General features: G+C 43.1%; 40 protein-coding genes and 2 pseudogenes (1 of these 42 only partly in view). 18 read left to right on the top strand and 24 right to left on the bottom strand.

Annotation, left to right across the window (positions count from 1 at the left end):
* Nucleotides 1-345: the end of a DNA topoisomerase III gene (locus GQS54_RS02315; protein ID WP_166422435.1), read on the top strand. It extends 1,587 nt beyond the left edge of the window; only the last 345 of its 1,932 coding nucleotides appear in the window; its start codon lies off the left edge, out of view; the stop codon is at nucleotides 343-345.
* A 20-nt stretch (nucleotides 346-365) separates the two neighbouring features.
* Here the strand turns inward: GQS54_RS02315 and GQS54_RS02310 are convergent, their stop codons facing one another.
* The 4 genes from GQS54_RS02310 to GQS54_RS02295 all read right to left on the bottom strand — a co-directional run bounded on the left by GQS54_RS02310 (nucleotide 366) and on the right by GQS54_RS02295 (nucleotide 7,330).
* Nucleotides 366-2,816: a PQQ-binding-like beta-propeller repeat protein gene (locus tag GQS54_RS02310; RefSeq protein ID WP_166422377.1), complete on the bottom strand. Its 2,451-nt coding sequence runs from the start codon at nucleotides 2,814-2,816 to the stop codon at nucleotides 366-368.
* Nucleotides 2,817-2,912: 96 nt separating this feature from the next.
* Nucleotides 2,913-3,962: a VOC family protein gene (locus GQS54_RS02305; protein WP_166422376.1), complete on the bottom strand. Its 1,050-nt coding sequence runs from the start codon at nucleotides 3,960-3,962 to the stop codon at nucleotides 2,913-2,915.
* Nucleotides 3,963-4,019: 57 nt separating this feature from the next.
* Complete coding sequence (locus tag GQS54_RS02300) at nucleotides 4,020-4,787, bottom strand: SDR family oxidoreductase (protein WP_166422375.1); 768 nt, start codon at nucleotides 4,785-4,787, stop codon at nucleotides 4,020-4,022.
* A 92-nt stretch (nucleotides 4,788-4,879) separates the two neighbouring features.
* Entirely contained in the window at nucleotides 4,880-7,330 is a 2,451-nt protein-coding gene (locus tag GQS54_RS02295) for a TonB-dependent receptor (protein WP_166422374.1), read from the bottom strand.
* 416 nt (nucleotides 7,331-7,746) lie between these two features.
* On the opposite strand from GQS54_RS02295, the gene GQS54_RS02290 reads away from it, so the two are divergent.
* Nucleotides 7,747-8,715, top strand: coding sequence for an alpha/beta hydrolase (locus GQS54_RS02290; protein ID WP_166422373.1), 969 nt, complete (start codon nucleotides 7,747-7,749; stop codon nucleotides 8,713-8,715).
* Between the two features lie 125 nt (nucleotides 8,716-8,840).
* Nucleotides 8,841-9,494, top strand: coding sequence for a TetR/AcrR family transcriptional regulator (locus GQS54_RS02285; protein ID WP_166422372.1), 654 nt, complete (start codon nucleotides 8,841-8,843; stop codon nucleotides 9,492-9,494).
* A 187-nt stretch (nucleotides 9,495-9,681) separates the two neighbouring features.
* Here the strand turns inward: GQS54_RS02285 and GQS54_RS02280 are convergent, their stop codons facing one another.
* Nucleotides 9,682-9,882 (bottom strand): PEP-CTERM sorting domain-containing protein, encoded by a 201-nt coding sequence (locus GQS54_RS02280; RefSeq protein ID WP_277344117.1) that lies wholly within the window; start codon nucleotides 9,880-9,882, stop codon nucleotides 9,682-9,684.
* 503 nt (nucleotides 9,883-10,385) lie between these two features.
* Between GQS54_RS02280 and GQS54_RS02275 the strand changes: the two genes are divergently transcribed.
* On the top strand, nucleotides 10,386-11,120 hold the full coding sequence (locus GQS54_RS02275; RefSeq protein ID WP_166422371.1) for an SDR family oxidoreductase: 735 nt from the start codon (nucleotides 10,386-10,388) through the stop codon (nucleotides 11,118-11,120).
* A gap of 302 nt (nucleotides 11,121-11,422) precedes the next feature.
* Nucleotides 11,423-12,079: a sulfotransferase family 2 domain-containing protein gene (locus GQS54_RS02270; protein WP_166422370.1), complete on the top strand. Its 657-nt coding sequence runs from the start codon at nucleotides 11,423-11,425 to the stop codon at nucleotides 12,077-12,079.
* A gap of 50 nt (nucleotides 12,080-12,129) precedes the next feature.
* On the opposite strand, the gene GQS54_RS02265 is transcribed toward GQS54_RS02270, so the two are convergent.
* The 5 genes from GQS54_RS02265 to GQS54_RS02245 form a co-directional block, all read right to left on the bottom strand.
* Nucleotides 12,130-14,118 (bottom strand): tetratricopeptide repeat-containing sulfotransferase family protein, encoded by a 1,989-nt coding sequence (locus tag GQS54_RS02265; protein WP_166422369.1) that lies wholly within the window; start codon nucleotides 14,116-14,118, stop codon nucleotides 12,130-12,132.
* Between the two features lie 118 nt (nucleotides 14,119-14,236).
* Nucleotides 14,237-16,885 carry a TonB-dependent receptor gene (locus tag GQS54_RS02260; RefSeq protein ID WP_166422368.1) on the bottom strand — a complete coding sequence of 883 codons (2,649 nt, stop codon included), beginning with the start codon at nucleotides 16,883-16,885 and terminating at the stop codon, nucleotides 14,237-14,239.
* Between the two features lie 711 nt (nucleotides 16,886-17,596).
* Complete coding sequence (locus GQS54_RS02255) at nucleotides 17,597-18,310, bottom strand: hypothetical protein (protein ID WP_166422367.1); 714 nt, start codon at nucleotides 18,308-18,310, stop codon at nucleotides 17,597-17,599.
* Between the two features lie 337 nt (nucleotides 18,311-18,647).
* On the bottom strand, nucleotides 18,648-20,714 hold the full coding sequence (locus GQS54_RS02250; protein ID WP_166422366.1) for a catalase: 2,067 nt from the start codon (nucleotides 20,712-20,714) through the stop codon (nucleotides 18,648-18,650).
* Nucleotides 20,715-21,087: 373 nt separating this feature from the next.
* Nucleotides 21,088-22,881: an ATP-binding protein gene (locus GQS54_RS02245; RefSeq protein WP_166422365.1), complete on the bottom strand. Its 1,794-nt coding sequence runs from the start codon at nucleotides 22,879-22,881 to the stop codon at nucleotides 21,088-21,090.
* Nucleotides 22,882-22,992: 111 nt separating this feature from the next.
* Between GQS54_RS02245 and GQS54_RS02240 the strand changes: the two genes are divergently transcribed.
* Nucleotides 22,993-23,409, top strand: a complete 417-nt coding sequence (locus GQS54_RS02240; RefSeq protein ID WP_166422364.1) for a BLUF domain-containing protein — start codon at nucleotides 22,993-22,995, stop codon at nucleotides 23,407-23,409.
* A 136-nt stretch (nucleotides 23,410-23,545) separates the two neighbouring features.
* Here the strand turns inward: GQS54_RS02240 and glgC are convergent, their stop codons facing one another.
* Nucleotides 23,546-24,931 (bottom strand): glucose-1-phosphate adenylyltransferase, encoded by a 1,386-nt coding sequence (gene glgC, locus GQS54_RS02235; protein WP_166422363.1) that lies wholly within the window; start codon nucleotides 24,929-24,931, stop codon nucleotides 23,546-23,548.
* An 87-nt stretch (nucleotides 24,932-25,018) separates the two neighbouring features.
* Entirely contained in the window at nucleotides 25,019-25,633 is a 615-nt protein-coding gene (locus tag GQS54_RS02230; protein WP_240919798.1) for an Hsp20/alpha crystallin family protein, read from the bottom strand.
* 411 nt (nucleotides 25,634-26,044) lie between these two features.
* On the opposite strand from GQS54_RS02230, the gene GQS54_RS02225 reads away from it, so the two are divergent.
* The 8 genes and pseudogenes from GQS54_RS02225 (at nucleotide 26,045) to GQS54_RS02190 (ending at nucleotide 36,423) form a co-directional block, all read left to right on the top strand.
* Nucleotides 26,045-27,238, top strand: a complete 1,194-nt coding sequence (locus GQS54_RS02225) for a HAMP domain-containing sensor histidine kinase (RefSeq protein ID WP_166422362.1) — start codon at nucleotides 26,045-26,047, stop codon at nucleotides 27,236-27,238.
* A gap of 1,005 nt (nucleotides 27,239-28,243) precedes the next feature.
* Complete coding sequence (locus tag GQS54_RS02220) at nucleotides 28,244-29,485, top strand: putative DNA modification/repair radical SAM protein (RefSeq protein ID WP_166422361.1); 1,242 nt, start codon at nucleotides 28,244-28,246, stop codon at nucleotides 29,483-29,485.
* Between the two features lie 15 nt (nucleotides 29,486-29,500).
* Entirely contained in the window at nucleotides 29,501-30,295 is a 795-nt protein-coding gene (locus GQS54_RS02215; protein ID WP_166422360.1) for a TIGR03915 family putative DNA repair protein, read from the top strand.
* Between the two features lie 653 nt (nucleotides 30,296-30,948).
* Nucleotides 30,949-31,194 carry a DUF4235 domain-containing protein gene (locus tag GQS54_RS02210; RefSeq protein WP_166422359.1) on the top strand — a complete coding sequence of 82 codons (246 nt, stop codon included), beginning with the start codon at nucleotides 30,949-30,951 and terminating at the stop codon, nucleotides 31,192-31,194.
* 120 nt (nucleotides 31,195-31,314) lie between these two features.
* Nucleotides 31,315-31,440 (top strand): hypothetical protein, encoded by a 126-nt coding sequence (locus tag GQS54_RS23400; protein WP_277344116.1) that lies wholly within the window; start codon nucleotides 31,315-31,317, stop codon nucleotides 31,438-31,440.
* 7 nt (nucleotides 31,441-31,447) lie between these two features.
* Nucleotides 31,448-31,943, top strand: a pseudogene (locus GQS54_RS02200) (transposase); the annotation flags it as partial.
* 568 nt (nucleotides 31,944-32,511) lie between these two features.
* Complete coding sequence (locus GQS54_RS02195; RefSeq protein ID WP_166422358.1) at nucleotides 32,512-35,175, top strand: EAL domain-containing protein; 2,664 nt, start codon at nucleotides 32,512-32,514, stop codon at nucleotides 35,173-35,175.
* Nucleotides 35,176-35,904: 729 nt separating this feature from the next.
* The gene (locus GQS54_RS02190) at nucleotides 35,905-36,423 is read left to right on the top strand and encodes a tyrosine-type recombinase/integrase (protein WP_346766542.1); all 519 of its coding nucleotides are present in this window, start codon (nucleotides 35,905-35,907) and stop codon (nucleotides 36,421-36,423) included.
* A gap of 258 nt (nucleotides 36,424-36,681) precedes the next feature.
* On the opposite strand, the gene GQS54_RS02185 is transcribed toward GQS54_RS02190, so the two are convergent.
* The 4 genes from GQS54_RS02185 to gcvT form a co-directional block, all read right to left on the bottom strand.
* Entirely contained in the window at nucleotides 36,682-37,779 is a 1,098-nt protein-coding gene (locus GQS54_RS02185; protein ID WP_166422357.1) for a glutathione S-transferase family protein, read from the bottom strand.
* A 457-nt stretch (nucleotides 37,780-38,236) separates the two neighbouring features.
* Nucleotides 38,237-41,146, bottom strand: a complete 2,910-nt coding sequence (gene gcvP / locus GQS54_RS02180; RefSeq protein WP_166422356.1) for an aminomethyl-transferring glycine dehydrogenase — start codon at nucleotides 41,144-41,146, stop codon at nucleotides 38,237-38,239.
* Nucleotides 41,147-41,328: 182 nt separating this feature from the next.
* Nucleotides 41,329-41,718 carry a glycine cleavage system protein GcvH gene (gcvH, locus tag GQS54_RS02175; RefSeq protein WP_166422355.1) on the bottom strand — a complete coding sequence of 130 codons (390 nt, stop codon included), beginning with the start codon at nucleotides 41,716-41,718 and terminating at the stop codon, nucleotides 41,329-41,331.
* A 72-nt stretch (nucleotides 41,719-41,790) separates the two neighbouring features.
* Nucleotides 41,791-42,870 carry a glycine cleavage system aminomethyltransferase GcvT gene (gene gcvT / locus GQS54_RS02170; protein ID WP_166422354.1) on the bottom strand — a complete coding sequence of 360 codons (1,080 nt, stop codon included), beginning with the start codon at nucleotides 42,868-42,870 and terminating at the stop codon, nucleotides 41,791-41,793.
* 141 nt (nucleotides 42,871-43,011) lie between these two features.
* Here gcvT and GQS54_RS02165 point away from each other — a divergent pair, with 141 nt between their 5' ends.
* Nucleotides 43,012-43,863, top strand: a complete 852-nt coding sequence (locus GQS54_RS02165) for a LysR family transcriptional regulator (RefSeq protein ID WP_166422353.1) — start codon at nucleotides 43,012-43,014, stop codon at nucleotides 43,861-43,863.
* Nucleotides 43,864-44,022: 159 nt separating this feature from the next.
* Here the strand turns inward: GQS54_RS02165 and GQS54_RS02160 are convergent, their stop codons facing one another.
* The 3 genes from GQS54_RS02160 to GQS54_RS02150 all read right to left on the bottom strand — a co-directional run bounded on the left by GQS54_RS02160 (nucleotide 44,023) and on the right by GQS54_RS02150 (nucleotide 46,285).
* A complete protein-coding gene (locus tag GQS54_RS02160) occupies nucleotides 44,023-44,193 on the bottom strand; it encodes a hypothetical protein (protein WP_166422352.1) in 171 nt (56 codons plus the stop codon).
* A 209-nt stretch (nucleotides 44,194-44,402) separates the two neighbouring features.
* The gene (locus tag GQS54_RS02155; protein ID WP_166422351.1) at nucleotides 44,403-45,470 is read right to left on the bottom strand and encodes an XrtA/PEP-CTERM system-associated ATPase; all 1,068 of its coding nucleotides are present in this window, start codon (nucleotides 45,468-45,470) and stop codon (nucleotides 44,403-44,405) included.
* A 164-nt stretch (nucleotides 45,471-45,634) separates the two neighbouring features.
* A complete protein-coding gene (locus GQS54_RS02150; protein ID WP_166422350.1) occupies nucleotides 45,635-46,285 on the bottom strand; it encodes a hemolysin III family protein in 651 nt (216 codons plus the stop codon).
* A 108-nt stretch (nucleotides 46,286-46,393) separates the two neighbouring features.
* On the opposite strand from GQS54_RS02150, the gene GQS54_RS02145 reads away from it, so the two are divergent.
* Together GQS54_RS02145 and glnE are read left to right on the top strand one after the other, a co-directional pair.
* Nucleotides 46,394-46,723, top strand: a complete 330-nt coding sequence (locus tag GQS54_RS02145; protein WP_166422349.1) for a GIY-YIG nuclease family protein — start codon at nucleotides 46,394-46,396, stop codon at nucleotides 46,721-46,723.
* A gap of 49 nt (nucleotides 46,724-46,772) precedes the next feature.
* Complete coding sequence (gene glnE / locus GQS54_RS02140) at nucleotides 46,773-49,667, top strand: bifunctional [glutamate--ammonia ligase]-adenylyl-L-tyrosine phosphorylase/[glutamate--ammonia-ligase] adenylyltransferase (protein WP_166422348.1); 2,895 nt, start codon at nucleotides 46,773-46,775, stop codon at nucleotides 49,665-49,667.
* Nucleotides 49,668-49,707: 40 nt separating this feature from the next.
* Here the strand turns inward: glnE and GQS54_RS02135 are convergent, their stop codons facing one another.
* Both GQS54_RS02135 and lpxL read right to left on the bottom strand, forming a co-directional pair.
* A complete protein-coding gene (locus tag GQS54_RS02135; protein WP_166422347.1) occupies nucleotides 49,708-50,325 on the bottom strand; it encodes a TcpQ domain-containing protein in 618 nt (205 codons plus the stop codon).
* Between the two features lie 73 nt (nucleotides 50,326-50,398).
* Nucleotides 50,399-51,307: pseudogene (lpxL, locus tag GQS54_RS02130) on the bottom strand (LpxL/LpxP family Kdo(2)-lipid IV(A) lauroyl/palmitoleoyl acyltransferase); the annotation flags it as partial.
* Nucleotides 51,308-51,505: 198 nt separating this feature from the next.
* Here lpxL and GQS54_RS02125 point away from each other — a divergent pair.
* Nucleotides 51,506-55,024 (top strand): PAS domain-containing hybrid sensor histidine kinase/response regulator, encoded by a 3,519-nt coding sequence (locus GQS54_RS02125; RefSeq protein ID WP_166422346.1) that lies wholly within the window; start codon nucleotides 51,506-51,508, stop codon nucleotides 55,022-55,024.
* A 24-nt stretch (nucleotides 55,025-55,048) separates the two neighbouring features.
* Here GQS54_RS02125 and GQS54_RS02120 read toward each other — a convergent pair whose 3' ends face one another.
* From GQS54_RS02120 to GQS54_RS02110, 3 genes are all read right to left on the bottom strand, one after another.
* Nucleotides 55,049-55,306 (bottom strand): DUF3081 domain-containing protein, encoded by a 258-nt coding sequence (locus GQS54_RS02120; RefSeq protein ID WP_166422345.1) that lies wholly within the window; start codon nucleotides 55,304-55,306, stop codon nucleotides 55,049-55,051.
* A gap of 535 nt (nucleotides 55,307-55,841) precedes the next feature.
* Nucleotides 55,842-57,101: a serine hydrolase domain-containing protein gene (locus GQS54_RS02115; RefSeq protein WP_166422344.1), complete on the bottom strand. Its 1,260-nt coding sequence runs from the start codon at nucleotides 57,099-57,101 to the stop codon at nucleotides 55,842-55,844.
* Between the two features lie 171 nt (nucleotides 57,102-57,272).
* Nucleotides 57,273-57,503 (bottom strand): ChaB family protein, encoded by a 231-nt coding sequence (locus GQS54_RS02110; RefSeq protein WP_166422343.1) that lies wholly within the window; start codon nucleotides 57,501-57,503, stop codon nucleotides 57,273-57,275.
* Between the last annotated feature and the right edge of the window lie 168 nt (nucleotides 57,504-57,671).

The following is a 57,671-nucleotide window of genomic DNA, read 5'->3' as shown; positions in this document are numbered from 1 at the left end:
TTAGGCACCGAGGCCACAAGAGCCTCAATTATCGATTTACTGTTTAAACGCCAATTTATGCAAAAAAACGGCAAAGAAATACATGCAACCGCGACGGGTAAAGCGCTGATCAACGCCCTGCCAAGTGAGTCAACCCGACCGGATATGACCGCCATTTGGGAAGCGAATTTGGATAAGATTTCCCAGCGCAAAATGCGCTATCAAGACTTTATGCAGCCACTAACGCACACCATCGGCGAGTTAATTAACGCTAGCCAGCGCATTGATACTAGCCAATTCGCTGGGCTTGCTTCAACCAAACCTGCTTATAAAAAGAAATGGCGCAAGAAGAAAAATGCCCGTTAAGTCACGAGCATTTGTCAGTCTTATTCCAGTGCGTAAGCAATAACATAGCCGCCTTTGCCATCTCGTGGGCTTCGTGAATCTTCGTAGGTGTTCGTTTCAGGATCACGAGGGTAAGTCCAACTAGGATTAGGCACAGTCACGACAATAAACTGCTTGCCCGTCTTAGAGGATTGATAACTCATGGGCGTAGATTGACCATGGCCTGGCAAAGTATCGTGCCACTTAATTTCACCTGTTCGCACATCGTAAGCGCGAACTGTAGAATCCATAGTTGAGCTAATAAAGGTTAACCCGCCTCGTGTTGTTAAGGTGCCTGCTCTTACAGCCACCCCTACCTCAATGGGTAAACCTGAGCGTATACCAAATGGCCCTGCGTACTCCATACTGCCCAAAGGACGACTCCAGAGCAGTTCTTTGGTGTTCAGGTCCATCACGGCGATGCGCGCCCACGGCGGCTCAAAACACGGTACGCGTGTGCCCAACTTAGACATAAAAGGTTCTGGCCAGCCGTAGTATTTAATGCGCACATGATCGAAGGGATCATCAGGTTTAGCATCACGCTTTTCAGGCATAGGTGCATCCGGGTCCATCCTCACCGCGGGGTGATTGGGGCCCAGTAGATATTGCGCAATTGGGCCTGCTTTTGCCACTTGTTCTGGCGTAACCATATTCAGTCGGTGCGCCAACATTTGCGGCGCAGCAATGAGCAATCCGTTGTCGGCATCCACCGAAACACTGCCCCAGTTGAATCCACCAAAGTTACCTGGCGCTAGCATAGTGCCGCCAATTAACAACGGTCCATCAGCAGAAGGCGGCGTGAACATACCTTCGTAATTCATGATTTTATATTCCACTCGGCATAAGAGTTGATCGATAGGGGTTAAGCCCCACATGTCTTCTTCGTGCCTGAAGGGGTGAAAGTTGGGTAGCGGGGAAAACGGTTGCGTAGCAGAAAGGCGCTCGCCGTATAGTTCGCTTTGGGGTACAGGACGCTCTTCAATCGGGTGCACGGGTGTGCCGTCGCGTCGATCTAACAAAAATATGTCGCCCATTTTGGTCGGCACGGCCACCGATGGCACCATTTCGCCATCTCGCTCTACATCGACCAATACAGGCTGGGCAGGCAAATCGTAGTCCCACACGTCGTGATGCACAGTTTGATATTTCCAGCGCGGCTCGCCGCTGGCACCATCTAGTGCGACAATCGCCGATGACCAGCCGTCATCATAATCACGCCTGACACCGCCCCAATAATCAGGTGATGCATTACCCGTGGGCGCATATATGAGATCAAGTTCTGGGTCATAGCTCATAATGGTCCACACATTGGGCGTACCAGGCGTGTATATTTCGCCTTCGTTTGGCTCGCCATAATAACCAGGGTTGCCCAAGTCCCAAGCCCAGACGAACTGCCCCGTTGTGGCGCTAAATGCTCGAACAACGCCTGAGGGCAGACCAAGATCCTGCGTGTCAGCCACTAGCCCGCCAATAACCGCTACATCATCTGCGATAAGCGGAGGCGACGTAACGTAATACTCGCCTAATTCATATAGGCCTAACCCTTTGGTTAAATCAACCGTACCATTATCACCAAAATCTGTGCACAGTGCCCCTGTCATGGCATCAACGGCAATCAATCTAGCATCTACCGTGCCGACCAAGATACGTTTAGGACATTGCCCCACATAGTCAGCTGGCGCTTCGTGATAACTCACACCACGGCAGGTCTGTGCGTATTGATTGCTGCCTGAAGGAATAGCCTTGGGGTCATAGCGCCACACTTCTTGTCCGTTATCACTGTTAATCGCCATAAGCACATTGGAAGCCCCGCAGATGTACAGATGGTCATCAACCTGAAGCGGCGTCATTTTAAAGGTCTGCTCCACGCCAGTGCGGTAGCGCCAAACTTCCTTTAAATTTCCAACCGTTTCGGTATTTATCTGTGCTAACTGCGCGAAACGCGTGCCACCATCGGTATTGCCATAATTGCGCCAATCCGTGATGTTCGCCGTATCCGATAATGGCCTTTGGGTACCTGTGCCGTTTTGCTCATATCCCTGTAAAACGCTTACCAATAAGACTATAGCTGAAAGTCCGCTTGGCAAGAATATCCAGCGACGATGAACACTCGATGCACCGTGCGGTTGCTTAAGCGTTGCTGCATACCAAGGCGTTACAAACCAAAGCGCGAATATAAGCCACGTGGCGATCCTAGGTAAAAGCGCTAACCAATATAAATCTGACTCGTAGGTTGCCCATATAAGCGTGATAACGAGCAGGCCGCCGAATAATTTATAGGCTAAAGGGTTGCCTTTAATCATCAGTACGGCTGTGGCAATCAGGGTAATACCCGCGGCGAAATAATAAACACTGCCCCCAAGAAAAGCGAGATAGCCGCCCAGTAACGTCAGCGGCAAACCAAATAAAAAGATCAGTACAACGACCAACCAGTGGAAAATTTTAGTCAACATGAAATTGAAGGCTCCAAGGGGCGATACTTCGCCGAAAAAGGGGAGAACCGTGCTTAATTCGCATTACGCGCTCACTAAGCACATCGTGTGTTTTTATTATTCGACACCGTTGTTTTTAAAGTTTTTGGCTGAAAAAGGCGATTGGGCTGCCAACGTCTGAAAGCCGAGTAAATTGCCGTCGGGGTCACGCCCGAAAAAGGTGTTTCCGCCATTAAACAGCTGCGTTTTTGTTACTACGCTGCCTCCTGCATCAAGTAACATTTGCTGAGCACTTTCTAAATTAGTCACATCAAACATAATCATGTTGAAGCCGGTGGCATCAATAGGTCTGGGCGAGTCCAAGACCATAGGTACAGGGTTATGGTATTGAATAATCTCTAGCTCTAGGTTTCTCACTTGGAACCAAGCCATTTCAATTTCACTGTCTTTTAATCCGGAAACGTTATCAACGAACTCACCCTCATTATGTAAATACTGACCAGCACGACGGGGGTTTTCGGTTTCTAACAAGAATGAGTAAAAATCAACCAAGCGATCCATATCCCCGGTAGCCAGTGATATATGCCGAATTCGGCGCTCATTTTTCGGTGGCTTAGGCAAGTTCAATGGTTTTATATTAACGTGCTCAATTTCTAATATGATGTTGTCAGGGTCGCGCACATAAGCGTAAGAGACGTGCGTTTTAGGGTTTGTCATCATGTCTTTGCTACCAATATAACTTGCACCACCAGCCAGAATTTTCTGGTAGGTCTGAGTAGTGTCGATGACCTGAAAAGCCAGATGCGCCATACCCGGGCCGTTGGCATCGACGAAACTACTGGCTTTGGCTTTTTCAGAGGTCTTATCAAATTGCATTAAGAGCAACTGAGCGTTTACCCCCCTTAAAAGTTTGGTGTTAACACTGACACCAGAGCGCTGAGCTACCGCATTAATAAGAGTGTTGTTACTTAGTTTATCCGTTTCGATGAGCTCAACCTCGGTAGCGTCACGGTAAAGTTGTTCCGTTTGCTCAAGATTAGTCACTGTTATGCCCACGTAATTAACTCCCTCTATTACGGGGTTATCGACTCGACTCGGCGGTGAAATAAACCACGAGCAACCGCTTAGTAATAAAAGACTTAACAAACCTATTAAATAGTGACGCATCGTTTTCTCCTTATAAAAAACGCAACTTGCTTGAAGTATGTACAGCATGGAAAAGCGTTAAAAATTCACCGTTTTGACCGTTCCGCCATCGACCCGTAAGTTAGTACCGGTAATGTGTGATGCCGCGGGGCTAGATAAAAACGTGATCGGGTTAGCCACTTCTTCGGGGGTGCCTAGGCGATTAAACGCTGATAATGACGCGACTTTGTCATAAAACTCCGGCTGCTTGCTTTTCATCACGTCCCAGTGACCATTTTTATGCACAATAGGCCCAGGAGATACCACGTTGACTCGAATATTGAATTGCCCCACTTGATTGGCAAGTTTCATCGCATATGAGGTTAAAGCCGCTTTTATCGAACCATACTCCAATTCAGCAGGCGAGTTATTAGTCATAACCGACGCAATAGAGGCCACATACACAATAGACGGCGACGCACTTTTTTTAAGATACGGCAGCGCCAGTTCGGTTAACCGAATATGCTGCATTAAGTCTACTTCAAATCGATTCTTCCAGCGATCGATGCCCTCTTGGGTTTCTAGGGTGCTAACGTTACTGACCAACACGTCTAGTCCGCCAAGGTGCGCAAGCGCTTCAGTAAACCACGCTTCATAGGCTGAAATATCTGTCACGTCCAGCGGTTTGGCGAATACAGGATGGGTACTTTTCGCCCAGTCTTCTGCCGCCGCATCAAGGGCAACGCTGCCTCGAGCGCAAGTTGCTAAGCGCATATCTTCAGCTAAAAAATTGCCCATGACCGCTTTGCCAATCCCTCGGCTTCCGCCGGTGACGATGGCTCTTAAGCCCTGCATATTCAAATTCATTTTGTATCCTTAATGTGTAGTATCGTTATCAAACGAGAATGTTCAGCGTAAAAAACAAGACCTAGCCCTGCGTTATGGGGAAATGCCTAGCATTAAAATGTGTAAGCCACGCTGACACCATATGTGCGAGGTTGATTGATAAACGCCCCTACCGTGCCTGCCTGACCTGCCTGGCCGTAAACACTTAATAAGTTCTCGTCATCGGTTAAGTTTCGCGCCCACAACTGCACGCTGATATCGTTATTAAAATGCATGCCTGCACTCATACCGAGATTATTTACCTGACGGGTTAAATCTGGGTTATCCGTGGTGATGCTGCCAGCTGGGGCAAACACCAATGCGCTCTCATATGAGTAATCAGCACGAATATAAAGATCTCCTGCATCAAATGAGGTGTTGTATACGATGCCCGCCACTAGGCTCTTGTCGTGGATATTTAACGGCCTAGTGCCCGATAAATCTTCTGGTAAGCGATTACCAAATTCATCTTGTGGTGAATTCGGTCCAGGAGGGGCATTTTTAAATTCATCGTAAATGGGATCCAAATAAGTGCCTGCCAAAGTAAACGCCCAATTCTTACTCGGCGAATAGCGCACATCAAATTCGAATCCATCGACTGACGTTTTACCGGCATTCGCTTGGAATAAATCAATACCGTCAAAACTTCTGACCTGAAAGTCGTCTAATGACTGGTCGAAAATGGCCAGATTGGCCTGGAATTCCCGATACCAAACCTTCACACCCACCTCGGTCACGGTGGAATACTCGGGAGTAGATAACCGTGATCCATACATAGGGTTAGACGAGTTTTCACCCGATGCATTTAAAGCCGAAGCAAGTGAGCTGGCCGGGCGAGAAAAATTGGTTAAATCCCAGGATGATGATTTGAACCCTGTCGCTTGGCTAACGTAGAAGTTGTAATTGTCGTTCCACTTGTAAGCTAAACGAACCAGATAAGTGGTGTCACTGTCATCGGACTTACCATTTTCAATTGAGTTAGGAAAACTGACGATGGGCGCCCTAAACTGAGCGGCACTTAAGCCTGCAAACGCGCCGCCCGCTAGGGTATTAAAATTAATCGACGAGAACACATCTTCATTCGCCGTTTCTCTGACGTAAGCGTCTTTTTTATCGTTGGTGTAGTTTAAGCCCCCCGTCAGAGTCAGTGCGTCAGTTAGCTGGTAGTCAGCTGATGCAAAGAACGAGTAATCAGTGTTGTCTTGTCCTTCAGCGTAGGCCACTGCAATACCATCTGGGTAGAAAGTCCCCGCGGGAAGACCCAAAGCACTTTCAACACCCACCAAAGCGCCGCCAGTAAGAATGTTAACGTAAGGTCTTAGGTCCGGGCCGTATTCCAATGCGTCGGTCGATGTGATTTCCTCGTCAAAAAAGAAGCCGCCGGCAATCCAACTCAATGGCCCATCACCCGTCGATGTTAAACGTAACTCTTGGCTAAATGCTCGAAATTCAATATCTCTAACTGATGTTGACGTGTCAATCGCAGTGCTACCAACAGGATTTGATGCGACAAGATCGTTCATGCGATAAGCGGTAATGGATGTTAGTGAGAATCCGTCAAAGTTCACATCAAGGTGCAACGACAGCCCTCCGTCCTCGACCTCATTGGTCGGTGCTTTAATTAACACTGACTCCCTAGCAAAGGGGTTTGAATCGTCTAATACTGCCCCTCCTAACGCCATCACAATGCCGTTAACAGGGCCGCTGATCACATTTGGACTAGAGCAACAAATCTCGTCTATTTCGCTGTAGTCAGCAATCACTCTAAGGGTGACGTCAGGTGTTGGCTCCCAAAGCGCTTGGCCACGCAAGTTCCAGCGGTTTCTATCATCTTGGTCAGGCACGCCATCTTGCAAAGACGTGGTATAGCCGTCTCTTTTATTGATACCCGCGGAAAAACTTAGTGCTACCTCATCGCTCACGCCACCGGTGACGTAACCTTTAACAATGCGCTGATTGTAGTTACCCAGCGTTGCTTCCACCTTACCTTCTGTGGCAAATGAGGGCGCAGATGTCACTACACTTACCACACCGGCTGACGCATTTTTACCGAACAGCGTGCTTTGCGGCCCGCTGAGTACTTCTACTCGTTCCAATCGTGGTAAATCCGATATCGCCCCACCCGCTCTTGAGCGAAAAACGCCGTCGATAAACACCCCGACTGATGGCTCCGTGCCAATGCCTGAATCACTGCCGAAACCTCGAATACTGAAACTGGTAGCTGCTGTAAGGGTGGTTTGGCTGACCTTCAAAGAAGGCACTAATGTCTGCAAATCTAAAACATCAAATATTTTGGATTGCTCGATATCCACCGCACTCGTGACCGACACCGCAATAGGCGTATCTTGCAAAGTAAGTGGTCGCTTAGATGCAGTAACAAAAATACGCTCTACGTCATCTTCTTTGTCGCCAGTGATGGCTTGTTGTGCGCCTGCTGTAGGCATCATAAGCGCAGTAGCAATAATACTCGCGACCGCAGTGGATATTTTGTAACGCTTTAGGCATTTAACTGTGTGACTAGTCATGTTTTATTCCCCCGAAAGTAAACATTTCCACATCTAGCGACAAGCAAACGGCCAATACCGCAATAAGTGGAGTAATTTGTAAAACTATGCAAACAAGCTATTGAACATAGATACATTAGTCAACATTAATTTAACAATTAAGTAACTAGGACATTCCAAATAGCCCATAAAACAAAATAGATGCGATTAGATTAAAAGCTTAATTATCAATTAATTAAAATGATATACACAGCAATAAACATCTGGAATTATGGTATTAACCTTAATGATCAAAAATGTATTATTAAATTTCATACATCTTTACAGGAAGGAAAATAAACGTAATATGACGGCATTCTTGTGTGAACGCGCTGTAAAAATAGACTACAAATAAAAAACTAATTATTTAATACACACAAGTTCAATAAGGAATTCATATGAAAAATTATCTATGTTTAATTTGCTTGGCAATGACCTTGTTTGGCTGCTCCAAACAACAAAATGTTGATAAGCTGACACAACCTAAAAGCCATTTAGGCTTTGCTTCACAAACCATATCAATCAATGAATTAACGATTCACTATGTAGAAAAAGGAAGTGGCGAACTGATCTTGTTTTTGCATGGCTTTCCTTACTTTGGTGAGTCGTGGTTTAAGTTATTGGACGTATTTGGTGAGCAATATCATGCCGTCGCTCCCGACAACAGAGGTTACGGCTATTCAGAAAAACCAGAGGAGGTTGACGCTTACCACATTGAAAAACTGGTGAGTGATGTTGAGCAACTCATTCACAAATTGTCACCTTATAACAAGGTGATTTTAGTGGGTCATGATTGGGGCGGCGGCGTTGCGTGGGCGCTAGGCCAAACTCACCCGGAATTAATCAGCAAACTCATCGTAATAAATGGCATACCGCCGAATGCCTTCTTGAATGTGTTAGACCAAAGTGCGTTACAACGTGAGCGATCACAATATATTGAACGATTGGACGGTTGGATGGCCAAGCTAATGTTTGCCGTTCGCGGCGCTGATTTAATTTGGAAAGGCGCAGCTCGGTTACATGAAAATGGTCATGTAGATGACCGGTTTAAACAGGCTTTTTTGACGGCTTGGGAGCAACCAGGGGCTGCACAGGCTGCCATCAATTGGTACTCAGCAAATATTCCAGCGTTTGACCAAATTCAAGAAGCTGATTACTGGCCCAGTGAAACAGCGCGCATCAGCGTGCCGAGTTTATTGATTCGCTCTAAAGAGGACCCTGCGTTTACAGAAGACGCATTTGATGCCGTTGGCCACTACGTAGACAATTTAACCATCAAAGTGATCGACACCGACAGCCATGTCCCCTTTATCGACCACTCAGAAGAGGTTATAAAGTACATGCAAGAATTTATTCAAGGTAAGTAAGGTGATTGTTTCTCATGGTAAAGACATTAGGCTACCATGTTTCATTTGCTGCAAAATAATCGAGTGGTCATCAAACGCCATTCAGCATAATCCAGATAATGAAGTGCATACAATAGAAGCCCATTATGATTAAACCGAAAAAAACCAGAGTGCGCTTATCTCCTGAAAAACGTGAGCAAGAAATTTTGCAGTACTGTGCAAAAATTGTTGCGCAAGAAGGGGTTTTTGCCGTCAGTATCGAACACATAGGCAAGGCTCTGAACATCAGTAAGTCCACCGTTTATTCCTATTTCCCTAGCATATCGGAGTTGCTGCAGGAGCTTTTTCGCCGTGAAATGAAATCTCTGCGTGCGGCACAACAAAAAGCAATTCAAGAAGCCAATACGATTGAGCAATTAGTTCGTGGCGTCACCCATGCCTATCTAGAATATATAGACGAAAAGGGTTTACTGATAAGCCGTTTACAGGCTGACCCAAGCTTATCTTCAGTGGGCGGGCCGACTCAATATGGCCGGGAGATTGCGGTTAATCATTTAGCTGAAATATTAAAAGATATGTTTGGTATTCCCATGTCGATAGCCATACCAGCGGTGGATATTTCGTTTGGTTTACCAGAAGCAGCGGGGCAATGTTTAAACCGTAAAGTAACGGATAAAAAAACTATTGAAGATCTTACCGTCTCAATGATTTTATCGTGTATACAAGTAATGAAAGACGGTTACGATCTAAATCTACGACGTCTTCCAGAGCGCAGTCCGACCAAAAATATAAAGGGATAACCTGACTGCCATGTCTTATCGTGGCTCGAACATTGCGTAAACGAGCATGACGTAAATTTACAGCGCTGTATTTTATCAAACGCAATAAAAAAGCAACCGCTGAGTTACCTAAGTGGTTGCTTTTAATCGACGAACATTGCTATCACAACCTCAGCGATAGCCCGCTGTCCATCATAAAAACGAAGCGCTATTTACGGCGGCGTAATACTGCGCCAAATATACCTAATGCGAGCAAAGCTAACGTCCCAGGGGCAGGTACATTGGTCGCATCTGGGGTTGTGGTTACGCTAGTCGGTGTGATGCCATTAGCAAAAACAGTAGGCGTACTTTGATCTTGAGAGCCTAAAACAAGGATGTAAATTATGTCGAGCTTGAAAATGGCGACCATTATTTATTGATTCAACGTAATCGCCATCAAGCAGTTACCGAAATAGTGCGCTACGTCAGTTGCAACTGACTTAGCGTAATGAAGACGGCCGCTAGTATGAGGGTTATTCTACTGGCCTCTACGACTCGTAATTTGCGCACCGTGTTTTTGATATTGCCCCAAACCATCGGTCGTAATCGATACGTAGCAACCCCTTGGGCTAACAAACTACATTTTGGTTTAATCATCGTGGAACTTGCCAATAACAAAGCCTAATGGAAAATAATACATACGGAAAAACATATTCATCAACCTCTAGCGGTGCTCTAAATATTACCTGTAAACTTGCCGACGTTTTGGATGTACAGCGGACTCTTATTCCCAAGTCCGCGAACATACACACGGCAAATTAATATCATCGAGTGTTGAAAGATGGAATTGTAAGAGTAATTTTCCAAGCGGCATTTTTACCACAAAACCCTGTAAGCTAAATTATCTTTTCATCTCTTAATTAGGAAGCAATTATGTCCGTTGAAAAAGTAGCGTTGGTTACAGGTGGTTCAAAAGGCATTGGCGCAGCGATAGTGCGCAGATTATCAGCTGATGGTTTTGCAGTAGCTATCAATTACTCGAGAGATCCAGCACCCGCAAAAGCATTGGCAGCTGAATTAAAAGATGCTGGGGGGCGTACTTTCACTATCAAATGTAATGTCGCCAACAGCGATGACGTTAGACAAATGTTCGACACGATAGAGAGCGAGCTTGGCCCTGTGAATGTGTTAATCAATAATGCAGGGATCATGAAAAATGCGCCAGTGGCACAAAGTGAAGAACAGGATTTTGATCAGCAAATCGCTGTCAACTTAAAAGGCACATTCAATACGTTAAAGCAGGCAGCGAATCGGATGCCAAACGGCGGGCGTATTGTGAACTTGTCTACCAGCGTTGTTGGCTTGAAATTAGAAAATTATGGCATTTATGCGGCCACAAAATCAGCCGTTGAAACGCTCAGCGCCATTTTAAGTAAAGAGTTACGAGGGAAAGACATCACGGTCAATTCTGTCGCGCCAGGACCCACCGCGACAGATTTGTTTTTAACTGGCAAGTCACAAGACGTAATCGACCGCCTAGCTAAAATGAGCCCACTAGAGCGATTGGCGACTCCTGATGACATTGCTAGCGCGGTGGCGTTCTTAGTAGGCCCAGATGGCGCATGGATAAACGGTCAAGTTTTGCGAGCAAACGGCGGTCTTGTCTAAATTTATATTTCATATTTAAGGCTACTGTCCATTAAGTACTAGGATGTAGCCTTCGCATTCCTCAATATTCAGGCTGTTGTTTCTTTCCCTGATATTTTTGCTCCATTTTGCTGTGGTATTTGTGGTATTTCATGTCAATCTTTGCACGAGCATAGAAACACTGACAAACCTTTACCAAAACGTGGAGATGTTCAGCATTATTACCTTGTGCTATTCGAATTCACTTAGCGGTTTGCTACTGTCGTTGTAGAGATTTTCTTACTGGCGGTTTTGCCAGAATAACGTTGAATTGAGTGCAAGACATGCTGTTAAACCATCGATATAAATTTTTATATATACACATCGCTAAAACGGGTGGTACAAGTATTCGCTCAGTGCTTAACAAACTACGCTGGCACGACCCTATGTACTACCTCATGTTCCCCTGCCACAAACTGAGTAATATGAGTGGGCACGTCACTGGCACAAAATTTCCACGCCACTGCGGTGCTATCACTGCCAAAGAAATGCTTCCAGACGCATTTTTTAATCAGCTATATAAATTTGCATTTGTACGCAACCCTTGGGATCTTCAGGTTTCCTCATATCATCACATTCAACGAGAGAAGCCCGCTTTACTCAAAGGGATAAAGAATTTCAACGAATTCATTGAGTACAAGTTTGACCCAGCCAGGCCGTATATATTCCATTTTGATATCGCGACAAAATTACAGAGTGAGCATCTGATCGATTTAAGCGGCAATATTATCGTTGATTACATTGGTCGCTATGAAACCCTAATTGATGATTTTTCTACCATTGTTCAACGTTGTGGTATGAAGAACACACCTCTACCCCACAAACGCAAAGCAAATGGTCGCGCTCAGGATTATCGCAGCTACTACAACGATGATTCTTGTGAAGCCGTAAGCCGGCATTACAAGCGTGATATCGAATTACTTAATTACCAATTCGAGTAACGTTTTTTATAGGTAGCGCTTTGGTGCGAGGCTCCGGTATTGAAATTTAGCTATGACTCACTCAATACTTTTTTTAACGGCAGTAAATGGGTCTCGAAGTGCTTCCATTGCTCCATTCCTGAACGATAAATCGGTTGCCTAACTTGCTCAGAGCTCGGTGTCTTTATTGCTCGCTCTGTTTTATGAAAATCAATACATGGCTGCTCGAAAGGCAAAGCACAAAAATCGAGAATACGCTTTACTTGCCCTTGTAAGTCATCGATCAGGGTTTCGTGCTGCACTCGTAAAACAAACCCTGGCAGCACAGTATCCCAATGGGCCATAAGTTGTTCGTAGGCACGGTAATAACGCCCTATATTTTCAAGTCCGTAAGAGAACTCTTGGCCATCACCAAACAACTGCTTAAAGCCACTAAAGCAACATGCCATGGGCTCGCGCCTCGCATCAATGACTTTCGCGTTGGGTAAAATGAGTTTAATCAGTCCAATGTGCAAAAAGTTATTCGGCATTTTATCAATAAAATACCTTGCCCCCTGGCGATACACCCTTGTGTCTTGCAAGAATTTTTGCCCGAAACGCACAAAATAGCTTTCATCAAGCTCACTCAATATTTGCGGGTACTGATTTTTCTGACCTTGTAATTTTGATGCAAGCCCAAGAATATCGTGCAGCTCCATGGTGCCATCGACTTGAGAGTGCGATGCGAGTATTTGCTCGAGTAGCGTAGAGCCCGCTCTGGGTAAACCAACAATGAAAATGGGATCTGTACTTGGCTCGCCAGCCGCTTTCAAGCGTGCAAAAAGCTCTGGTTGGCAAGTTTCGATTTGCTTAGCCACTTGGCGCTCAAATACCTCTGGGTTGTAATTAATTTGTTGCTGCTTAAGCAGATTACCTTTGGCATAATGTGAGAAAGCTGCATCAAAAGAATGCCTGTCTTCCAATGACTGACCTAAGGCGAAATGCAAGTGCACTTTATCGTCTAACCCCATGCCCTCTTGCGCCACGCGTTGTTCCATAGCGAGCAGTTCATCATCGCTAAAGCGGTAGGTTTTGGTATTGGCTAAACTCCAGTAAGCATCACCAAATTCGGGTTTGTATTGATACGCACGTTGATAAGCGCTGATCGCAGCGGGCAAATCCCCCATTGCCTTCAACGCATGACCAAGTAAAAGCTGGATCCCGGGTTGATCGTCATTTACTTTGAGCAAACGTTGGTAAATATCAATCGCTTCGTCTACGTCCCCTAACCCCACCATAGCGCTCGCTTTAGCACAAAGCAGCACGACGTTATCAGCCGAGGCTACAAGCAACTTATCAGCTAATGCTTTTGCTTCAGCAAATTTAGCCATCTTAGCTAATAATTGAAGGTACGTTATACCTGCGGTTTTATGCTCAGGATAGAGCGCTAAACAACTGCTTAAAATAAACTCAGCTTCCCCATACACCTTAAGTTGAATGCCAATTTCAGCCAGTAACAACATGGCTTCAGGGTGATGTTTATTCGCTTGTAGAAATTGACGACACACCTTGTCTGCACTGTGCAAATTCCCTTCGTACATAAGGTCTTTAGCGCCTAGCACCGCATTAGGTAATCCGGCTAAATAGTCTATTTGTGCTTCGCTGATTGCCACTGCTTTGGCATTTTCCTGCTGTTGATAAAGCGGCAGTAATGCTCGCCAGCTGGCCAGCAGCGCTGGATTTAGCTGTGTCGCTTGATAGAAAGACTGAGCGGCCAGTTGTGTCTCACGCAGTGCAAGATACAAATAGCCGTTTTCTTGCCAAGCTCGTGCGTGCTTAGTATTTGCCTCAAGCAAAGTTTTATTCGACTCAAGTGCCTCACTTAGATCCCCGTTTAACCGCTGAGCTACGACCAATAAATACAGTATTTCTATTCTATTATCGTTTGATAAATCACCCGCTAATTGCTGATGACATAAAGCGATGGCCTGACTGAATTTCGCCTGTTGAATATGTCGTTTTATCCCGTTACACGCTTCATTAAACAATTGACTGGCTTGGGACGTATGTTTGGTACTCAATGTAGCGACTCCGAAAACTGAATGGTGGTGTGTCATGCCCGTATATAAAAAAGGCAAGCCGAGGTAGGCTTGCCTTCATATGCGTATTGCGCTTAACTAATTAAGCACATCAGCAAGATTAAAAGAAGTCGTAAGACAATCTTAACCCTACAGTACGTGGTCTGTTAGACACTATTTTAGGCGTATACTGCTGAGCATCAATATACAAGATAGCACTCTCATCGGTTAGGTTATCAATAAAAATTTCCGCTTTCCATTCATCGTTAGTAATACCAAATGCAACGTTAGCAAGTATGTAACTATCTTGAATGTAACGCCCACCTTGGAAGACTTCTCCATTGGAGTCCGGGTAGGTGACACCTTGATACACAGCGGCTTCCTGCTCGATACTAAGGCCAGTTCCTGTGCCGTAAACTAACTGAGCAGCGTCTTCAAGTGCGTAGGCATCCATCGACATACTGGCAAGACGATCGCCAGTGTAACTGATTGAGCCGTTCACATAAGCGGTCATACCGTTATCCAATTCATGGTAGTAACGTGCACGAATGTTACCTGAGAAATCAGCAGAGTACGGAAGACTGCTGCCCACTGGTGGCGCAATACCATCTAGCGCTGAATTAATGCGTGTTAACTCAGTATCCAAAAAGCTAAACGCTGCATTGATAACTAAATTGTCAGTTGCCAACCAGGTTACGTCAGCGTCAATACCGCGTATTTCTGCATCCCCGACGTTATCTGTGAATACCAAGAAACTAATATTGGTTGGGTCATAACGCGATGTTTGTAAATCAGTGATTTCAGAGTAAAACGCGGTAGCGTTAACACGTAAAATACCGTCTAAGAAGTCACCTTTAATACCTAGCTCGTAGTTATCAAGTGAATCCGTAGTAGAATAAACTGGAATTCTGAAGTTCTCGAATGCCCCCGTTTGGTTAGTTGCTAAGCCACCACCGACTCGGTTCGTTACAGGTGGGCGGAAGCCCTCAGAGTAGGTCGCAAACACTAAAACATCTTCATTCACTTTCCAATCAACAGACGCTTTTAAGATAACGTCATCAACCGTCAATGTGCCGTTGTCGTCTAATAAATCAACTTCGAGCTGACCGTTTGCTATCGCTTCTATCACTCCATCATCGATACCCGCTAGTGCATCAGGGTCTTGAGTACCGAATGCACGTAGACGGCCGCTAACATCAACCGTTGTCGTCGACCCTTTGTAGGTATCTTCGATTTGGTACCAACGCGCACCAAGAGTAGCAGTAATATCTTCGGTTAAATCGTATTCGAACTGGCCGAATACGGCTATTTGGTCAATGTCATGCTGAATGTCGTTAACAAAACTAATACTTGGCTCGAACGGGCCACCATTAGAGTTAACCCCTTCAGAGCCCACTAAAGTAGCCGCTAGATTGTCGAACTTTTCAGTATTGGCAATATTAAACTTACCCACAGAATTAAGTTCTTGCTCGTCATAGAAAACACCCGCCGTTACGCGCCATACGTTATCACTTGGGGTGTTAAAACGTAGTTCGTGAGTCATACGCGTACTGTCTGTTTTTTCTTTGTAGTACTTAGTAGGGTCCAAGCAGCTCTCATCTTCTGGCGCCACATCACCACCGTAGTTACACACATAATAAGCAGAGAATAACCCACCGTTAGTGTAACCCGTGTAATCAATGGTTGAATCGATTGACCGGTCTAAGTAACCACCGGTATAAACCACTTCAAGCTTGTCCATGCGCCCTTCAAGGGTCCACGTGGTTAAGCCAAATTCATCGTCGTTGTCTTCAGGAACAAAACGGTTAGTTGAAGTTTCGCCTTGAAGATTCGGGTCATAAGAGAAAACGCCCTCAGTGCTTAATGTTTGCTGAGTATGCTGAACTAACAAATCCCAATCTTCATTGATGATATAAGACAAACCAAAACGGGCACCTGAATATACGGCATCGTTAAAATCATCTTCCACTAACGCATCATTTTCAGGTGAAACCACTGGGGTATTTTCAGGGTCGCTGAGCACACCGCCAGAAATTCTGTCGATGACCACTGCACTGCCTATGTAACCACCGTTGCTTGGGTCGTTACGAATATTATCAATCCAGCCGCCTTGATTATCAGAGTAGGCAGCTACACGTAACGCCAAGTCATCAGATACAGCGAAGTTCATGAATGCCTCAACCGAATTACTCATTTCACCGCCTTTGGTGAAACTGGTACTGGTATCAACACCTGCAGAAAAACCCGAGTGATCAGGTTTATTGGTGATCAATCGCACGGTACCTGACTGCGAGCTAGCGCCGAAAAGCGTACCTTGTGGCCCAGGCAATACCTCAATACGTTGCATGTCAGTGGCGAATATATCCAGGTTTCGCCCCTGCATTGAAACAGGCTGTTCGTCTAAATAGAATGCCACGGAGGGCTGCAGTGCCTGCACTGACGAAACTGATATATTACTTTGTGTGGTAGCGGCCCCACGAATATAGATTTCATTCTGACCGGGGCCTGTTCCCTGAAAAATCACGTTTGGTAAGAATTCGACGTACTCTTGAAAATTATCAACACCAAGATTTTCCAATGCTTGACCATTTAGCGCGGTAACCGATACGGGAATATCTTGAATAGATTCAGACCGTTTCGTGGCGGTAACTTCAATGGTTTCAATATGAGCTTTGCCGGTCTTGCTGGCTTTGCTTGCATCTTCCTGTGCGTATACAGAACTCGTTGCGAGGGCGGCGATTACCGCACAGCTTAATTTAGATATTCTCATGTGCTAATTTGCCTTGTGTGATCGAGTGTTTTGAATATTTTCAGATGTTTGATATGGTTAATTATTATTCTATAGCATTATATTAATTCAATAATGCAAAACAGCGAAATAAGTTCAACACGAATTACTATAACACAGCGAAAAACACTAATCATAAAGTCATTTTAATAAAAAAGCCTTTATAACTAATGCTTTAAATTCTTATCAAGATTAATGATTAACACAACCTTTAGCGTAAAACATTTATATATCAAGCAATTGCTTCGTAAACGAATTATTTCACTACTACACTTTTTATCTAATTTGACTGTATATTTAACGACCACTTAATAAAACTAAAGTATATAGTTTCATCGTCATTTATTAGGTCTTTTTTAGATGATTAATGGATTTATCAAGACTCGCTAGCATTAAACACAAGCATTGTTTTTGGGTATTGCGAAACTATAAAATAGGTATCACATAACAAAGCCGTTCATTAACCTAAGTTAATATGCACAATATTGAGAACGTACGGAGATTGAGAACGAAACGAGGCACTTACTAAAAGCTTAGCTTGTTTAATTATTTCTAATTTTTGTAAAACAAGTGACAAGCAAAGAAATCAGCGAAGTTATGCGTTTCATTGTTTTATGCAGTGACACAACGTTAAAAACACAGTCACCGAGTATCTCGAGTACTCGGTGAGGTTATTACCGCTTACGATAATACTTAACGTCTTTTAAAAACGACTAAGCTCGCAAAGCAAGTGAAAAAAAACGCAATAAGGGCAGGCTCAGGCACATGTACCGGCATATCGATGGGTACGGCGATACCTGTAAAATTAAATTCAAACACTTCATCAGGGTAACCCAAGTGTCGACCGAAAATACTCATGCTACCGGTATTAGCAAAAGCCGTTGCGTTCGAATAAATGGATAAAAAATAGCTATCCTGTTGAGGATTTTCAAATAAGTTAGAGATGACAAGGGGTGACAGAAAATCGAAGCTGAGTTGGTTTCCGTCAGCGGAACGGGAAGCCGAATTCGGCCCTTTGTCACCTAGGCCGTCAGTGCGATAATTTACATCCAATTTAAAATCAGCAAAACCCGAAATCACTGCTCTGTCTATAAGAAAGTTGCCACTGGTATTATTGAAAAAGGAGATAATCCTAGGTGCAAATATTAAATTTCCGTCTGTATCTGAGCGAGAAACACGATTTTGTAAAGTAACGCCGACTCGAAAAATATCGTTGCCTCCGGGCGCTACGTAATCATTAATCGCCTCATCATGCACTACCGAACTCGCTAGCTCAGGTTGCAAAATAGCCGTGGTGCCAGGAAGGTCAATAGTATTGCCTGAAAGCAACAACGCGCCATTAGATTGAATTGGGGTAAGTGCAAGCGCACTACCTAGTAAAATACCTATTAGCATGGGTTTAGTCATATTAATGCCCTCATATCTGTTCGTTATATTCCGTTATTGGCTGAACTTGCTCATCGCTTGTCATTTAACTTGGCAGCAACGTTATACAACGAGTAATAGACAAGCAGTACATTTATTGTACTGCAAGATCCGTATATTTGCGCATTTACAACATTAATTCGCCAATTAAAAGCAATTTGCTCAGTACTGTGGATTAACTCATCCAAAGACAAGAATTCATAGATAAGACAGGGGTAAATAAAACTTAGAAAAAAGGCCGGGATTAACCAGCCTCCGTGTTTATTCTAAAGGTAAACCTAATAAAGTTGCACTTCACTATCGCGTTGGTAGTGAGTTGTTACCGTGTCCAGTAGCGTAGGTTCCGTAACGAACCAATAAAGTCCTCGGCAGTGGAATTATTTAAGTCGATCCATCCTGCATCCATCTTATCTTCAAGGCCCGCCGCTTCAAAAAGGGGTAAGGCATTATCGGTATAACCTATGTACTTCATATGAGCATATGCATCACTGATAAAGTCTTTTGCTTCAGGTATTTTAGCCAGCATTTGCGCTCCTTCTTTTGTTACTAGCAGCAATACCCCATCGTATAATACTGAAGGCCCACCGTTGATTACCTGTTGGGCAGGAATATGCTTACCCTTACTGCACGTTACACCACCCACTTGAGGTGCTACTACTTCATAATTAGCACCCTCTTTGTGTAAGGCGTCGGTCACATCGGCGAATATATTGGCATCTAAACCATCACTGACCAAAATACCCAACTTACGACCCTTGAATGTTTTAGGTCCATTTTTCAAAATACTAAGCGCATCCGAAACCGGTAAGTCTTGACGGGTTTTCATAGCCGCTTCAGCTGCCTCAGGCATCGCCTTAAGCCCCAATCCTTCAGCAACGTTGCTGGCTAGTGTTTTATCAATATTCAATAAGTGAGACACCAAACGTTCACGAATAGGTAAATGCTCTACTTTTGATAGCTCGAAAGTAAAAGCACTGTGTATATGTTGCTGCTCCACGTCGGTTTGGCTCAAATAAAACTGACGCGCTTGGCTGTAATGATCAGCGAACGTTTCAGAACGATAACGTAATTTGTCGCCACTCATAGGTTCAGACGAGCTTTTATAACCGTGTGCTGGGCATTCCCGAGGATTGTTCTCACCCCCATCCCATGAATTAGGTTCATAATTCACTCGACCTTTAGGGTTCTGCATCGCCATATGACCGTCTTGTTGGAAGTGACGCATAGGGCACTTCGGTGCGTTAACCGGAATATGGGTAAAGTTAGGCCCACCAAGGCGCTTAACTTGAGTATCAAGGTACGAGAAATTTCGCCCCTGCAATAGCGGATCAGGAGTGAAATCTAGACCCGGTACAATATTTTGGGTACAAAAGGCCACTTGCTCAGTTTCAGCGAAGAAGTTGTCCACTACGCGATCCAAGACCATGCGCCCCACCAACTTGACTGGCACCTGCTCCTCTGGAATAAGTTTGGTCGCGTCGAACACATCGAATTCAAAATCGTCTGCAAATTGCTGATCAAAAACTTGTACTCCTAACTCCCACTCTGGATAGTCGCCTTGCTCAATAGCCTGCCACATATCACGGCGATGAAAATCAGGATCAGCACCATTTAATTTTAACGCCTCATTCCACACAACAGACTGCATACCGCCTTTGGGCTTCCAATGAAATTTAACGTACTTTTCATTACCCTTAGCGTTAATGAATTTAAACGTATGTACACCAAAGCCTTCCATAAAACGTAAAGAACGTGGAATAGCGCGGTCTGACATCGCCCACATCACCATATGCATCGCCTCAGGAGATAGGCTGACAAAATCCCAGAAATTGTCATGGGCCGTTTGTGCCTGCGGAAAGCCACGATCGGGCGCCTCTTTAGCAGCATGAACCAAATCAGGGAACTTCATGGCATCTTGGATAAAGAACACTGGAATATTGTTACCCACTAAATCCCAATTACCCTCTTGGGTATAAAATTTAACGGCGAAGCCACGCACGTCACGGGCTAAGTCTGGTGACCCTTTGTTACCTGCAACGGTAGAAAATCGGGCAAATACGGGGGTTTTCTCCCCCTTGCGCTGAAAAATATCCGCACATGTGAGTGAGTCCAATGACTCATACGTCTCAAAATAACCATGGGCACCATAACCACGAGCATGCACTACTCGCTCTGGAATACGTTCGTGGTCGAAATGAAATAGCTTCTCTCTTAGTACGTGATCTTCTAATAAACCAGGGCCACGCGTGCCCACTTTTAGAGAATTTTGGTCATCACTCACAGGGCATCCCTGAGCAGTGGTCATAGTTGGATGGGCATCGGACGCTGGCTGATGCAACTCGCCGCCCTTGCCTTTATTTCCTGCGTACTTAAATGATTCAGTCATGGCTAGTCCTTCATTGCGATAGTAATAATTGAGTCAATGTCTAGCGCTACAAAAGCGCTAGCGTGACTGCATAGTGCAAAAAAAAGACCAACGGTGAGTGCTACTAATTAAGCGGTTTTGTGCAACTAAAGCGATAAAAAAAGCGGTAAAACGGGTAAGTATTTACACTGTGTAATGTAAAATTTTCTACATTAATTCTACTGATAATTGCTCGCTAAAATATATAGAGTCATTCACATATAACACCTGTGCAAGTTCCTTAGCAGGTGCTTAACTATCTCGACTATGTATTAAAAAATCATACTTTGAGCAAATGACTAGCTCATTAGAAATGATGGCCAATGTTTTATTTATAAACCACGATGACGCTTTTCTATGAATGAGCACTAATAGGAAATATCATGGTAAATTGGGTGAATTTGCCTAGCTCACTATCAAGCGTTATCGTACCCGCCAGTTTTTTAATAATATTAAATGTGACCGACAAGCCTAGGCCCGTTCCCTCACCAACAGTCTTTGTTGTGTAAAAGGGTTCAAATATCTTCTCACGGGCGCTTTCGGGGATCCCCGGACCATTATCTCTTACGGTAATATAAATAGATCCGTTTTTGCTTTGGGTATTTATACAGATTTTAGGGGAAATGATTTTTGCTTCACTCAGGGCTTGTGCCGCATTTTTAATTAAATTGGTAAAAACTTGCTGCATTAATCCGTTATGAGCCATAAATGTCGGCAAATCTTCGAGGTTTTTCTCGACTTTGATTGTGTCGTCTAAGTCATAAGACAATAATTTTAGCGTATCGTCGATTACCTGTGTTAAGTCACAGACTTCTAGCTCGGTCGATTGACTATAGGTAAAGGATTTCAAATCAGTGATAATATCTCTTACTCGTTTTAACCCACTGTGAGATTCTGCAATGACTGAACGGATATCCTCTAGAATAAAGGCCATACCTTCGTCTTTCTCAAACTTTGAAATGTTGTTTCGTAACTCGGTTATTTTTTGATCGCGCCCGATATCAATTGATGCCAAGAACTCAGATTGTAAACCCTGTAGTTGCATAATGCTTTTCAGGTACTCATCCATGCACGTAAAATTGGTCATCACATACGCCAACGGATTGTTAATTTCATGGGCAATACCTGCCGCCATTTGTCCGATACTGGCCATTTTTTCTTTATGCTGTAGTTCTTGTTTAGCCGTTTTTAAATCAACTAACGTTTCTTTCAAACGTTTGTACTGACGCTTTAAACTATATTCTGCCTGCCTTCTTTCTAACAGTAAGGTCAGTTGTTCAGATGCTTTATTAATGACATTAATTTGCTTCATAGACACCTTGTCCATTTGCTCTTGTGAAACAAAATACATCAGGAGGTACAGTGTTTTATTGTAAGCGACGATGGGAAACGTTAAATAGCTACCGATTTTTTCGCCTAGCTTTTGCTCAATTCGATCAAGGTTTATCTCTTCCGGTAACAGATTGATCTGCGGCTGTTGTTCATCAAGGGTTTTCTTTAAATAGTCGGGGAGCGCGGGTAAACCAAGCACTTGATTAAAATTATCCACTAGGTCGGATTTTTCATAATCGCAGTAACTTATATGACCTTGATCATGGGCTTGTATTTTAATGTGCAAACAACAAGATGAGTAACACAAAGCCGTTAAGGACGACGAAAAAGCCTTTAGCAAGTCCGCTACTGATTCTGTACCACGTGAAAACTGACTAATACACATCAGCATGTTCGTTTCAGCTTCGTGCTGCCTACGGTTATCTTCAATGTGTGCAAAGGTATCAATTTCACGGTTGAGAATAGACAGATTAAAAGTGCGCTTGCTCGGTTCTGCCAAGAGGCAGCCATTTACTTGCATGGTACCTATCCAATTAACTTGATCCAGATCATATAAAGGCGATTGCAGCAGTATAATGCGGGTATCATTATTCAATAATCCCTCTCGTACGAAAACCGTCACTTGCTCACTTAACTGTTCATCGTCCGAGTTGGCAATACAGGCCACAATTAACGCCGGTTTTGCATGGCGAAATTGCTTTTTTATCGCTCGAAAAGTATTAATATGGATATGTTCTCGCCACCCTTCCAACTCATTTTGTTGGATTTCAGCGCAACCAATGGTAATGATTGGCAGCGTAAGGCTAGGGTTTTGCATCGTGGAGTATTCCATTAAAAATCGACTAGTAAGAAAATCATAGGGGGATCTAGAATATTCAGCAAGCCGTGCGCTTTAGAATATTTCTACCATAAGGAAAAGAAGGCCAATATGAAATTAGTGAGATTGCTTTATTACAGTCGCGCATCGAGAGAAATGTCATTATCTGACTTAAAAGATATTCTAGGCACTGCCCGTGATAACAACAGCAGTGTTGATGTATGCGGTATGCTTTGTTATGACAAACGCTATTTCTTGCAAGCCCTAGAAGGTGATAGAGAAACGGTCAACGAACTGTACTTAGATATTGCGGATGACCCTAGGCACGATGACATCGTCATTATCAGCTATGAGGAAGTCAACGAGCAAATATTTCCCCAATGGCAGATGGGTTACGCAGGCAGTTCAGCAGAGTTTTCAGCTTTATTAAAAGAGCTGGGGCAAAGCGACTTTTCACCTCGTGATATGACCCAAATGCAAGCATTCAATTTTTTGAAAAAGATGGCCGGCGCACAATCAGAACTTTAAGAGATGATGGATATACAGTGATATAAGCGCACCCTGTTTACCCATTGCACAGCTCGAAACAACCCAAGTTTGCTCGCGGGCATACTATCAGTAGCTATTGACTAAAACAGCTACGTTTTAAGACCATCATTAGCGGTTATTGATTAACAGTGACCTTACGCTGACCAACTAAATTGCCACTATTTGCTTTGGGCATCGCGTCTTCATAGGTTAACCACTCATCGCCGCAAAGTTTAAATATATGTGTAGACATATCGACATGCGCTGGTGTCTTGATAAGCTTATTCAACACGTCTTGTGTCACCAACACCACACCGGTCTTAGTAACCGTAAAACCCTGCTGCTTCGCTAATACTGAGTCTTTAATAACAAAATTATCGGGTATTTCCACACCCTTATCAACTATTACGTTTTCGAGCTTGGCGCCAAAGCCAACGGTGACATTGGGCAACAGCACACATTTGTTCAGTACTGCGCAAGGCGCTATTTTACAGTTAGTCGACAACACAGATTGTACTACGCGACAACTGTCTAACCGACAGCCCGAACCAATCAAGACCTGGTCGATGTGACATGACGCTAAATCAGAACTTTTCAAAATTTCCACTGGTGCATTTGAAAATGCGCTGCCCCAAATAGGCCAATCAGGATCGGTGAAATTAAGCATGTCACGGTTATTGAGTAAATCTAAATGAGCACGCCAATAGCTATCTAAGGTGCCTACATCACGCCAATAAGGTATTTGCTCACCACTGGCGTCACGAAAGCGATGGGAAAAAACCCGGTGACGCTGAATAATGCTGGGGATAACGTTTTTGCCAAAGTCGTGGGCAGAATCGTCATGCTGCGCGTCCTCTTCTAAAAGCGAATACAGTACATCGGCATTCACCACGTAATTACCCATCGACGCTAAGCAGTAATCCGGTGCGTCAATCAACGCGTGGGGCGTATCAGGTTTTTCAGTAAACGCGGTAATTCGCCCATCACGTGCGGCGCTTAATACTCCCAATTGCTTAGCCGCATTTTTAGTCGGCACTTCAATGCAAGACACGGTCATGTCAGCGTTATTATTCACATGGGTTGCCAACAATTTGCGGTAATCCATTTGATAGACATGGTCGCCAGAGAGGATCATCACATATTTAGGCGTTTTGGATTTTATGTAAGCTAAATTTTGAAAACACGCATCTGCGGTACCTTGATACCAACTTTCATCATTCTGCTGGGACGCTGGCAATATATCAAAGCAACCACCAACGTTATTATTCAGCCTGCCCCAATGTTGCATCAAATGACGTATTAAGCATTGCGACTTGTATTGTGTCAGCACAGCAATATGGTTTAACCCCGAGTTCACGCAATTAGACAGGGGAAAGTCGATAATACGACAATGGCTGCCAAACTCTAATACGGGTTTAGCGCGCGTCTCGGTTAATCCGTCAAGGCGTGAGCCCTGCCCGCCAGCGAGAACTAACACCAAGGTGTCTTTTAATACCATTTGCATATCTGCTTCCACATTCATAACAAGCTCCGATAAAGGTCATCCCTGACCCAATACTTTGTTCCTCAATAAGATGTCGTTTTCAGTAAATCAGTTACCTGAGTCACCTTAACCAGAAATTTCGATTTTTCGCTGTAGCTCCTGAGCCTTTACCGATTTAGGCAAATTGACCTTGAGCAAGCCCTTTTTGAACTCTGCTTTAATCGCGTCTTGATCAACACTCACGGGCAAGCTAAAACTCCGCTGAAAGCTGCCGTAGCTGCGCTCCATAATATGCACGTTGTCATCCTTGTCGGCTTCACTCTGGTATTTTTTCTGGCCGCTGAGGGTTAGCACACCATCTGATAAATCCAAGGTGACATCGTCGCTATCAAGTCCGGGCAATTCTGCCGTTAAGGTATAGGCCTTTTTGTTCTCCGTGATATCCACTTTAGGGTTCACAAAGTCTAATTTAGCGTTACCAGTGCCTGCTGCGTCACGTACGAACGGAAAATGCGTCGTGAAATTTTGCACAAAATCATTGAGAAAATGTTGGCCAAGCAGATGGGGGAACTGGCCAGAAGGTTTTTTTTCAGTAGAACGACTATTAATGGATAAGTTACTCATCATCAATCTCCTATCAAAAATTTGAATCGGGTTGCTAGAATCGGGTTGGCTGATAAGCTCGCTAAAAGTACTTCGCCTATCAGTGAGTAAATTAAACGCTATTTCGCTGATCTTCATTTTGATCCAGATCAATAAAAATTGCTGTTTTATTGAGCGATTGCAATTCATCAGATTGCCGAAATAAGACGGCGTGATATTGGTTAGTGATAGTCGAGGGTATGCACTAAAAAGGCTGCAAAGAAGATAGCCAAGGCGCTAGCTAAGCAGCAAGCTAAGCAGCAAGCTCCATAGTAGCAATATTGCACGAGCCACGATTTTCCTTGAAGAATCAACTCTGGTTGCAGCTAGTGAGTGAATGTCATTGAAAAAGCCTGTGGGTAATGCTAAAAATTTCCGCCAAATTGTCTAAGCGTCGATAGCGCTAAACTTCATGCCAAAATGCAATGGTGATTTATCGACAATTGAATGACAAAATATATAAATCGTGAAAAGAAATAAGCCCTAAGTGCGCTAAGCAAAGAGTATTTAATGAACGCGTTAATTGAAAAAGATATTCAGACTATTCAGTCTATAGAAGCGGTCCCACATATAATGAAAATGCTGGCTGATGCCACAGGGCTGCGCTTTATTTGTATTGCCCGCGTAACCGATGAAAAATGGACGACATGTGCAGTACTCGACCGGGTTAACTTTAATCTCAATCCTGGTGATGAGCTTGATATATCAACCACTTTTTGTATTCAAGTCAAAAGGTCAACTCAGCCAATCGTTATTGAACACGCTTTAGAGGATGCCCATTACAGCAAAAGCGAAATTCCCATTATGTACGGGTTTGAAAGTTACTTTTCCTTTCCTATATACAGTAAAAATGGTGACTTTTTCGGTACGTTATGCGGTTTAGACCCGCTGCCGGTAAAATTGAAAACAGTTGAAATTCAACAGCAAATCAAGTCATTCGCTGAGTTGATTTCACGCCAAATTGAAGTTGACGAAAGGCTAATCACTGCCCAATCTGAGTTATTCAACGAAAAGGCAGCAACCAAACTGCAAGAGCAATACATTGCCATTCTAGGGCATGATTTAAGAACACCGCTGTCAGCACTGACGATGGGGGTCAGCTTTTTACAAGACCAAGTAACAGATGCCACCTCTCAAAAAATACTCGCGCGCATGGACAGCAGCGCAACAAGAATGAAGCGTTTAATTAGCGATGTGATGGACCTAACTCGAGGTAAAATGGGTAACGGCATGCAGTTAAACGTCAAGACGGTGAACAACCTTGAAGATATGCTAACCCATACCGTTGATGAACTCTCTGGGCTGAACCCGCAGCGAGAAATTCAAACTCACATTGATATAAAGGGCTCGGTTAATTGCGACCCCGAGCGAATAGCGCAGTTGTTGTCAAACCTATTAATAAACGCCATTGTGCATGGCGATCCGCAACAAGCCATTGAGGTTAACGCAACCATAGAAAACGGCGTATTCGCACTAACCGTTACCAATGGCGGCGACCCCATAAGACCAGAGGTCGTTGATAAGCTTTTTCAACCTTTTTGGCGCAATGAAAGTAACAAGCAAACCGGCGGCCTAGGTTTAGGCTTGTTCATAGCCTCACAAATCACCTGTGCCCATGATGGAACATTAGCCGTGTGCTCAAACGACAGCAGAACGATTTTCACGTTTCAGGCAACCCTCGGCATGAATGCGATAGAGGGCTAGTGCTTTTGTCATAGCACACCTGTTGTTTTGCCTGCTTTGTATTAACTCGTCTGTAAGACTCGCTTGTAAGAACGAGTAACAAATCTTGAACAGGGCTGTCATCAGCCCTAGCCAATGCCACTCATTAAAGTCACATCGTGACATGCCTAAGTACTGACACTATAAGGTCACTACAAGCAAAATATCAGGCTAAATGACATTATAATGTCACTTATATCCCCAGCAAAAGCCAAGAGAAAACGTGCTCAAAGCACGAGAGAAAATTCAAGATAGCCTAGCTAGCTGGCCAACGCTTTCAAAACAGAGCGGCGTAAGTAACGCCAACATAAAACTTATCCAATCAATGGTAAAAACAAGAGCGTAAAAGGCACCTCGTAAACTAGACAAGTAATAATGCGCCCTGCCCTATTTTTGAAACTAGCAGAGGCATAGCTAAAGAGGTATAACGCAGCTATAAAGCGTGGTTGAAGGCCTTCTAACGACCACATTGCATACATATCTTGTAGCCTACTCCCTTGCCTAAAATCGACCTTGCCCGCCATTTCCTTCCTCAACGCTCAACCCTCAACCATCAAGAGCCCAGTAAAAATCATCAATCGTTCTAACTTAAAGTACCTCAACTCTTCTTGTAGGAAACTCCACCTCGAAACTAGAGATAATCATTTCGTCACTCTAATTATGTATGTTTTTTTAATTCGTTCAGAGGCAAACGGTGGTGAAAAAGAATCTGTATAAAACGCCCGTTAAGTTAGGGGCGGTGATGGGATAGGCAGATACGAGGTCAGAGTACTTTTTGCGGCAACAGGCTCGCCTACTTTAGAGCACTTTACCCCTTTTTATTAATGACCCATTTATTCTAGAATGCAAATTGTACTGTATATTTATACATGATATAAACGCTAAGATAATTTGAAAATTAAATAACCGATACACATATGCCTTTTCATCATTTATGACTGAATCGACTGCCTTTGTGTATTTGCTTAGGGAAAGTAATAATCTGCGATGCATGACAAACTGATTCAAAAACTCGAAATTCTCTCAGATGCAGCCAAGTATGACGCTTCATGTGCAAGCGGTACGGCAGGTAAACGCAAGGCTGGGAAAACTGATAAAACTGGCATTGGTTCTCTTACTGGCGGTACTGGTATATGCCACAGTTTCACCCCTGATGGGCGGTGTGTGTCTTTGCTAAAGATACTAATGACAAACTACTGTATTTACGATTGTCACTATTGCATCAATAGGGTATCAAGTAGTGTTCAACGTGCTCGTTTCACTGTGAAAGAAACGGTAGATTTGACACTGAATTTTTATAAGCGCAATTATATCGAAGGCTTGTTTCTTAGTTCAGGCATTGTCGGTTCCCCAGATATTACAATGGAAAGCATGGTGCGTATTGCAAAATCGTTACGTATCGATCACGGATTTAAGGGCTATATACACCTTAAGACAATTCCCAATGCCTCGCCTGAGCTGCAGGCTGAAGCGGGTTTATATGCCGATCGGCTAAGCATTAATGTAGAAATGCCGACCCAGCCTTCCTTAAATAAATACGCGCCAGAAAAAGACCTCGGCGCTATTCATAACTCGATGAATACTCTGAAAGACAAAATAGCCGAGCATAAAGTAGATAAAACGCATTCTGGTAAACGCCCTCCCCGCTTTGCCCCTGGCGGACAGTCTACCCAAATGATCATAGGCGCCGATGACTCAAGCGATAAAATCATATTGGGAACAAGCGTTAAACTCTATAGCCAACAAAAGCTACGCCGCGTTTATTACTCTGCTTTCTCGCCAATACCAGATGCATCTGAGGTTTTACCGCTCAAGCCAGCACCTCTAATACGCGAGCACCGTCTTTATCAGGCTGATTGGCTATTGCGTTTTTATGGGTTTAATCTTGATGAAATCTTGCACAATGACATGCTAGATATGGACCATGACCCTAAACTCGCTTGGGCATTACGCAATCGTCATGTGTTTCCAATTGATTTAAATAAAGCCGACAAGTTGCTCTTGCTACGAATACCTGGTCTTGGTGCGCGCACCGTACAAAAAATTCTGGCGATCCGCCGTTATACAAAGCTTAGTTGGATGGATCTCACTAAAATGCGTCTGCCATTACAAAAGCTAAAACCTTTTATTACTGTAAGCGACTACTCACCTGCTATTCATTTACTCGATAGCAATAATTTTGAGCTGCAGTTCAAACAGCCTAAGCAGTTTGAGCTTTTCGGCGCCTAAATGAAGTAGCCCAAGATGAAAACAATTACCATCACTTCAGTGCCTGGATACAACGAGTGGCGCATAGCAGCAAGAGAATGTTTGGCGCAATCTATCCCCCCTGAAAACATTATTTGGCAAAGTTCAGAGTCTATACAGAACGACCTGTTTGGCGATACTGAAGAGGTTACGCCCGCCCCTATAGAGCAGATGAAACACTCTATTCCCAAGTCTGTCTTAATGCTTTTTAAATATGCGTTGTGTCATCAAGATATTAGCCGCTTCGCTCTGTGTTATCGGGTTTTATGGCGCGTTATTTTCCAGAACAAAAACCTTATTCAGTTAAAAACTGACGAAGATATAATGCAGCTTATGACTTTAGCTAAAGCGGTAAAACGCGATGCGTACAAAATGAGTGCTTTTTTGAGATTTAGAGAAGTTGCGCTTGACGAACAAGAGCACTTTATCGCTTGGTATGAACCGGAACATTTTAGCTTGGAGATTAAACTCGACTTCTTCCAAACTCGCTTTAAGAATATGCGCTGGTCTATACTCACGCCTTATCGGGCTGCCCATTGGGATACTGAAAAGCTAGTGTTAGAAGATAACCCCGATCCGAGTGTGTGTCCTGATGACGACCGTATCGAAAAATATTGGCTCACTTATTACACTAATATATTTAATCCCGCCCGCATCAAAAAGAACGCGATGCTAAGCTCAATGCCCAAAAAGTACTGGAAGAACATGCCTGAAACAGCACTGATTGACGATATGATAAAACAATCGGATGCGAGAGCTCGCAAAATGATAATTGATGGAAATAAGCGCTAATTTCGATGATATGTATAACAATCTGAGTTCTTCGATAGCGTTCGATTTCAGACGATATAAAGACGCCCATAATAAGGATGGTCAATTTTCAGGCTAAACGACACTCGATTTATGTTTCACAGCAAACACATTCCCTACATATCTTGTAGCCTAGCCTATTGCCTAAAGGCTGACCTAAACGCCGTTTTCTTCCTCCCCCCTCAAGATTCCAGTAAAAATCCTCAATCGGCCTGACCTTAAGAAGGTCAACTTCAATGATTTATCGCGTCCTTTGCAGTAAGCAATAAACGAAAAAACACTCGAAGCGGCGTTGTATAAAAATGGCCAAGTTCAACGTTAGAAACGGCTACCTGACTTAATGGTTATGCGCTAAATGCTTTCACAGGAGCTAAGAAAGTGAATGACATAAAGAGATTAACCGGTCATCAAGAGAACAGAGCCCTTTACTTGGGAAATATTTACAATTTTACCCGTAAGATAGTTAGCGAATTTAGCAACTGCGATTGTTATGGCGCAAAAACACGATCCTCTTTTTCGCTGTGATCAGCCTACAAGCTGTATTACGACCGCAACTCGAACAATAACGTAGAAATTGACAAAGTAGGTCTATGGTTTGCATTAAAATATTAACTCACAATCTGAAGGGGTACACTATGTGCAATAAACAACTCATTACGAACGTAGGTATTGGACTTGCCGCCGCATCGGCAGGCATTCTAGCAAGAAAAACGTTACAAAAATCGTGGGAAAAGGTTACTAACGAACCCGCCCCGAAAGACAAGAGAAGTGAAAACACTGACCTTAAAGAGGCTGTAACGTGGGCAGTAGTATCAGGCATTGGTGCCGGTCTTGCTAGAATGGCGGTTCAATATGTAATTGACAAACGCCAGTCAAAATAACGTTATAAAATTGATAGCGTTTAAAAGTATAAGAAGGACGATATAAAGACTCCCATGATAAAAATCGTCAATTTTCAGGGCTGAACCACACTCGATTTGTGTATCATTTTTGGCGTGTAAATGGATTATGCCTCAACCTCGAAAGGCCAAATTAGTCGAATCGATACGCCCTATTTTATTCACAACATCCATGTCGTTCACTTCTTCGAAGCCGACCAAGGGTGCTCAAATTTTATTCCCGATTAATTAGTGAGAGGGAAGATTTAAATCACAAGCGATATTAGATAAAGTGTAGTGCTGGCGTACATGGCGTATGTGGATTTAAACCCTATCCGTGCAAAATGGCAAAAAAGCATGAAACATCAAAGCACACCAGCATCAAAAAACGAATTCGAGCCATTAAAAACCAACAACCTCAACCGAGCGTTTTAATGCCCTTTATAGGTAATCCTCGGGACGAAATGCCCAGAGGTATCGCGTATTCGCTAAAAGACTATTGTCAGTATGCCGATACTACAGGCCGTTGCATTCGTGATGATAAGGCCGGTCATATCGATAACACTCACAGTCCTATTCTTCAAAGATTGGGATTAGACTCTGCTCAATGGCTCACATTAACTACTGAGTTTGAAAAACACTTCTACTACGCAGCAGGTGCTGAGCAAATGATGAATGCATTTAAGCGCCACAACCATCAACAACGACTGCGGGGAATAGCCAAAGCGAAAGAGTTGTTAAAGTGCGCCTAAAGCAGACTTAAAGAGCACAACCCAAGCATATCTTGTAGCCTACTTCCTTGGTCAATGCTCAAGATTTCAATAAAAATCATCAATCGGCCTGACTCAAAGTACCTCAACTCTTCTGGTAAGAAACTCCACTCGAAGTAGGTGAAAATTATTAGGTAATTTTAATTACGGATGTCTCTGTAAGTCTGGCAACACGCAGAGGAATAACCAACGAGGTTAGGCTGCGTAGTTAAACCTAATTGGCAGCGACGATTGGTAAATGGTTGCAACCTTTACTTTCGGGTAGAAAACCGGGGGCATAAAAATTAATTTCATTTAACTTTGTTCTTACCCTGATATTATTTATTGTGTCGTTAGCATAATAATTCAAAATAGTGAGGGTTAAACGACGATTTCCTTAGTCCAATACCGTAATATTAAGTTAAAACTTAAAATACTAAAAAGGTCTCGCAAAAGGGTGTTTCATCTGTAATAGTTAAATCGAATACTGGAGAGCGATACACATGGCAGCATTACCAGCGTGAGATCTATATGCACTTTGAAGCTAAATCCAAGATAAAAATACAGAATAATGATAATCAATAAACTGCTCACTGCTCTAATGCTACTTATTGCGTTATTTTCTATCATTGTGGCAGCAAGTACTTTTAAAATATCTAAAACATCGAAACTCCATCAACTCAACACTCAACACCTTAAATACGTTATTCAATTGAATGATCTGATCGCCAGTAATCCTAATGTAATTCCGGATACTGAAGCGCTTAAAAATATAGTACAAAAAATTAAAGCACAGCCACAAGAGTGTATTGAACAATCGGGTTCTATTGACCTATTTATCATGAGATTAATAAATACCGAAAGCATCATCACTATTTGTAAGAAGGATGTTAAATTAGCGGATGAATTAATAAAAAAAATAACCTTGTTCGAACAGGGAAAAGTCACTTCAGCTAACATGATAGCCAATCTTAATCAGTCTTCTGATAGGTTTAAGGCCAACTCTATCGAATTTATTAAACCTGTAGATAAACTATCAGATTTTATTCTTAAGACCTCAACGACGTCGATAATTATCTTATCGGTTGTTTTTTTTCTAATCGCCTTTGCCATTTCTAAAGCTATTTCAAACGTCGTTGTAAGCATGCAAAAAACCAGTAATGAACTTCTGCTTAGTGAAGAAAAGCTCCAACTTTCTTCTAGAGTCTTTAGGGATACGCATGAAGGCATAATGATCACCGATGCCCAACAGCTGATTGTTGACGTTAACCCTGCCTTTACCGATATTACCGGTTACACCCATGATGAGATTATTGGTCAGTCCCCCAAAATTTTAAGTTCTGGCAAGCAAAGCACACAGTTTTATGCGCAAATGTGGAACTCCATTACACAGCATGGACACTGGCGAGGTGAAGTCTGGAATAGAACTAAGCAGGGTAAGTTATATTCTGAATTACTTAATATTTCATCATTAACCAATAACAGTGGTGCAGTGACCCATTATGTTGCGGTATTTTCCGACATTACGAGCATCAAGAAACAACAAGATAAACTCAATTTGATGGCTCACTATGATGTACTAACCAAGCTACCCAATAGAGCATTATTTATAGATCGCTTTCACCAATCTATTGCCCATAGTAAACGTACGGGGTTTCAACTAGCGGTGTGTTTCCTGGATTTAGATGATTTCAAACCCGTGAATGACAACTATGGCCATGAGGCAGGCGATCGATTACTTGTTGAAGTTGCAGACCGAATCATGGGTTGCATAAGAGAGGAGGATACAGTATCTCGCCAAGGCGGAGATGAGTTTGCCATATTACTAAATGATATTGAAACGACATCGCAGTATGAAGTAACCATGCAACGCATTCATCAAGTCTTAGCACAACCTTATTTTATTGATGGCGTTCAACATATTATTACTGCCTCTAGTGGTATAACCTTATACCCAACCGATAATGGCGACATCGATACATTATTGCGCCACGCTGATCATGCTATGTACCAATCTAAATTGTCGGGGAAACATCGCTCTCAGTTGTATAGTCCTGATTCCGATCAACGTATTATTCAAAAACATCTGCAACTAGAAGAAATTGAGCAGGCTTTAGTTCAGCGAGAATTTCAATTGTACTACCAGCCTAAAGTGAACATGGTTACAGGTAAGGTGTTTGGTGCTGAAGCCTTAATACGCTGGTTTCACCCTGAAAAAGGATTGATCCCTCCACTCGATTTTTTACCGTATATTGATGGTACTCCGTTAGAAAGCAAAATTGGCGAATGGGTGATAAATGAAGCGCTTCATCAACTAGAGGATTGGCAACAACAAGGCATTGCGATTGAAGTGAGTGTGAATATTTCATCAAACCACTTACTTTCTTCTTCGTTTTTTACCGTCCTAGAAAAATGCTTAGCTGAGCATCCTTCTGTCGACGCCAAATGCTTACAATTGGAAATATTAGAGAGCTCTGCTTTAGGTGATATAAACGCAATTACGAAAATCATTGAGACATGCCAAAACTTATTAGGTGTTAGTGCTTCATTGGATGATTTCGGTACCGGTTACTCATCATTGACCCACCTAAGAAGTCTGCCTGTTAATACGATTAAGATTGATCAAAGCTTTGTCAGAGATATGCTCGATGATCCAAGTGACTACTCTATCATCGATGGCGTCATTTCTTTATCAAAATCATTTAACCGTAACGTTATTGCTGAAGGTGTTGAAACGACTAAGCATGGTCTTTTGCTTATACTGATGGGCTGTGAACAGGCTCAAGGTTATGGGATCGCCAAACCGATGCCTGCTACCGATTTATGTCACTGGCTTGATAGTTATTTACCTAATAAACAATGGCTTATTTGTGGCACTACGAATCTTAATATGAAAGAAAAAAGTTTAGAGATATTTAAACTTATTACTTCACAGTGGCAAGAAAGTATTAGAGCAAAGGTGGAAGCAACGCCAAATAACGTTAAGCCTTGGCCGATTCTCGACAGTACGGCGTGTCATTGTGGTAACTGGATTCGGCTAAAAACGCAAGAACAGTTATTTGCAAGAGGAAGCATGTTACGACTTGAAAACGTTCATGATGAAATTCATGCTATTGCTCTAGAAATACAACGTAAGTACCAATCCGGAGATATAAAAACTGCTCGTGCTGATTTATCCGTTCTAGCGCTGGCTTTTGGCGTGATGAATAACGCTATAGAGTCACTAAATACGTAAATTATCGCATATGCAACAGCGTCAAGTTTCAAACTAGTAAAACTAGGGTCAGGGTCAGGGTCAGGGTCAACTTTAAAACTAGAAAAGGTCATCGGCGCAAGAACAAAGTTAAAGAACGCACAGGCTATACTTCAAACTCAAATTCGAAATCAACGAGCAGTGGTTGATTAAATCGCGGTAAACATCTTATTTACTGGTGACCACGACAGATCTAGTTGGAAACTCCGCCCCCTACTTTTCAACAACTTACGTTAGAGGTGTGGGCAAATCTAGTTGGTAACTTCGGGTATTCTTCACTAAACTTTTTCCGGCTCAGACAATTCTAGTTAAACACTGCATTACAACCCTTATTTTTAAAGAGATCGGGCATATACTTCTTAACGTTTTTATATTCAATCTCTGTTCAAAACAGTAGCCCTAATGTATGTGAACTATGCAAACGATTGAGACCTATTTCTTGTTTCAACTGTACCTGCAATAGAAGTTAATCTCCCTAATCTATGCATTGTTTACGATTGTTTTTGCAAAGTGTCTCAAAGTAAACCGCGCAACTTTGAGATGTATCTTTGTGAAATTTAGCACAGCCCGAACCATCAGATTTATACTCGCTGCAACCGCCCGCACAACTTACTTCTAATCCACCCGTTCTAGAGATTTTACCTCCATGTCCCGCTGCCACTACATTTAGAAAAGCAGAACTATTGAGTTTGCGAATTAAAGATATTGATTTTGACTCCAAAAATATTTTTTGTATTTCGCGGGAAAGGTAGAAGAGACCGCGTAACCATGTTGCCTGATGGCTTAATCGAGCAAATAAGAACTCAGATCGAAAAGGTCCGTGATAGGCATGATAGAGATCTTGCTGAGGGGGAAGGAAAAACCAGCCTTCCTTCTGGTCTTGCTCGAAAGTACCCCTATGCGATTACAGATTTTAAGTGGCAATATCTTTTTCCGTCTACGGTACGATGCAAACACCCTGTAGATGATTATTTTTGCCGCCATCATCTGCATTGGACATCGCTTACAAAAACATTGAGAAAAGCAGTAAAAGTGTCAGAGATCCACAAGCATGTCACTGCTCATACATTTCGACATTCCTTTGCCACGCAACTGCTTAAAAGCGGCACAGACATCCGCACTGTGCAGGAGTTACTTGGTCATACGGATTTAAAGACAACGCAAATTTATACACATGTGATTGGTCAACATTCATCAGGAACGACAAGTCCTATAGATCGAATGTTTTAAGTAAAACTAGCCGGGCTTAATGTCCGGTTTTCATTATCGACAACGGAAAATAGTAAAATTAATTGAACGATGGAAGTGGCAATTATTAGTTGTTTCAAATTTTAGGCTTATGTCTGCTTTTAGCGGATTTATGGTCTTGACCGTGACGGAAGAAAAGGTCAGCAATTCGCTCTTTGTTGTCGTAAGGTTCAACAAATAAATTATTAACTTTATGTCGGAGAACTAGTCATTAGATTGTGAAATGCTAAATACAAAAAGTTAGGGATTTGCTAGTTTTAACAGGCAATCCCGTCTTTCAAGGCGGTGGCTAAGTTTAAACTCTAGTAGGGCCGCACCTCCTATTTTGGTTAATAACTCATTGGCGGCTGCTCGACTCTGCTCTGGCAACTCAGCTATACAATCGAGTACTGCTTGTAAGCGTAAAAGGGAAAAGCTTTTGGACATACACATTCCGGAACTGCCTCCTGTGGTGAACGGTGTCATTTCAAAGCGACGAGGAAGTTCTTCATCGGGCTCAGCGCTGATGGCCCATTTTGCTAACATATTGTTCATTTCAGTCAATACAGGTAAGTGTTCTTCCATATGGCGAGTCAAAATGGGTATTAGTGTTTCGGGTATGATATCGGCGTTTACTAACAAACCATCTTCTGCGGTCCCGCCTGCGATGGTACGTTCAGTCCATTGTGCCACACGTGGCGCGAGGCGTTTCATTATTTCACCCGAGGCAGGGTCTCTATACAAGTGAGCATACAGTGGACCTAGTAATGCGAAATCAGCTAGGCTTGGGCGGTCTCCCAATATATAACGATGTTGTTCGAGGTGTTTGGAAAAGTCTGTGAGAAATGATTCATATGCGCGTTCGATTCCCGGGATAGTGTCTTCGTTAATTCCCATTAGAGGTACAAAACCTCGAAAATGCTGACCGCGTTCTTTGCCAAGCCGATATTGTTCTTCGGGAGAAGCATCAGGTGCCGACGAACGACCAAACTCAGAATAGATCCATTCTTCGTTGTAGTTCCATCGATAATGCATGGCAGGGATGGTTAGCCATTCATCGGCATAAAGTTGCAGCAATAAGGACACAAGTTGCTGAATAGGGCCCTTAGGCATCACGCTAGGCCCGGTTGTCACGTTTTCTACATGGGCGATAATATCAACCGTGTCTTGGACGATTTGTCCGTTAGGTAATTGTAAAACAGGAATGACGGGCCAGCCAACATTGGGAAGAATGACTTCTTCCATTATTTTTTTTGTGACGGCGTGTTCCACAAAATCTAGTTTTTTCCACCGCAGATATCCTCTTGCTTTACCTGTGAATAAACTGGCTTGTGAACCGAAGAGTGAGTATTGAGACATTATATAGCTCCTAAAATACCAAGAAGATGGATAAGTTTACGTGTAGTCATTTGTAAGGCAAATCACCCTAGGTTATTGACTGACCTAGGGTCGCTTTTGTGGAGGCAGTGATTTAGCTAATGGGTTAATCAATATTGTATCAGCATGGCTGGGAAGTCTTCCGATACAAGCTGTACCCCTGCTTTTATAAAACCCCAAAATTAAATTAAAATGCATGTCGAAATAAGTAAAACTAGGGTCAGGGTCAACTTAAAGGTCATCGGCGCCAGAACAAAGTTAAAGAACGCACAGGCTATACTTCAAATTCTAAATCAACGAGCATTGGTAGATTTTTAAAATACCCTCTTCTCGCTCAAAGCCGATATAAAGCACAAACAAAAATGCCCTCGATATAGGAGGGCATTTAGTCGTTGATTAAATCGCGGTAAACATCTTATTTACTGGGAAATTTAAAACCCTACTCTTCCATATAACTCTCAATCGATGGGCAAGAGCAAATAAGGTTGCGGTCCCCGTAAACATCATCGATACGATTCACGCTGGGCCAGAATTTATTTTTCGCTACGCTGGCTACTGGGTAAGCAGCGGTGTGGCGATCGTAACTGCGATCCCAGTTGGCGTCGCAGATATCATCTAGGGTATGCGGTGCATTGTGTAATGGGTTGTCTGTTGCGCCCCACTCGCCTGACTCGACTTTTGCGGCTTCGGCACGAATGCACACCATCGCTTCGATAAAGCGGTCTAGCTCGACTTTGGCTTCTGATTCTGTAGGCTCGATCATCAGCGTACCCGCGACAGGGAAGCTCATGGTCGGGGCGTGGAACCCGTAGTCGTTTAAGCGCTTAGCGATATCTACTTCTGTTACGCCTGATGCTTCTTTAACAGGGCGTAAGTCGATAATACATTCGTGTGCTACACGGCCATTTCGCCCGCGGTATAACACGTTGAAGTGTCCGTCTAGCTTATTGGCAATGTAGTTAGCGTTCAAAATAGCAACTTCAGTGGCTTTTTTCAGCCCAGCACTGCCCATCATCTTGATGTACATATAGCTGATTGGCAAAATAGACGCACTGCCCCATGGCGCGGCAGATACAGCACCATTGCCAGCTGTTGTGTTGCCTGTGTCGATGACTTTGTGGTTCGGTAAGAATGGCGCTAAGTGTGATTTAACACCAATGGGCCCCATACCTGGGCCACCGCCACCGTGAGGGATACAGAAAGTTTTGTGCAAGTTCAAGTGGGATACATCAGAGCCTATATAGCCTGGCGACGTAATGCCAACCTGGGCATTCATGTTCGCGCCGTCTAGGTAAACCTGACCGCCAAACTCATGCACGATATCGCACATTTCCTTAATGGTTTCTTCATATACGCCGTGGGTTGACGGGTAGGTGATCATCGCACATGAAAGGTTGTCTGCTACTTCAGTGGCTTTCTTGCGCAAATCCGCTAAGTCAACATTACCGTTTTTATCACAATTAACCACAACTACTTTTAGACCAACCATTTGCGCTGACGCGGGGTTGGTGCCGTGGGCAGAGCTTGGAATAAGGCAGATATTACGGTGCCCATCGTTGCGGCTTTCGTGATAGTGCTTAATCGCGATAAGGCCGGCGTACTCACCCTGAGCACCCGAGTTAGGCTGCATTGAAAGCGCATCGTAACCTGTGATATCCAGTAACCATTCGCTTAATTCGCTGAGCATTTGGCTATAGCCTTGTGCTTGGTCGATAGGCGCGAACGGGTGTAATTTGCCGAATTCTGGCCAGGTAACAGGGATCATCTCAGCTGTCGCATTTAGCTTCATGGTGCATGAGCCTAGGCTTATCATCGAATGATTAAGCGCTAAGTCTTTGTCCTCTAATGATTTAATATAACGCAGCATTTCGGTTTCTGACTGATAGCTATTGAATACCTTGTGGGTCAAAATATCACTGGTACGCACCAATTCAGCTGGAATGGACTGGCTACCTTTGGCCACAATTTGCTGGTCCAGTTGATTCAAGTCTAAGCCATGTGCTTCGCCGAACAATACATTGAACAGCGCATTAATGTCGTCACGCGTGGTGGTTTCGTCAAGGCTGATACCCACAGCACCTTCAATGTCGGTACGCAAGTTCATTTGCGCGGCGTTGGCGGCTGCAACAATGGCGTCTTTTCTATCGCCAACATTGACCGTTAACGTGTCGAACCAAGTGCTGTTTACTAGGCTTAGTCCTTTACTGGTGTGTTGTTCGATACCCGCTGCAAGAATATCGGTAAAACGATGTATGCGTGAAGCAATCGTTTTCAAGCCTTCAGGGCCATGGTACACCGCATAGAAGGAGGCCATATTGGCCAGTAACACCTGAGCGGTACAAATGTTTGAGTTGGCTTTTTCGCGGCGTATATGTTGCTCACGGGTTTGCAGTGCCATACGCAAAGCTGGGCGACCACGGGTATCTTTTGATACACCGATAATACGACCAGGTAGTGAACGTTTGTATGCATCGCGAGTAGCGAAGAAGGCGGCATGTGGCCCACCGTATCCCATTGGCACGCCAAAGCGCTGGGCAGATCCTAATACCACGTCTGCCCCCATTTCACTTGGCGCTTTGAGTAATACTAAGCTCATGATGTCTGCAGATACGGCCACTATGCCTTTGTTTGCTTGCACTTGAGCAATAATATCCGTTAAATCATTTACTGCACCTGTGGTGCCTGGGTATTGCAATAACGCACCGAATACGTCGTGGCTAGCAGCTTCTTTTGCATTGCCAACTACCACGTCGAAACCGAACATATCAGCACGGGTTTGAATGACGTCTAACGTTTGAGGGTGCACATCATCAGCCACAAAAAACAGGTTTGATTTTTTGTTTTTCGATACACGTTTGGCCAGACCCATGGCCTCAGCTGCCGCTGTTGCTTCATCAAGCAAAGACGCAGAAGCCAACTCCAAACCGGTCAAATCGATAGTCACTTGCTGAAAGTTAAGCAGTGCTTGCAAACGCCCTTGAGCGATTTCAGGCTGATAAGGCGTATACGCCGTATACCAACCCGGATTTTCTAACACGTTACGTAAGATAACGTTCGGCGTGAGGGTGTCGTGATAGCCCATACCAATATACGAACGGTGTACTTTATTCTTGCTGGCAACCGATTTTAAATAGGCCAAAGCTTGTGCTTCGGTTTGACTTTCACCCACGTTAAGGCTTTCAGGCAAACGAATGCCTTCCGGCACAGTTTGTTGCATCAAGTCGTCAAGTGAGTCGGCACCGACAAATTCCAACATTTCAGCCATTTCAGCTTCACTTGGGCCAATATGGCGGCGAATAAAATCTTGAGTTTGCTCTAACTGCGAAAGGGAAAAATTAGCATGTGGCATAACTGGCTTACCGATTCCTTAAAACGTGAGTGACCTAAATCAAAAGCAAAGCCTTTAATTTAATATATATTTTTTAGATGATGCGAAGCGCATCACCAACCAAATCTAGACTTTACTAAACCTGTAACGATACTCAGAAACCCAAAGAGCAACATTAAGTTGCTCTTTGATTCAGCTAATATTTAGTCTTCTGAAATACTGGTTTCGTAACTTTCAGCATCGAGTAAACCTTCAACTTCTTCGACGTCATCTGCTTTAATACGGAACAACCAACCATCGCCGTATGGGTCAGAGTTAACTAACTCAGGGCTGTCTTCCAAATCGGCATTAACGGCAACAATTTCGCCGCAAAGAGGTGCGTAGACATCAGACGCCGCCTTGACCGATTCTGCAACCGCCACATCGTCACCGGCACTAACCGTTGCGCCAACATCTGGCAATTCAACAAACACCATATCGCCAAGTAATTCTTGTGCATGCTCGCTGATACCGACAGTGAATGTACCGTCTCCTTCTGGACGAACCCATTCGTGTGTAGCGGCGTAACGTAAATCTGCAGGGATATTGCTCATAGTAGTTCCTAAATATTGAAGTCGTTTGCTCAAGTGAAATAGCGAAAAACCGCTATTTCGCCAGTTGATTAGTTATAAAACGCTTTTACCATTTCGTACAAAGCTCGGCTTAACCACATTTACTGTAACCCACTTTTTACGGATTTCCACCTGTGCCGTTTCGCCCACCGGAGTAGGGACACGCGCCATAGCAATACTGTGACCTAAGGTCGGAGAGAACGTACCAGATGTGATCGTTCCTTCGCCGCCTTCAACCTTAACCGTCTGGCCGTGGCGTAAAACCCCTTTATCGGTCATCACTAAACCCACTAGTTTTTCAGTGCCAGCGGCTTTCTGTGCTTCTAACGCTTGACGACCAACAAAGTTACGATCTGCAGGCTCCCACGATATAGTCCAACCCATATTGGCAGCAAGTGGCGAAATAGTTTCATCCATGTCCAAGCCATATAAATTCATACCCGCTTCTAAGCGCAACGTATCCCGCGCCCCCAAACCACATGGCGCAACGCCTGCATCTAGAAGCTTCTGCCAGAAATCAGCGGCTTGATCGTTAGGCACCATAATTTCATAGCCTGTTTCTCCGGTATAACCTGTGGTGGCGATAAACAAATCTTCAGCTTGTACACCGAAGAATGGCTTCATACCTGCGACCGCTTCATTTTGTGCTGAGGAGAATAAAGTTGCTGCTTTTTCTTTAGCTTGTGGTCCTTGAACGGCAATCATGGCAAATTCGGGACGCTCAGTAATGGTCACGTTAAAGCCACTGGCTTGGGCATTAAGCCAATCCATGTCTTTCTCGCGCGTGGCTGAGTTTACGACTAGGCGATAATTTGTGGTTTCAAAGTGGTAAACAATCAAATCGTCAATCACGCCACCTTCGTCATTTAACATACCGCTGTATAACGCCTTGCCACGCTCTTGCAGCTTAACGACATCGTTAGCGAGTAAGTGACGCAAGTAGTCTTGAGCTTGCTCACCTGTGACATCCACAATAGTCATATGAGATACGTCAAACATGCCAGCAGCGCGGCGCACAGCATGATGCTCTTCTATTTGTGAGCCGTAATTGATTGGCATTTCCCAGCCGTGAAAATCAACCATTTTAGCGCCTGCTTCCAAGTGCTTACTGTGCAAAACCGTTTTATTGGGCATGTGACTTATCTTATTAAATTAACGTGGAGTCAGTATAGGCAGGCAAATAACTCACAACAAATTGGAAATATTAATGCTTACATTAACATTACTTATCTATAGAATAGTTTTCATCAGATTACTTAATCTATATGGTGAATTATGAAGCAACTTTCACTGGACAACCTACGTACCTTTGTCACGGTGATAGACCTAGGGGGATACGCTAAAGCGGGTGAATATCTTGGGCGTTCTCAGCCTGCGATCAGTTTGCAAATAAAACGTTTGGAAACCCAATTGAATAAGCGCCTTTTCAGTAAGACGGGGCAAAGACACGAAGTGAATCACGACGGTCTCGGGCTATATCATCAAGCCAAAGCCATGTTAGTTATCAATGACGATATTTTCCGCCAGTTTGAACCTGCGGCTATTCGCGGCAGGTTACGCTTGGGGATCCCCAGCGAGTTTGCGACGACTTTGCTGCCTGGCATTGTGGGCGAGTTCAGCAAGCTGTATCCAGATGTATCGTTAGAAGTCACCTCTGCGTTAAGTAAGTCATTGTTAAGTGATAATTTACGTCAAGAATTTGATTTGATTATGGCGTTAATCCCGCACAATAAGCCATTAGAGGGAGAGCTGCTATTAGATGACGATTTAGTTTGGGTGGGCAGTAAAAATCAAAATTTTATGAGCAACACTTTGAGTTTGGTGCTCGCACCAGACGGTTGTATGTATAGAAGTAGAGTGATCCAAGCGCTAAAACAGCAAACGACTCAATGGCGAATAACGTATACCAACGCAGATTTAGCGGGTATTACCGCAGCGATCAATCAAGGTTTAGGTATTACTGCACTTGCCCGAAGCAGTGTGCCCAAAGAATTAAATATTATTCGTCATGAGATGTTGCCAGATTTGGGGAAAATTCGCATTGCACTGTTTAATCAAGCACAACGATATTGGCAAGCAAGTGAAAAGTTAGCGGAATTTATTAAGTCTCGACTAGGGGAAATATAGTAGGCCAAGCCATTTTAGCTTGTGGAAAATTGTTTAAACACATGTATGTAAACAAACAAGGTTAAAAGGAATTAATGACGATTTACTGGCTAATTCAATCTAACGGCTACCTTGCGAATTAAAATATATAAGCAAAAACAGGTAGATGCTAGATTGAGGTTAAATACCAGTACGCAATAAAAACATGCCAACACACGCTAGTAATAGAACCACTGAAAAAACTTCACGATTATATTTACCATGGTAATACGCTTTACGGCGATCTTTTAAGGCTTGATAAACACCTGATGCGTCGTGCTCTGATTTTCGGTTATACGTATCACGTCTCATAATATTATCCTCCTCGGATTAATCTTGTATCGGCCAAACGGTTAAAAAGTTAACCTTCAGCGACAAGAAACAAGTCTATCTCTATATATGGATAATATAATACCCTTTAAGTTCAAATTCATCTTTTTTTACTAAATATTAACAACTTAGTGTCATGAATGATTACTTAATAATCATTTAATAGGTATTTATGGTCTAAACGACATTATTTAGTCGTCTGATTTTAATCGAACATAAGTTTTGTATTTCTTTTTAAGCAACTTATCAATGTAACGCGTCAATTTTATTTTATGGTCAATGGCGTCATCTAAAGCGTCTGTTAGCTCTGTTAACATAGTTTTATAGTATGTAACGTCTTTGACTAATGGCGTCGTCCCGCCCTCTGGCGTTTCTGGGGGGCTAGTGGGTTGTTCAGCAACGTGCACTTGGGGCGCAGCTTCTTCGACAATCACCTTTTCCTCTGGTAAAAACATTTCATCTGCGACTTCTTTTACCACTAACTCAACGGCTTCTTCATCGAAGGTTTCTAGCTCTTCAAGGAATCCATACAATAATATACGGTCCATTAGGGTATTTATTTTACGTGGGACACCACGGGTAAATACATATATTTTGTCATAAGCATCGCTAGAAAAAAGCGTACTGCCAGTATAACCCGCTTGATGCATGCGATATTCAATATACGCCTGAGACTCAGCTTCAGTGAGTGGAGCTAAATGACAAGATGCCACGATCCGCTGACGAAACTGTTCCATGTTTGGCGCCCGCAATATCGGTTGTAGCTCTTCTTGGCCTAACAAAAAACTTTGCAATAAAGGTTTTCCACCTTTTTGAAAGTTCGACAACATACGTAATTCTTCTATGGTTTCTAAAGGTAAATTTTGCGCTTCATCTACCAGTAATAATGCACGCTTGCCTTGTTGATGCAGTTGGGTCAAAAATGTTTCTAAGTCAGCTAAAATATCAGCTTTGGTACTGCCTTTAACGGGGATTTCAAATTTATTGGCAACCATTTTGACCAGTTCATCTGGCGTCAATTTTGGCGTTACAATTTGCGCTGCCACAATGCCTGCTTCCATCGCGTCAAGCAGACTATTGGCAATCGTCGTTTTACCGGTACCAATATCACCCGTAATAACAATAAAACCTTCTGCTTGAGAGAGGCCATATTGCAAATAAGACATCGCCCGTTTATGCCATTTACTAGCAAAGAAAAAACTCGGATCGGGAGTCAATTGAAAAGGTTTAGAAGTTAATCCGTAATAATTTTCGTACATAAAAACGCAGAGTCCATTGGGCAAATCGCACAAGCAAATATTGCTCTAGCTTAAGCCATCAGGGTTATACATAGCAATGTCTAAGGAGATAAAGGCACACAATATTTAACCCTGTGGGGGTCAACGACGCCGGTCCAGCAAAGACCGGCCGATATTCAAAGGCGCTATACCACGTAATAATAGATAGAAAAGAAGTGACAAATACACCCAGCCGTTACAAATAAATGCCAGATAGGATGGGTGTAGCGAATTGTTTTCGCCACATAAAAGATAACGCCTATCGTATAACAAAGCCCCCCTGCCACCAGCAGCCACAACCCTTCGCTTGGCAATGACATATACAAGGGGTAAATAAAGAAAATAGCTAACCATCCCATAAGTAAATAGGTCATAAGCGAAATTTTTGGAAAACGCCCCGCCGCTAAACATTTGAAGCCTACACCTATCATCGCCAAAGCCCAAACCAACGAAATACCTATGATTCCTACCCAGCCTCCCACGGCTAGGAGCATAAACGGTGTGTAAGTACCTGCTATCAATAAATATATTGCACTATGGTCTATAATTTTCAGCACAGACTTTACGTTAGGATTTGTAAAAGCATGATATAACGTTGACGACAAAAACATCGCAATCATCGACACACCATAGATAATCGAAGCCACTTGCGCTAACGTATCCGCGGCTCGTGATAGCAAAAAAACTAACCCTACCACTGATGCAATACACCCAATGCCGTGACTTAATGCGTTGAGCCATTCTTCAACGATCGTGTAGGGTTTTATGTTAGTTAATGGTGGAACCTGTTCTTGCATTTAAGCGCCTTAATATTGAGTGACGTGATGATAATAATATTTGAGCGAACACTTGTACACTGAATAATTAACTGCCTTTTGGCAATCCACTTAGTAGAGTATTTATCGGTGCAACAATGGTTTTTATACATTATTGAAAACAGGTATCAGCATTATTACACTGGGATATGCAAAGACTTGGCCAAGCGATTTTCCCAACATCGAAATAGCGGCCCCTTGTGTGCTAAAGCCTTACGTGGAAAAGGCCCGTTAACTATGATTTATAGCGTGTCTTTGGCTAGCCACTCAGAAGCGCTTAAAATGGAAGTGTGGATTAAAAAACTACCAAAAAAAAAGAAAATACAGCTAGTTGATGGCGAATTAGATTGTCCATTTCATATTCAAATTGTGTCAAAAATCACAGTACCTGAAGATGAATGTAACACCATCACGACTTAGATATTCAACGCAGCAAGTAGCCCACTGCTTGCCCTAATAGGTCATTTTTATGCAGCAATTTCCCGTTACTCAACGTTTATCTTCAGAATTAATCGCCGTAGCTGAACGCCATTGGCAAGCACTATCTGAACACGCAAGTTTTGATAGCCAGTGGCAGACACACAAGGCGCTATTTTGTCAGGTCTTCGCTTTAAGCGACTTTATTGCCAGGCAATGTATCCAGCACCCACATTTTGTTCCTCAGTTAATGACACTGCTAGCTAAAAATAATGCACCACTGGATTTCGAAGCCCTATTGACTGGGGCTTTAGCCGACGTAACGAGTGAAGAGCAATTATTAAAAACACTACGCCTTTTTCGTCATTTGCATATGGCACATATTGCTTGGCTTGATTTAACCAATCAACAACTCATTGAGACTTCGCTAGCTCAGGTATCTGCGTTATCCCAAGCACTCATAGTTCAGGCCAGCGAGTGGCTTAAAAATGAATTAGCTAAGCGCTTTGGTTTACCCATGGGCGAGCTAGGTGAGCAACCTATGTACATTATAGGTATGGGTAAATTAGGTGGTCGCGAACTTAACTTTTCGTCCGATATTGACTTGATTTTTACTTATCCCGAACAAGGTATGACCCAAGGAGGGCGCAAGCCAATTGAACATCAGCAGTTTTTCACTAAGCTAGCGCAGAAACTGATTAGCGCCTTGCATCAGATTACCGCTGAGGGTCAAGTATATCGCGTTGATATGCGTCTTCGTCCTTTTGGCGATAGCGGTCCATTGGTCATGCACTTTGCTGCTATGGAAGACTATTACCAAGAGCAGGGACGCGAATGGGAGCGTTACGCCATGGTTAAGGGCCGGATACTTAATCCAGATGACAGCTACTATCCAGAAATAGCTGATGTTTTACGGCCCTTTATTTATCGTCGTTACTTAGATTACGGTGCGCTAGATTCGTTGCGCAAGATGAAAGCCATGATAAAGAAAGAAGTTCGCAGGCGTCAGCTCAGCGACAATATTAAGTTAGGCCAAGGCGGTATTCGCGAAGCCGAGTTCGTTGTACAAAGCTTGCAGTTGATCCGAGGAGGGAGAGAACCCGCCCTGCAAGAGCAAGGACTTCTTTATAATCTAGCCTTGCTCAACGAAATGGAAATACTGCCCACTGAAGATGTAACGGCGCTACGAGGTAGTTATCTTTGGTTACGTAAAGTAGAACATTGCTTGCAACAATTCGATGATAAACAGACCCAAGTACTGCCCAACAATACTATTGATAAGCAACGTTTAGTTGCTGTGTTGGGGCTAACTGATTATGCACATTTTAAAGAGCAGTTAATTACTCATACGGATATCATCCATGAACAGTTCTTATTGCTGATCGGCGAAGACGCAGCGCCTGAGTTACAAAAAGATGAAGAAGCCTTGTCACCCCTTGAAGATTTATGGCAACTTGAGCTGTTACCCGAAGAGCGCGAAACACTATTAGAGCAGTGGCTCTGCAAGGAACAAGCTGCGACTTTTAGTCAGGCGCTCGTGACGTTTAGTGACAGCTTAAGTACGAGTCGCATTGGTCAGCGCGGCGAAAATATTCTAAATAAGCTTATTCCTCAGTTGTTGATAGTGATTTTGCAACAAGCACCAGATACGGCAAGTGAAAGTCTGAATCGTTGCTTGCAGGTCTTTCGTGCCATTTACGGTCGCACCGCATACCTAGATTTATTATTTGAAAATCAAGGCGCACTAAAACAGCTCGTTAGCCTATGTTCATCAAGTCCTTGGGTGACTGATCAGATTAGCCGCTTCCCTTTGTTGCTAGACGAGCTACTTAATCCGGCGCAATTGGTTAATCCAACCGAACTTACTGAATATGATGCAGAGCTTAGGCTCGCAATGCTGCGTGTGGATGAAAGCGATTTAGAGCAGCAAATGGAAGCATTGCGCCAGTTTAAACTATGCCAACAACTCAAAATTGCAGCAGCTGATATAACCGGTGTTTTACCAGTGATGAAGGTTAGCGATCATTTAACCTACCTCGCGCAAAGTATTATTCGCCAAGTGGTAAATTTAGCCTGGCAACAAATGACTGAAAAGTACGGTGAGCCTGATGGTACCGACTTGCCTGACGAACAACACGAGATGTTAAGTCGCGGCTTTGCCGTCATCGGCTATGGTAAACTAGGTGGCTACGAGCTGGGATATGGCTCAGATCTTGATTTAGTCTTTTTACATAACTGTCATAGTCAAGTACCCACCAATGGCCCTAAGCCAATAGATTCTGGCTTGTTCTATCTCAAGTTATCCCAGCGGATATTGCATTTATTTAATACCAAGATGCCATCGGGTCAATTATATGAGGTCGATATGCGATTGCGCCCATCTGGCAATGCCGGACTACTAGTTTGTCATATAAATAGCTTTAGCGATTATCAAAATCAAACGGCTTGGACATGGGAGCATCAGGCGTTGACGCGGGCGCGTTTTATCGTTGGAAGTACACAGCTAGCTCAACAGTTTCACGATGTACGTCATCAAATTTTGGCAAAGCCAAGAGATCTTGTTGCCTTGCGAGAAGAAGTGGCAGATATGCGCGAGAAGATGCGTCAGCACTTAGGCTCCAATACCAAAGAAGGATTCGATTTAAAACAAGATGCTGGTGGTATTGCCGATATCGAGTTTATCGTTCAATATTTTGTACTCGCCTATTCTTGCCGTGTTCCTGCATTAACAAAATGGCCTGACAACGTAAGAATATTGCAACAACTGCTGTCCAGCGAGTTGCTTAGCGCTGAAGATGCGCAAACATTGAATGACGCCTACTTAACTTATCGAAATACCAATCATAGATTGGTCTTACAACAAACTGCGCAAGTGGCTGATAGTGATAAATTTAAAACCCTGCGAGCAGGCGTTAAGCGCATTTGGCGGCAGATATTTGAGGTGTAGGTCTGAACAATTCCCCCCTATTTTCGCCTACCCTAATCAGCTAACGTACTTCTTTACAGTTGTCTTTTAAATACTGGCTGATCACCGCGGTGATCACCAGTGAACGCTGTTTGGGACACACATAGGTTTTAACCGTGCCCTGGAAATTACTATCGATCGCCCGGGCAATCTCATCTAGACTTCCCACGATAGAATTGTCAATTTGAAAGCCGTGCTTAATAATAAAATCACGATTAAGCTCCCAAATTACCTGTAAACCCTCTGATTGAGCAAAGCTAATAATACTGTTGCGCAGCGTTGAACCAGCCTTGAAAGACCGATGTTTATATTCCCCTACCCAATTAGATGGCAGTGGTTTTTGCAGGCTTTCCATTTTCTGCAAGCGCTCTGCTAATGGTACATCGGATATATTGACCTCATTAACAAAATCACCAATGTTTTCCTCCCGTGGATGACGAGATGATAGACGGTATTCAGCATAAAAATCAGTCATATTTTGAGAAACAGACTTAGGCCCTTCTCCTCCCTCGGGAATTGGTGCATTGATATTCATTTGTTGTAGCACAATCACAAAAATCGCAATCACGATCAATGCTAACGCCAATATCGTATGGCGCCACCAAGCATAGGATTGGGTTTCACTGGGGTTGTGTCTCATTGTTATCATTACTACCTTTCAAACTCTGGCTAAAAAAAATGTTAATGTACGCTAAATAATCATCAATTCTCCGCTAAATATAAAGCGAAGGATCCTCTTTACTAGGCCGCGTTTTAAAGCGCTTATGCTTCCAAAGATATTGTTCTGGTGCCTCTAGCACTAAGGATGCAATCATTTTATTCATACGCGTAACATCTTCTTTATCGTCACCGGAGGGGAAATTCTCCAGTCCCGGAACAACTTTTATTTTATAACCAGTGGCAGTTTTAATTGACGCTAGAAACACGGTTTCACAATTGGCTTCTTTAGCGAACAACAACGAGCCGGTTGTAGTGGCGGTTTGTCCAACAGCAAAAAAGGGCACAAATTCGCATTTGACTCGGCCATAATCTTGATCAGGCAGGTAAAAACATATCTCGCCACCGTTCAACGCCTGAATAAGCCCACGCACATCACGTTTATGTACCATATATTTGTTAGAGCGATTTCGCCCCTAATACTGCATGTATTCCATTAACCGGTTATTGTGTTTACGATAAAAAGCTACCGATGGATTTTTGAGACCTGCCACGCGCACAGCAAATTCCAGATTCATATTATGAATAGCGTACGCCAGTACCCCCTTCCCCTTCGCCAATATGGCTTCAATATGTTCATAACCTTCAAATTGTGCCATTTTCCTGATACGCCAGGTCGGCCACTACCAGCCCATGCTACCCTCAAGAATCGCCATACCCGCGTTTTCGATACTCGCAGCAAGAATTTTCTCGCGCTGAGCAGCGCTGTAATCAGGAAAACACAATGCCAAATTGCGTTTGGCAATCTTTACGCGTTTTTTTGCCAAGACTGACAACAGCTTTCCTAGTCCCTTGCCGATATAAGTTTGTAAGCGATATGGCAACCAAGAAATTATATAAAGAATAACAATGCTGAGCCACGTTAACCAAAAACGAGGATGAAAAAATGCAAGTTCAAATTTTGGTGGTAAAACGAAAGGCTACTGCAATACCCGCTCCGAGTGAATAATTAATGGGCTATTGTAAGCAACAATTAGCTAATTACTATTTAACTGGGTATAAAATTCTATTTACTTTATTCTATACATACAAAGCGCTTATCTCTTTTGTTCTGCTCGGTTGGGCAAAACAAGCTGAATTACTTTGATTTAAACGGAACATAGATGCCTCAACCTCACCCTATCGATGCATATTATTGTGGACTAGAAGCGGTAAACAGCGCGACTTTGCACATAACCAAAAACCAGCAAGTCATCTTCGCTAATCAGGCGGCCTGCTCGTTATTTGGTTATAGCGCTGAAAAAATGGCTAATATGCACATTAGTGAGTTGTTAGATAATTTTAGTTCCAATGAAAATCATCCCTTTAAAGATCATTTATTTTACAGTGAAACGAAAGAGCGAAAACAGCTCAATGAAATCTTCAAATGTCTGTTGTTAAACGACGACCACGCCATTGCTGAGGTCAACGTTAAGTCAGTAAATTGGCTTGGCACTGACACCTCTTATGTTTTGAATATCAATCCAACTAATATTCGGCCGCCGTCAGGAAATGAAGTATACGACATAATTCATCGTATAAATGTTGCCACTACTGTCGCTAAAATCGGCATTTGGGAATTTGATATCAAGCAGCAAAAGCTTATTTGGGATGAACAAATGTTCCAAGTCTATGGTATTGCCCCTGACAGCTTTACTGGCAGCCTAAGCGATTGGACTGATCTACTTCATGAAGACGACAAAGAAGGTGTTTTGGCTTGCTTAAATCAAGCACTGAGCAATGTCGCAAAACTCGATATCGCCTTTCGCATTACAACCCCTGCGGGTGAAATTCGCCATATACGCGCGTTTGGCAGACCAGTGCACTACGGCGATGGGCATGTTTCAAAAATAATTGGCGTAAATTATGATATCGGCGAACAACAAGAACAACAAAAGTGGTTAGAGAATGGTTTACAAAGTAATGAGCTTTTTATCAAGGTCTTACGCGAGACCGATAACGCCGTCATTATCACCGATGAAAATGTCAAAACGAAATGGGTTAATCCTGGGTTTACCCGCATTACAGGTTACTATTTAGAAGAAATAGTAGGTAAAGATCCAGGTCGGCTATTACAAGGTCCGCAAAGCAGCCAACAAACTATCGCTTTGATGAGAGAAGCCATTGCAATGCGTGAACGCTTTAATGTTGAGATATTAAACTACCGAAAAGACGGTTCATTATTGTGGTTGAAAATAAACAGTCACCCAATATACCAAAAAGGAAAGTTTAGCGGTTTTATTGCCATACAAAGCGATATTACCGAGCAAAAGAATGCCGAATTTGAGTTGCTAAAAGCCAACAGTATCAAAAATGCCATACTTGATAGCGCACAGTTACTCATGGTGTCGTGTAACGCCCAAGGCCGCATTCTTACTTGTAATCAAACAACTGAAACAGTACTGGGTTACGAACGAAAAGCATTAAAGCGAGACGGAAACATTCAGCAATTTATGCTGAAAGCTGAACTTGAGAAGTTTGCACGCGATAGTCTTAACCCGAATCACTCCCCACTTGAAGCGTTTTTCAATAACGCTTCACAAGGAAAAGTCGACGAAAATCAATGGACATTTAAGACGAAAAGTGGCAAGCCTATACCAATGGAAGTGGTGGTAACCAGCATCCGCTCTCAAGACGATCAATTGGACGGCTATTTATTGGTCGCCAAAGATATTAGTCGAATTAAACTCTTGGAGAAGGAGCGCCAGCGTCAGCAAGACCTATTAAAAACCACAGGCGAAATGGCAAAGCTTGGTGGCTGGGAGCTAAATCTAAGTACCAACCAGGTGACTTGGTCAGATCAAGTATATCGTATACACGAATTGCCTATCGGTTCAGAAATCGATTTAGATAGCGCTATGAATTTTTACCCAGAAGATGTGCGCCCTATGGTGCAAAATGCGATAAATAATTCTATTGCCAATGGCCTGAAATGGGATTTACAGGTGCCATTTATTACGGCTAAAAATAATAATATATGGGTACGAGCCGTTGGGTATGCTGAATATCATCAGGGCGAACCTGTGATGCTTCGCGGTGCATTTCAAGATATTACCGAAATGAAAAAAGCAGAAGAGCACGCCAAGGAAGCAAGTCGTGCGAAAAGTGAGTTTCTAGCTAATATGAGCCATGAAATCCGAACCCCCATCAATGGTATTGTAGGGATGAATGATTTGTTGCTATCTACTGACTTAACTAAAAAACAACGCCATTTTGCTGAGCTTGTGCACAGCAGTAGTGAATCACTGTTACTGCTTATCAATGACATACTCGACTTTTCTAAGATAGAAGCCGGTAAATTGAGCATAGAAGCCATTGGTTTTGATTTACACCTTTTGTTGGGTAACATTATCGATACCTTTGCCAGTCGTGCCCAGCAAAAAGGTATTGAACTAATATTTGATTTACACTCGGATGTGCCTCAGTGGATAACGAGCGATCCGGGTCGAATTCGCCAGATTTTGAATAATTTAATTGGTAACGCGATTAAATTCACTCACCACGGTGAAGTGATCTTACGCGCAACTTTGCACAATGATGAACAGCTTAAATTTTGTGTAGTAGATACCGGAATAGGCATTCACGAAGATAACCAAAAAGCCCTATTCTCTAAGTTTATGCAAGTAGACTCATCAACGACGCGCCACTTTGGCGGTACAGGCTTGGGTTTAGCGATTAGTAAACAGCTCAGCGAATTATTGGGTGGGGCTGTGGGCGTTGAAAGTAAGTGGCAACAAGGTTCCAGCTTCTGGTTTACGATTACATTAGAAGCATTCTCTCGTGTTAGCCCCCCTGACTCAGTGCTCTTTGCAGATTTCGATAAACCTGTACAGGTTTTGATTGTACACGACAACACGACTCTAAACGGTATATTACAGAACTGGTTAGCGGCGCAAAATATCGCCATACATCACGCGAAAAACGCATCTCAAGCGTTGAAAATACTCAGGCATCGACACCTAAGTGACACGCCAATAGATGTAGCATTAATCGATACTAATTTGTCTGGCATCAATGGTGTAGAACTTACCAAAGCCATTCGCAGCAATGATTTATTCGATAAACTGCATATTATTTTAATGACACCTCATGACTGGCTTGAGACCGGAACATCTAGTCAACTAACCGGTGCAGTAAGCTATATTGCGAAACCCATTAAACCTGCAACCTTATATGACGCCTTTGGTAGCGCACTCGACACTCAATTGCTGTCTAATCCCGTTATTGCAGTAGCGCCAGTTAAGCTGCTAAACAAGTATCAACAAGTGCCGCATATTTTGTTAGTCGAAGATAACTTTATTAATCAACAAGTGGTTATCGAAATGCTTAAGAAATTAAATTGCACTTTTGAGGTGGCTGAGAATGGGCAGGAAGCGATACATACCCTCGAACAAGCCGATAGAGCCTTCGATGCCATTTTAATGGATTGCCAAATGCCGATAATGGATGGTTATCAAGCGAGTCAAATTATTCGTAAAAATATGCACGGAAACTATGCATCTACACTACCCATTATTGCCCTTACCGCTAACGCGATGAAGGGCGACCGAGAAGCTTGCTTGGCTGCTGGCATGAATGCGTACTTGTCAAAGCCAATTGTATTGGCTGACTTAAGAGATGAATTACTTCAATGGCTTCAATAGTCCTCTGACCGGTACAAGGACGAATTAGTAATCTTTGTTGATAGCCTCTAATTTTTTCTCGAATTGCTCCATGTGCACCTCTTTCTCATAGTCAAAATGGTATTGATTATGAAACCCAAAGCGCAGTTTGACCAACTGGTCTTCCATAAAAATAGTGTAGCCGTCGAAATCACTAAATGCCGTCACGCCACCGAGCAAATAGCCTTCCCCTTTTTTCTCTCCATTTTCACGGATTTTCTCGAATACCGACAGTATAAATTTGCTATCTATTTCATTTTTCATGCTGCTGCCTTTTTAGTGATTAATCTTTCTTACGCGTTGTCTTATATGCTCTAACGTATCTAGCGATAGTTATCTGCAAGAACTATTGCGCTAATGATTGCAATAACATAGCAATAACCAAGCTTACGTAATAACCGTGCAATAACTAAGCCTGCTGCGAATTTCCACCATGATAAGGATGCAGTTGGCGAAGTATAGTTGAGCCACATACTAGTTGTTACATAGGGATGTTTGTAAACGATATCAATATTACATTAGGCCTCTATTTTAGTTTTGCACACCTTAGCGAGTATTTCCGCTGCGATGTGTAAGTAACTTTGGGATGCCTAAGTAGCAAATATACACACTGACACTCAAGCAAGAAACATCTGCTAGTGCATCAGATCTGATTGCGGGTAAATAACCGATACCGAATATATGCACATAAATTGGTTCAGTGCAGCCAAAATGAAAAAGCCACTGGTTTTACGCAGTGACTTTGCTGACTCGCTTTGCTTTATTTGCGATATGCGATATGCGATATGCGATATATTAGTTAATCAACTAGCGCCTGATAAGCCATATTTTTAAAGTCTTTGTTGTACGAAAAATAGCTTGAAGGCATAAGCTGAGTCATAGAAATCACTATCATCTGCTCTTTAGGATCAATCCTAAAGTAAGTTGACGCCGCTCCTGCCCATCCATAATCGCCTATCGAACCCATAGTATTTGCACCTTGCTCATCAACGGTAACAGACATCGCTAAGCCGTAACCTTCACCAGTAGAAGAAGGTTCAAACGGGATTAAACTTGCTGGCAAATGATTGGTACGCATATATTCAACGGTTTTACGGCCAAGAATACGCTTGCCTTTATATTCACCGTTATTTAATAACATTTGCGTAAATGTGTAATAGTCTTCAATGGTAGAAACTAAGCCTCCACCACCTGATTCAATTTCAGGTGCAGACAAATAGTCACCTAATGGTTCATTTTCCATCGGGACTGTTTGGCCTTGTTGGTTAATCACATAGATTTGCGCTAAGCGGTCTTTTTTATCTTCTGGTACATAAAAGCCTGTGTCATTCATTTTTAAAGGATTAAAAATATGCTGCTTAAAGTATTCGCCCAACGTTTGGCCAGATAAACGCTCAACTAATACACCAATAATATCGGTGCCGATGCTGTAATTCCATTTCGTCCCTGGCTGATGATTTAACGGTAACTTAGCCACTTCGGTTAATAAGTCTTCGCGCTTGGTTTTGCCCGAGAAAAGTGCAGACTGTTGATACAATTTGTCAACTGGGCTTTGGCTGAAACCGTAACTAAAACCAGCAGAATGAGTAAACAACTGCTTAATTGTCATGACCTTGTTGGTGTCTTCAAGGATCATTTTATCACCGTCCATTCCAGCGTATACCTTGAGGTTTGCTAATTCAGGCAAATATTTACTCACGGGATCGTTCATCTGGAATTTACCTTGTTCCCACAAGGTTAAGGCAGCCACGGCAGTAATCGGCTTAGTCATTGAGTAAATGCGGAATATTGTATCTTCGGTCATTTCGGTTTTGGTTTCACGGTCGCGATAACCTACCGCTTCAACGTGAACCACCTTGCCTTTACGCGCTACTAAGGTGACGGTACCCGCTAACTTTTGTTGATCGACAAAAGCCTGCATTGCTGGTTCAATCCGCTCAAGACGAACTTCAGACATGCCCACTTTTTTGGGGTTAGTGACACGAATATCTGCCAAGGCAGTCTGCACGAATAAGGCGCTGACGGCACTTGCTAGTAGGAATTGATTGATTTTGTTCATTAAAAACCTGTTTTAGAATAAGGGTAAGCTATGGTATTTAGGATATATCATACTAATGTGATAAATCATCAAAGTTACCAATAAGTTATCATTAGTCCTAGATATAAACATCAGTAATAAAGGCCTAATACCGCAGGCCATTCTATAAAAGCTAGGTAATTCAACTCACTCTTATACATTTTCACTCCACATACCATTGGCATTTTTTTGATATTTTTGCTTAACCGCAGACCAAGCTACTTTGTGTGCTACTTCCTCATGACTTTGATGGCCTCGGCGATCCTTGGGATCTTTGTACTCATCCCAAGCATTATTGAAAGCAGCGAGATAAATACTTTGCGCTTTTGGCGGCAACGCATTTTGAACGCTTTCAGGTAACTCTTTGTGAGAATTATATGGCATGTCTATCCCCTTTATTTAATTATCAATAATGTACTATCCCAGTGATGTGCTACCCCAGTAATAACAGGCAGTTCAGATATCTGCTATGAGAGACGCTTTGATAAAGCTAGCAAAAAAGATTCCAGAGTAAAATAATCCGCAAAAAAATGCGTTGCTGGACAATCAATA

The organism is Paraglaciecola sp. 20A4, from assembly GCF_011378905.1.
Taxonomy (GTDB): Bacteria; Pseudomonadota; Gammaproteobacteria; order Enterobacterales; family Alteromonadaceae; genus Paraglaciecola.
Note: the sequence above shows the minus strand (reverse complement) of the source record. Positions and strands in the feature narration are given on the sequence as shown.

What these genes read in the sequence shown, in the direction of transcription:
- GQS54_RS02255 (WP_166422367.1), bottom strand. Translation starts at nt 18,310, where the DNA reads ATGACTAAACCCATGCTAATAGGTATTTTACTAGGTAGTGCGCTTGCA.
- GQS54_RS02210 (WP_166422359.1), top strand. Translation starts at nt 30,949, where the DNA reads ATGTGCAATAAACAACTCATTACGAACGTAGGTATTGGACTTGCCGCC.
- GQS54_RS02270 (WP_166422370.1), top strand. Translation starts at nt 11,423, where the DNA reads ATGCTGTTAAACCATCGATATAAATTTTTATATATACACATCGCTAAA.
- GQS54_RS02245 (WP_166422365.1), bottom strand. Translation starts at nt 22,881, where the DNA reads ATGCAAAACCCTAGCCTTACGCTGCCAATCATTACCATTGGTTGCGCT.
- GQS54_RS02225 (WP_166422362.1), top strand. Translation starts at nt 26,045, where the DNA reads ATGAACGCGTTAATTGAAAAAGATATTCAGACTATTCAGTCTATAGAA.
- GQS54_RS02310 (WP_166422377.1), bottom strand. Translation starts at nt 2,816, where the DNA reads ATGTTGACTAAAATTTTCCACTGGTTGGTCGTTGTACTGATCTTTTTA.
- GQS54_RS02295 (WP_166422374.1), bottom strand. Translation starts at nt 7,330, where the DNA reads ATGACTAGTCACACAGTTAAATGCCTAAAGCGTTACAAAATATCCACT.
- GQS54_RS02230 (WP_240919798.1), bottom strand. Translation starts at nt 25,633, where the DNA reads ATGAAGATCAGCGAAATAGCGTTTAATTTACTCACTGATAGGCGAAGT.
- glnE (WP_166422348.1), top strand. Translation starts at nt 46,773, where the DNA reads ATGCAGCAATTTCCCGTTACTCAACGTTTATCTTCAGAATTAATCGCC.
- GQS54_RS02215 (WP_166422360.1), top strand. Translation starts at nt 29,501, where the DNA reads ATGAAAACAATTACCATCACTTCAGTGCCTGGATACAACGAGTGGCGC.
- GQS54_RS02135 (WP_166422347.1), bottom strand. Translation starts at nt 50,325, where the DNA reads ATGAGACACAACCCCAGTGAAACCCAATCCTATGCTTGGTGGCGCCAT.
- GQS54_RS02305 (WP_166422376.1), bottom strand. Translation starts at nt 3,962, where the DNA reads ATGCGTCACTATTTAATAGGTTTGTTAAGTCTTTTATTACTAAGCGGT.
- GQS54_RS02160 (WP_166422352.1), bottom strand. Translation starts at nt 44,193, where the DNA reads ATGAGACGTGATACGTATAACCGAAAATCAGAGCACGACGCATCAGGT.
- GQS54_RS02285 (WP_166422372.1), top strand. Translation starts at nt 8,841, where the DNA reads ATGATTAAACCGAAAAAAACCAGAGTGCGCTTATCTCCTGAAAAACGT.
- GQS54_RS02115 (WP_166422344.1), bottom strand. Translation starts at nt 57,101, where the DNA reads ATGAACAAAATCAATCAATTCCTACTAGCAAGTGCCGTCAGCGCCTTA.
- gcvT (WP_166422354.1), bottom strand. Translation starts at nt 42,870, where the DNA reads ATGCCCAATAAAACGGTTTTGCACAGTAAGCACTTGGAAGCAGGCGCT.
- GQS54_RS02260 (WP_166422368.1), bottom strand. Translation starts at nt 16,885, where the DNA reads ATGAGAATATCTAAATTAAGCTGTGCGGTAATCGCCGCCCTCGCAACG.
- GQS54_RS02185 (WP_166422357.1), bottom strand. Translation starts at nt 37,779, where the DNA reads ATGTCTCAATACTCACTCTTCGGTTCACAAGCCAGTTTATTCACAGGT.
- GQS54_RS02165 (WP_166422353.1), top strand. Translation starts at nt 43,012, where the DNA reads ATGAAGCAACTTTCACTGGACAACCTACGTACCTTTGTCACGGTGATA.
- GQS54_RS02240 (WP_166422364.1), top strand. Translation starts at nt 22,993, where the DNA reads ATGAAATTAGTGAGATTGCTTTATTACAGTCGCGCATCGAGAGAAATG.
- glgC (WP_166422363.1), bottom strand. Translation starts at nt 24,931, where the DNA reads ATGAATGTGGAAGCAGATATGCAAATGGTATTAAAAGACACCTTGGTG.
- GQS54_RS02290 (WP_166422373.1), top strand. Translation starts at nt 7,747, where the DNA reads ATGAAAAATTATCTATGTTTAATTTGCTTGGCAATGACCTTGTTTGGC.
- gcvH (WP_166422355.1), bottom strand. Translation starts at nt 41,718, where the DNA reads ATGAGCAATATCCCTGCAGATTTACGTTACGCCGCTACACACGAATGG.
- GQS54_RS02150 (WP_166422350.1), bottom strand. Translation starts at nt 46,285, where the DNA reads ATGCAAGAACAGGTTCCACCATTAACTAACATAAAACCCTACACGATC.
- GQS54_RS02250 (WP_166422366.1), bottom strand. Translation starts at nt 20,714, where the DNA reads ATGACTGAATCATTTAAGTACGCAGGAAATAAAGGCAAGGGCGGCGAG.
- GQS54_RS02275 (WP_166422371.1), top strand. Translation starts at nt 10,386, where the DNA reads ATGTCCGTTGAAAAAGTAGCGTTGGTTACAGGTGGTTCAAAAGGCATT.
- GQS54_RS02125 (WP_166422346.1), top strand. Translation starts at nt 51,506, where the DNA reads ATGCCTCAACCTCACCCTATCGATGCATATTATTGTGGACTAGAAGCG.
- GQS54_RS02300 (WP_166422375.1), bottom strand. Translation starts at nt 4,787, where the DNA reads ATGAATTTGAATATGCAGGGCTTAAGAGCCATCGTCACCGGCGGAAGC.
- GQS54_RS23400 (WP_277344116.1), top strand. Translation starts at nt 31,315, where the DNA reads ATGGATTATGCCTCAACCTCGAAAGGCCAAATTAGTCGAATCGATACG.
- GQS54_RS02195 (WP_166422358.1), top strand. Translation starts at nt 32,512, where the DNA reads ATGATAATCAATAAACTGCTCACTGCTCTAATGCTACTTATTGCGTTA.
- GQS54_RS02280 (WP_277344117.1), bottom strand. Translation starts at nt 9,882, where the DNA reads ATGGTCGCCATTTTCAAGCTCGACATAATTTACATCCTTGTTTTAGGC.
- GQS54_RS02110 (WP_166422343.1), bottom strand. Translation starts at nt 57,503, where the DNA reads ATGCCATATAATTCTCACAAAGAGTTACCTGAAAGCGTTCAAAATGCG.
- GQS54_RS02155 (WP_166422351.1), bottom strand. Translation starts at nt 45,470, where the DNA reads ATGTACGAAAATTATTACGGATTAACTTCTAAACCTTTTCAATTGACT.
- gcvP (WP_166422356.1), bottom strand. Translation starts at nt 41,146, where the DNA reads ATGCCACATGCTAATTTTTCCCTTTCGCAGTTAGAGCAAACTCAAGAT.
- GQS54_RS02120 (WP_166422345.1), bottom strand. Translation starts at nt 55,306, where the DNA reads ATGAAAAATGAAATAGATAGCAAATTTATACTGTCGGTATTCGAGAAA.
- GQS54_RS02220 (WP_166422361.1), top strand. Translation starts at nt 28,244, where the DNA reads ATGCATGACAAACTGATTCAAAAACTCGAAATTCTCTCAGATGCAGCC.